A 57,671-nucleotide genomic window follows, 5' to 3' on the forward strand; every position below is an offset into this window, starting at 1 on the left:
AAATGAGCACCTTGTCCATTTCGACTCATCTCAACTCGAGGCTGTAAGTGCCAGTGGTGTCATTGATCCCGGTGATTCCAGCGTGTACTGCCCCGCCGGGAGATTGTCTATTTGTTTGTCGCCTTGGTAGCAGTAGCCGGAAGCCGGGCTGGCGCCGGTGCTTGTGTTGATGATCCCGAACGGGGTAGCCAAGCCTTTCCGCCGTCTCATTTACGTTTTGCGGCCATTGGGTCAGGAACGACCAAGGCATGTTCTCCTCGCCGAGGAAGTTCACCCGCATCCAAGGTGCCGATGCGTTCGGGCGGCCCAGATAGACCCTCGCGAATGTCGGAGCGCTTGAGCCCGGCATTGTGGTTTGGGCCGGAGGGATTAGCCCTTTGATCTGACTGCTTCGGCCTGTGCGGTTGTCATGAGCAAAGGTTCGATGGATCTGCGGGCCGCCTCAAGCGTCTCAGGCTCCGGAAGAGGCCCTTCAAACCAGGCCGGGAGGTCCGTGTGCTCAAGGATGGTTGAAGCGGCACTGGCGGGTTCTGCCTTCCAAATGGGTGCCAACGGTGCGGGTAAATGGTGTCCGGGGCCGAGGAGTTGGACGCCGAAGGCATCCGGAACAAGGCTGTCCATCAGGGAGCGGCCGACGCTCGCGTACTTGAGGTGCGGCCGTTCGGGCCAGTCGTAGTTTTGGAAGACGTCCCAGAGGGCAGTTCCCAGCCTGGATCGTTTAATGCAGCCGAACTCTGCCTGGTCCGCCAGGGACGCGAGGAGTTCTGTCAGGTCAGCGACCGCCGGTTCCCATCTGCGGTCCGGATCCAGACGTCCGAAGTAGACGGTGCCGCGATCGCCGAACTCAACACTTCTGATCTCGTCCGGCCCCGTAACGCAGGCCAGTGAATCCAGATTGATAGGAGTCGATCCCGTGGCCAGAAGTGCCTTGCGCTGTTCCGCTGTGCATTTCACGTAGGACCATGCGGTGCCGACGTAGTGCGTGCCCGACGGCAGCTGACACCATTCAAGAGCGGCATCGACGACGGCATCCATCACCTCAGGCGGGCTGGTACGTCTGGGAGAACGAACTGGGTCTGTTTCGCCGAGCAGGCAAACCCCGGCGATGAATCCGGACATGTCCAGATTCGGGGCGCCGACAAGCGGGTGCTCATCGGGAAGAGGCCGAAGGGCGCCGTGAATGCCCTGGGCTTCCAGGCCGGAGGCCAGTGCGGCAAGAAGTCCATGTGCTTCAGCCGCGGAGGCTATTCCATGGATCGCAACGACGGCTCCCAAAGGGCACGGGGCTACACCGCCTAGCCCCGTACCGGCGGCCGGCAGCTCCAGGGAAGCCCTAACGCGCTCCAGAGCCTCCACCGCCGCGGCTTCCGGCAGCTCGGACTCAAAATAGGCCCGAAGCACACCGATCTTTGCCCAGGAACGCACGATGGGCTTGGCGAACAACCGTATAGATTCCATAGCATCAGCTCAAATTGAACGAGTAGGGGCCGGAGCGTTGTTGGTACCGCTCCATTCCAGCACATAAGCACCGGCGGGCAGGTTGTCGATCTTTCTATTGCCGCTGTAGCAGTACCCCGTTGCCGGAACTGCGCCGATGGTGGTGTTTTTAAGCGTCCATTTCATGTAGGAGGGGCAGCCCTGGTCGGCGAGGAACACCGACTGACCCCCGGCCGGGACCGTGAAGCGGTACTGGTCATGGGCGCCGGTGGTTTCCAGGTTCACCGCACCGGCCGCCGGAACCCCGTTGGACAACGACACCGGCAAGGTGACATCGAAGGCATCGACCGTGACGGGCATGAGCTGGAAGGAATACGGGCCGGAGGCGTTGTTGGTCCCGGCCCATTCCAGCACATACTGGCCGGCGGGCAGGTTGTCGATTTCCTTGTTGCCGTTGTAGCAGTAGTCGCTGGCCGGGGTGGCGCCCGTGGTGGTGTTGGTCAGCGTCCATTTCATGTGCGAGGGACAGCCCTGGTCGGCGAGGAACACCGCTTAGGGCTTCGGACCGAGACATCGCGCAAGCCCGACTTCCATTCAGACTCACCAGGCGAAACTCCTGAACTCCCAGGTGTCATTGAGGCTTTGGCGGTTTGCCTCTGTGCCTGGAGGCATTACCGCCAACTGCTTCAAAGATGGATCCGCGGCAACCACATGCCAGATATGCGTTGCGATGCAGGCACCAGGAGCATTCTGGTCCCCTACGCCATCAGCAATTGCCCAACCCCCTTCAGGATCGTGGAGAACGTGGAGCGCCGTATGGCCTCCTTCAAGAACCGAAAGCATGACGACGGCACCCAGATCAGCCGGGAACTCATTACCAGGAAAAGGCCACGGCAAGTACCGGAACATTTCGCGAGCCATCCTCGTATCTTCTCACCCGCCCGTAAGCCGGTCCTCTGCTGAAACAGCGGTTTCTGTGCGCTTCGCGTATCTGGCGCCGTGGCCGGCTGTACTCTCAGACGTGTGGAGACTCCTTATCAGCCGAACCGCACAGGCTTCGATGCTTTGGACGAACTCGACCGGGTCGACTGGAGCCGGCTGGAGCACTGCTACGGAAGAGGCGTCGTTTTGCTGGGCGTCGATGGGGACGTGTCACTCGCCATCGCAGGCGACGTATCGCGATCGTTGGCTGCGCTTCGATCTGATCCATCCAGGGCAATCAATGATGGGCTTTACTCCAACATCTGCCACCAGGGCACGGTATATCAAGCAACGGCCTATGCGGTGCCCTTCATCGCAGCTGTCGCGGCCGGCAATGTTCCGGACGGGATCCGCGTCCCTCTGCTAGCGCTCCTGGGTGACATCTCGATCGGAGGGAGCTATATGGCTCCCGATGGGTCTCGTGCGGGCGCCCTCGGAGACCACATAGACGCCCTCGTCACGGAATCGCTTGCCACTTCGATGAAACGCCTCTCAACGATCCAAACGCCAAGGCTCGTGGCGCTGATCCAAGCTATCCAATCGCTTCTTGTTCAATCGACCGACCAGCGCCGCGATGCCGTCGAGTCCGCCATCGACGTTGCACTTACGCCGCCCGCCCCACCCTAGGACAGTGCCCGGCTGCCGGCCCTTAACCGGACGTTGACAAGAGCTGCGTACCGGGCCCAGTCTGAGCCGGAATGATGTCACCCTCAATTCGACGGGGTGACGGCGAACCGTTCACTGTTGGTGGAAGGTATGCATGGAACTTCTCACAGCGTAACTCGGCAACGATGCGCTCGACCCCCTGATGACATATCCCGACGACTGGGTTGACCGCCACCTCGCCGACCAGCCGCAGCCGGGCATTCTTCAAGCAGTGGGGTCCGGCCCTCGCCACCAAGTTCATCAGCTTTGCCACCAAGGCGTCCCCGGCCGTGGACACCACCCCGACCATTGTCCCTGCCCCGGGCCGGGCGTACGATGGGGCGCGTCCGGGTCCATCCGAATCGCTACGCTGCGCGGAGACCGGCTGGGGGTACACCGCATCCTGCCCCGTACGGGCGCCATCAGTTACCCCGCCTCGGCGAGCCCGGCCGCCAGCGCCGGACACCGCACGCCACCGCGCCAGCACCACTCAGGAGCGCGCAGGTCAGTTCCCGCCGAGGCAAGCCTTCTGAGGAAGGAGACCGCAAAATGCCCGTCACCGACGAGAGCATTGTCATCCCTGTACCCCCGGAGGAAGTCTTCGACTACCTCAATGACCCCACGCACCTGCCCGAGTATGACGCCACTGTCCTGACCAGCGAACTCCAAGGTGACGGTCCCGTGCAGGTCGGGTCACGGTTCAAGGGCAAGAGCAAGATCCTCGGCCGGACGTTTGACTGGGTGGTCGAGGTGACCGAGGACGAGCGCCCCACGAAGCAGGCCATCAAGTCCGTGGAGGGGAAGATCGACTTCACCGGCACCTTCACCATGACCCCCGAGACCGGTGGGACCCGGCTGGAATACCGCCTCGAATCGGGCGCGGGCCTCGGCGGAGTGTTCGGCCGCATCGCCGATGCGCTCGTGAACAAGGCGTACGCACGGCAGGTGCGCGCCAACCTCGCCACCCTGTCCGAGATTCTCACCGAGCACCGGGAAGGGTAGAGGCGGTCATAATGTCCAGTACCAGCAACCAGCACACGAGCACGAGGCCTGCGGTCCTTGCGGCCTTGGGTGGCTCAGCGGCTGTCCTCGGCGGGCTGCTCGGCGCCGCGGCGGCGTACATGGAGTCCCTCGCCCCCGGAGGGTGCGTGGGGAACTACTGCAGCGGCGGATACAGGGAGACCACGCCGCAGGTCGCCGCGTTGGCCCTCTCATCGATCCTTCTCGCCGCGATCGGCATCCTCGGACTGGCGGTCCTGGCGAGGGCAAGGGGGCGGCGCTACTGGATGGCGCTCACTGCTGCAGGTCTGGTAGCGGCCGGACTCCTGTCTCTGACCGCGTACAGCGTCTTTATGGCGGGGACCACGAACGAGTCGTGGGGATGGTGGGCCTTCGGATACACGGGTTTCTTGGCTATGTGGGCTGGCCTCGTGTTCGGCAGCATCCACACCCTCGTCGCCCGGGTCGTGCCGAGGTGGGTAGGGATCGCGGCAATCGTGGCAAGCGCCGTCCTCCCCTTCTTCAACACGGAGACCGCCGCCGTCCTCGTCGCCGTGCCAGCCGCGCTGGCGTGGGCCCTCGTCGGCGGCTTCGTGGTGCGGGAAGCACTGGGCGATCTCGACATTGGACACAGGCACGCCCCCGCACTCGGCGCCTGAACCCAGGAACGGAACCTGCCATGGAAGTTCCAACTGGAAACCCAGCCAACCAGGTGCTCGGCCCGCGGCCAAGGATTCCGGCGCGCTTGCAAACACCCATAGGGATAGAGGGCAGCATTAACGGTCGGCACCAGAAGTCCTTCCAAGGCGACGCGTCACATATTCCCAAACGAACGATCGCTGTCCGAAACGCCGATGGATCTGTGGTGCTATGGGGTGTCACGAAGGAGAAGAACGGCTTCAGCATCTCTTTGGCAAGCTAGTTCACTCGTCCACAAGATGGGGGAACTTCTGGCCTGCGCCGAGATCCGAAATGTTGCGGTGAAGAGTCAACAAGTAGCAGGAGCGCTTGGGGGATGCGTTGGCCGCGAGGGCCAGTTTGAATTCGATTGAGCTGGGGTAGATGGCTAGGGCTTTCCGTGCCCATGCCACCGCACGCTGTCCGGCCGGAGCGTTTCCTTCGGCTGCGGCTGCAGCAAACGCCTGCGCAGCAAGCATGGCCGTGTCTGCGTCCACGGACTCATTGCAGCGGCGGTAGAGAATTGCTGATCGGCCTGAGGGATTCGTCCTTTCGCGACGAGGTCTGTGCCGGCTTTCATCGGCCATTCCGCGGCCGCTGCGGGAACTGCTTGAATCAAAGCAACGACGACGGTGGCAGTGGCGGCCGCGCGTATCGCTTGGCTGCGCGCTGTGCGTCCTTGAGCGGCACGCGTGGTTCGTTGCCTCCCAGAGGACTGTGCTGGGCGGCGTTCGCGGCCGAGGAGTCCTCCCATGAGGAAGAACGCGAGTGGGGCCGTGCCGGGAGACGTGAAGGCTGTCATGAGCGCCACCCCGTACGCACAGGCAGCAGCCAAGAAGGACAGCCTGCTTTCACGGTCCAGGCGATCCTGGGAGTTCTTGAGATTACGGACCCCAAGGATGAGAACCGCTGCCACGCAGGCTAAGACAGGCAAAGCAATGAGCAATCCCCCCATCGTCGCCATCTGCAGAATCCACATGTGGGGCGCATTTGGCGGAAAGTCGGTGCCTACTTGAGTTGCCCACACCGAATCGTGGTACGCGGGCAGAAGGTCAACAAAACCTACTGGGCCCCACGCCACTTAGGGCGTGCTCCTGGAAAAGAGCCCAGCTCTCCGACCACAAGAGCAACCGTCCCTCAACAGTTGAAAGAGTCATAAGCCGTGCCCTACTGGCTGGCACGATCAGGGGTACGGCAACAGCGGCGACCGCTATTAGGGAGCCAGCCATAATGACCTTGCGCGGATTTGGCAGCCAAGGAACAAGGATCACGAACACAGGATAATCAGCGCGACCAGTCCTGCGGCGTAGGCGGCCCGAGATCCTGACACGGCGGTGGTGAGGGCGGCCGCGATGGTGCCTGCAGTGAGGTAGCAAGTTCCGAAGACGCAGGGACAGGCAACAGCAGGATTGTGAAAAGCAGAACACCGACAATTCCCTGGTCTGTGGCATTGCCGAGCAGCCCTCCAGGACGGTCGAACGGTCCGCCGCCGAGGGGACGCATTCCCACGAACTCGAGGAGAGCGGGAATGATAAGAACTATGGAGGCGACGGCCCACTGGACCAGCGTCCGGCTGTTCTCTCGGGATGTAAGAATCTTCGCCCCAGCCCACAGGCACCCCAAATAGGCCGCGAGCGCGACAATCCTCTCATAACGAGGCCAACGCCCTGCTAGCGAAACAAAGGAATCCGGTCCGAGCAAAGATGCCGGAGCGAATGCACCGCCCGTAAGAAGCAGCACTTGCATCACTGTTGGTAAGCGCCCACTGACCTTGGCCCAGATGGCGGTGCCACAAGCCAGCAGCGCGAAAACGAGTTTGACCCACGCAAACCGAAAAAGACCTCCCGGCAAGAATGCGCACGCAGAAACAAGCACAAACGCGATGAGCCATGTTCCGGATACCGAACGGGCAACGACCGACTGACCACGCATTAGATCCGAGTTCCCCAGGATGATTCAGGATAAACGCCCTCAGCGTCAACCTTATCCCGGCATGAGATTGTCCCTGCGCATGGAATCAAGGGTGGAGATGATGTCGCTCTTCGACAGTTTATGTCCGAGCGCCTCGTAGGTGGCACGAAATATTTATGCATTTTCGCCAAGGTTGTCGACACGGGCTATAGGCTCTGGTCCAGGTGGGGGGGCACCTGGCCTTCTGCCGTTTTCGCGTCCTAACGACCGGAGGTTCAACAAACTCATGAGAGTTCTTAGACCACGGGCGCTGCATCTTGTGCCCATAATTTCTGTATTACTCGCTGCTCTTTTAGTCCCGCTCGGAGCCGGCCCGGCCGCTGCAGCAAATACCGCATCAATTAGCGGCAAGATCACAGTACCGGCAGGTGAGGATGTCACCAAAGTCCGAGTATCACTGCGCGGCTGCACCAACGGCGAATGCATTGACCGCTCGGGCAACCCAGGAGGAGACAGTTCGTATTCTTTTACCGCGCTTCCTGCCAGTAACTCCGCAGGCCTGAATGGGGTCCCAGCCAACGCCGCAGGCATCTGGGCGAACCTGACCGTCACCGAACCCTACTCCTTCGTCTACCTCACCGGGTACGCCTCCGGATCGGCCAAACCGAAATCCTCCAACGTCAATTACGCTGGGGGACAAACGGTACCGAACCTGGCCTACCTGCCCATCGGACCTGACGGCAAGGTCACCATTGCCAACACCGAATCAGGATCCGGATCCACCACCCAAATCATCGCCGATGTCTCCGGCTACACCCTCAAATAGTTCAGTAAATCCACCAGCGACAGGCCCGGGCTCTCACCAAACGTGGAGCCCGGGCCCTCATCTGTTCCTGGTGGACAGTGCCAATGAGGCTGCTCAGCGAACAGCCGCATTTCAAGAAAACTAATGTCAATTAGGAGCAAGTCATGGGGGATATTTCTTTGGTGCTCGGCACCAGTATTAGGCGAGCGTTGCTCGCCGCCGCCACCGCCGTACTCGTCATCGTTGCCGGGATCAGTCCTTCCGCGGCGGACACAGGGACGGCCAGCATCGCAGGCAAGATCACGACGCCGGCGGGAACCGACGTCACCAAGGCCACTGTGGAACTGTACAGCTTCACGGCTGGCGGGGAAGGCTCAAGCCTAGGCCTGGTCACGTCGGTGGTTCCGGCTGCAAACGGGACGTACAGGATTCCAGACTTGGTACCGGACACCTACCGGGTTAAGTTCAAGGCTGGAGAATCCGGGGCCACAAACCGCTGGTTCGGAACGTTTAATTACGACGAAGGCTCGGCGGATGACGTCACCGTGGCCGCCGGCGAGGCCCGAGCTGCGGTAGACATCACAACAGTCGCCGGAGCGGTGATGACCGGAAAAGTTACGGCAGAGCCGGGCGTCGACCTGACGAAAGTGCGGGTCTCCTTCAACGGCCCCAACTCGTGCGCGGGCTGCGTGGAGGAGGTAACAAGTCTCGGACTCGACGGCACTTACCGGATGACAGGCCTCTACCCGGAGCCGACCACCGTGGGGTTCTCCGGCGGCGGCGCCGTCAAACAGTGGTGGGACAACAAGCCAGACTGGGAAACGTCCAACCCTGTCACATTGCAGGCAAGCCAGACCGTAGCCGGCATCGGAGCCCACCTCCTTCGGGGCGCCACCATCAGCGGTCATGTGTCGGTGCCGGAGGGGCATTTTTCACACTACACACAGGCTTACGTCTTCAAAGCAAGCAGCACAGGCGTCAACCACGTCATCAACAACGGCACAGTCTCTGAGGTCGCCTCTGCGCACGTCGATGCCGACGGAAACTATAGGGTCACCGAACTGCCTGCCGGCTCGTATAGAGTCGGCTTCTACGATTTCACCGACACCTGCCCCGAGAGGTGGTACTCCTCTGGAGAGACCTTCCAGACGGCAGAGACCCTGTCCCTATCCCTCGGCCAGGATGCTGTGGGAATTGACATCACCCTACAGCCCGAAGCCGAGATCTCCGGATACCTGTCAAATGTGGATACGGAGACCAGCGTCACGGCCTTCGACGCCACGGGTCGCGTGGCGGGTTGGGGAACTGCCTATCCCAACGGGGGCCAGCCGAGCCACTACTACATTGGCATGCTGAACGCCGGAACGTACCGCCTGGCCTTCAACAGGGGCTACGAAACCACAACCATGGGGGCTCAGTACTACAAGGGTGTGCCAGAGACTTCAGGCCTCGCGGCCGGACAGACTGTAACCCTTAGCACAGGTCAGAGACTGTCCAACGTCAACGACGAACTGTCTGTGGGACGGTCAATATCCGGCTCTGTGGTTCTTGAATCAGGGCAGCCTGCCACTGACTACAAGGTGGAGGCCTACACCAAGGACGGCAAGCTCGTGGACCGCAGAGCGATGACGGACAACGACGGGAAGTTCAAGATTACGGGCCTCTCGAAGGGCGAATACCTTGTAGTTGCTCATCACGGGATCACGCCCAAGGAAGTCAATGGACTGTATGTCGGGAACACACCGAACGAGGACGAGGCCACGCTGGTGTCCACCATGGCCAGCCCGGACACCAACGTGGGCGTCATCTCCTACCAGGCGGCTGCGGGTGGCGACACGCTTGCCGGCAAGTTCAAGCCGATTCCCCCGAGCAGGTTCCTCGATACGAGGCTGAGCAAGGCGGTGGCTCCCGGAGGGACTGTATCCTTCCAGGTTGCTGGCGTGAATGGCATCCCGGCCAACGCTTCGGCGGTGGTGTTCAACCTCACCGTGACTGAGCCTTCTTCCGCCGGGTTCATCACGGCCTACGCGAGCGGCCAGGCCGTTCCCGGTTCATCCAACGTGAACTATGGGCCAGGCCAGACTGTCCCCAACCTCGTGGTTGCACCTATTGGAGCGGACGGGAAGGTCTCACTCAAGAACACCTCATCGGGCAGTGTCCAGCTCATCGCAGACGTTTCGGGTTACTTCAATTCGGGTGCTTCCGCCGCGCCAGGAGCTTTCCAAAGCATCGCGCCCAAGAGGTTCCATGACACCCGCACCAGCGGCGCCGTAGCGCCCGGCGGCACTTCAACGTTCCAAGTCGCGGGGGTCAACGGGATTCCGGCCAATGCCTCAGCGGTAGTGTTCAACCTGACCGTTACCGAACCGAAGGCGGCTGGCTTCATTACTGCATACGCCAGTGGCGGAACCGTTCCTGGCGCCTCAAACGTAAACTACGGACCGGCCCAGACCGTTCCCAACCTCGTCGTTGCACCCATTGGGGCGGACGGGAAAGTCTCACTGAAGAACTCCTCCTCGGGAAGCGTCCAGCTCATCGCTGACGTGTCGGGGTATTTCATCGGCGGCGCAACAACGGACACCGGATCCTTCCAGAGCCTGGCGCCGAAGCGTTTCCTCGATACACGGAATTCGTCTGCCCTCGCCGCTGGCGGTACCACGTCGTTCCAGGTCGCGGGGGTGAATGGCATCCCGGCAGGCGCATCCGCAGTTGTGTTCAATTTGACCGTAACTGAGCCGAAGTCTGCGGGCTTCATTACCGCCTATGCCAGCGGGTCACCTACCCCGGGGTCCTCGAATGTCAATTACGGTCCCGCGCAGACAGTCCCCAACTTGGTGATAGCCCCGATTGGCCCAGACGGCAGAGTCAATCTGCGGAACACTTCAGCCGGAAGCGTCCAGGTAATCGCAGACGTAGCAGGGTACTTCCGCTAACTGCGTTTTCACCAAGGAGGATCAGGACCGTGGGGGGCGACACACAGTGGCCCCCAGCACTCTCTTCAAAATCGTGGCCTCCGGAGCGGATCCTACCCCTTACAGCGGATCCGCTCCGGAAGTCATCTGAGAATGTATCCGGAGACGTCCGCGATGATCTGGGCAGTTCCGCTGGAGGTGTTGGCGATCCGCACTTTGCCATCAACCCCAAGCGGTACGACCGCGAGATTCGGCACAGTCTGCCCAGCCACGTAGTTCACAATGGAGGCGTTGGGCCTGACCGCGCCTGACGCGAACGCCGTCAGGAACCCGTATGATTTGGTTTCAGTCACGGTCAGGTTCACCACCACCGCGGACGCATTCGCGGGCACGCCGTTCACGCCTGCAACCTGGAACGACACTGAGCCGCCTGCAGCCACCGGCCCCGACCATGCCCTCGTGTCCAGGAACCGCGTCGGAGTCAACCCCGCGAACGTCCCTGGATCAACTGCTGTGCCGGGGAGGAAATAGCCCGACACATCTGCGATCACTTGGGCGGTCCCCGAGGAGGTATTCGAGATTGTCACTTTGCCTTCGGCGCCGACCGGCACCACGACTAGGTTCGGAGCTGTCTGGCCGGTCGCGTAGTTCACGTTGGAGGCTTCCTCAGCCTTGGCCTGCTCGGCGCGCTGCCGGCGGAGCCGTTCGACCGCAGAAGGATCTTCTTTGGCCGCTGCCGCACTGGACGCGGTGAGACGTTCGGCGAAGCTGCCCGGCTGCGGCGCGGCTGCGTTGATCGCTTCCTCGCTCCGGCCCATTCCGCGATCCCGTCGAGGGCTTCCTTGACCGCCTCCGGCTGCTGTTCCGGCTCGCCGTGTCCGGGGTTGGCCCGGTTTTCACGAACCTTGCGGGCGAGCTCGGCGCTGCGTTCGGCGCGTTCTTGGGCGAGGCTGAGCTGGGCTTCGGTCCCGCGGGATTCCTGCAGGTGGTCCACGACGTGTTCGGCGGGGTTTGGTTTTCCTTGACCGTGGCCACTACCTCGGCGGCATCTGCCATGAGCGGGGTGTCGTTCCTGGCTGAGAGAAGCGTGTCCACTGACATTGGTGGGACGGCTGTATGCATCCTGGACCATGGGGAAACGATGCCCTGCTTTCCGCGCGCGGACATTCCGGACGCTGTGAAGGCGGCCGCCGCTGACTGGTGTGGCCGAAGCGTCGACGACTTCACCGTCGATGTACGCCTGTAGATGCGGAACGGGTCAGCCGTCGGGTGGCTTTCCCGGGTGGTCTTGGTGCGCGGCCAAGGGTCAGGATTCCGGTCCTGCGCAGTTCGCGGCGCAGGGCATGGGCGTCCTCGCCGGAGTCGAGCCGCTGCAGGATGTGGTCGGCTTCTTCCCTGGAGCGCCGCCCGGCGGTGACGGCTTCGTCCAAGGCTTTCGTCAGGTGGCCGTGGCGGATCTCATCGACGGTGTGTTCATAGTCGGCCGGGGTCTCGGCGGCCGCGAGGGCCGGCGTTGTGCATCGCTGACGCCGGCGCCTGTCGCCGTGTGACGTCCGCCGCCGCCGTGCTCCATGCCGACAACTATATCCCCCACCTTCAGGGTGTTGAGGACTCGTGATGCGTATTCATGATTGTCCGTACCGCACCTTGCTGGGGTGGTTGTTGGTGTTAAGCAAATGTGCCGCAAGGAGTGAGATTCCCATGGTTAATATTCCGGCCTTGATCGATGGGCTGGCCCCCGACGAGGTGTCCCGGCTGAAGTCCGGCGGTCCGGGGCAGGTCCTGGACAGCGACCTGCTGGCAGCGATCGACCGTGCTGCCGGAGGGCCCGGTGAAGGCCGCGGCTATTACGTCGTCAAGGGACACCTCTGGCCGATCGAGGCGCGCGAGTACCACCTCCGCCAAGACGTCGCCGCCGTCCTCTTCGGATCGGCGCCCTAGCACCGCAAGCCTCCCGAAGGCGGAGATGATCAGGGCCCTAGCACGCTGGCCGCGGCCTGCCACCTCCGGGAACCCTACGCCTTGGGACCCAAACGGGCGGCTGCCTCCACACAGGGATTCTTTCGTCAAGCTCCTGGATGCGCTGCGGATACCGCCCGTGGCGGGCATGCAGGCGATAGGTAGCGGCCCAGCTCCGTTTCGGCTTTCTTCCTTCGTGGCTGGTCGTTGCCCCAGTTGAGATATATTTCGCGCTGCGCCAGGCGCTGCTGCCGTCTGGCCTCTAGACCCTCAGGCGGGGCGTTTCCAGCCCAGCAGGTCCTGCAGCGCCCGGGCGTAGGCCGAATCGAGGGTTCTGCGGCCGCTCGGCCCGCCGGCGGCGCAGCCAGCGCGCCAAGAAGCGTTCTTCCCTGTCGAAGCACAGTGCCCCGTCGAAATATTGCGCCTAATGTGACAAAGGGTGCCCGTGCGGAGTTAATTGGTCTAATGCCTTCCAGCCCTCGTGCCCGCCGCGCCGTCGTTATCGAGGACGACCCCGATATCCGTGACCTGCTCGTGCACGTCCTGAAGGGCCAACACCGCCTCGGGGAAGGTCAGCTACATCGACGCTGGCCACGCTCCGAATAAGGTCGGAGGGTCCACGGAAAGCCTGTGGAGATGGACATGCTAGACGATACCGACCCCCGAATCCGCCACCATGATCTTCCGGCTGGTCGCGTCCCGCGCCCCAAGTCCGCGCACGATGGTCTTGAGCTCCTTGCGCAGGCTCTCAGTGTCCACAGCCACGCTCGCCAACACGGACTGTTCCAGTTCGCGGGCGCTTTCCCTCGCCGCCGCGCCGGAATCCGTCATGGACACGACACTGCTCCTACGGTTGGACGGGTTGCGCTGTCGACGGACATGGCCGTGGGCCTCCGGCCGCATCAGCGTCTTGCCGATGGTCTGGGACTGCACACTCACGATCTCGGCGAGCATCGCCTGAGTCATAGGTCCCTGGACTGCCAGGACGTCCAGAGCAATAACACCGGCGTGGGTCAGGCCGAGGCCCCTTAGCTGCTCATTCCAGGCATGTTCCACCAGTCGCGCCGTGGTGGACAACAGGCGACCGTTTGTCCACCGCTCCATGTCAGGCATGGGCAGAGTATAGAACGGGTGACGCATTTCAGGACCAGGGCATAACCCGAGTGGCGGAGCCCAGCCGCCATTCGAAACTACGATTTAGCCGCCAAACGAAGTTAACAGTCACAGCCGCCCTCGGGAAGCTCGCGATTGGCGGCTGATTCGAATTCCCATTTGGCCTGCCCGCAAAAACCGCCCGGACGGAGTGCCTCAAACGCTGTGACCGGGGAAATCTACCGCCAGATCACCAATCCCCAACCGGCGCCAAGCAACGCCGACCTGCCCCAGCAACGCACCAAACTCGGATTCACCATCAACGCCGCCGCCAGCCATCTCAGCCAATGGCCCTCCGTCATTTCCCGCCTTGAGCGAGGGCTCATCCGCGACGAGGCCCTTGCCGCAACCTACCGGCAATGGCTGGCCGACCAGACACCGCAAAACGCGAATTGACAACTTGTGAGCATCCCGGGATGGTTCATGTGGCTCTCACCCGGTCACACCCTGAAGATCCGACAGAGGAAGCTTGCCCCCGGCCAGGGGAACCAACCACAAGAAAGATTCCAGAAAATTTTGGTCAGGGTCATGCAGGAGCCCATGAAAGCGGCAATGAACAGGTATGAGCGCGCAAACCCACAACCAGCAGCGCACCACCCAGCCCCCCCCCCCCCGCGACCGTGGTCATGCCGCTCCGGCGGCACCAGTCCATGAATGAGTGAGTAGCGAAACCCTCGCCCAACCAGGAAGGAAGCGCCGGCCCCTCAACGGCCACCACAACTGAACATTCCTGCGACTGACACACCGTCGGCAACACGCTGGCAAGGGTGTGGACAGTGTCCACATGGCTAGAGGCCCAAAAACCGCCCCCAGCCTGAGGGAAAACGTGTGCCCGAGGTGGGACTCGAACCAGATTTCAGCCCTTGCAAATACAGGGAACTCCAGAAAACATACGCAATCCGGGCCAGTCCGCCCGATGTACGAACCAGTCTGGTACAAAATGTGTGTACAGCGTACACACGCTTTTTTTGCCTTCATTCCTGTTGACAGCTTCAACGGAGGCGCGTTCGAACGGGGCAAGCCAAGGGCCGGCGGCGTGCGGATCACGCACTCTCATTTCTCCCCTTCCGAACATCTCATGGAATAAGAAGGGAACCCACCTGACCAACCAAAAAGCGGCCCACACGATGACCGGCATCGTCATGCCGCCGTGCGCTTGGACAACCATGAGTCAGGAGAATCACCGCTGTTTGCCGTTCTGATCGATCCATCGTCGCTGGGCGGGCGCTCCGCGCAACCAGGGCGCTCCCGCGCCGGACACTCATCCCAAACTTCGTTCGCCGCTCCTCCGTCGCTTCCATCCTCACAAACTTTGGAACCGTGCCCGGTCCCCCAAGTTGCACTCCAGGCCCTCAGCCCAGCGAACGGATCCTCTATCAAAACGACGCCCAAGACCAACGGCCACAGTTCAAGAAACCAAAGAGGAGAGAACCAGGCCTCTTGGACCTGCTCAGAAGCTACGGATCAGGCTGTTCTTGCGGCGGGGTTAGGGCGTGGGGGCCAAGAACCGCTTTGATGGTCCACTCCAGGTGGGTGCGGATATCGAACTCCGGGCCGTGCTGCCACTGGAACTGCAATCCTTCCCAACAGGCGAGGAGAACACGGGCTGCCATATTGGCATCGATCGCACCGTCGACCTTGCCCTCACCCTGGAGGCGATGGATATCGGTAGCGATCACCTGCAGGGAGCGGGCCAGACGACCTTGAAAGTAGGGGTTTGCCGGGTTCTCGTGGTCTACTGCAGCGCCCGCCATCTCCGCATATAGAAGCGGGATGTGCGGACGGCGAACGCCCACTTCAGCCCGGTGGCCCATGTCCGCAATGGCTCCGGCTTCGTGGCCTGCGGCGCGGATGTTGTCGTCGTCAAACTGCTTCAACGCCGATATCAGGAGACTTTCCTTGGTGGGGAAATGGTAGAAAACCGTCGGCTCGCTCGTGCCGGCCAGTTCCGCTACCTCCCCCACGGTCACATTCCGGTGGCCTTTGTCCTGAACAAGCTTCAGGGCCGCTGAGCTCAGCGCTTCACGGCGCTTGCCCGACTTCGCATATGAACCCCGCTTTTCGGCCATGCCGACTCCTTTTGAAAAACCTATTGATTCGTTTCAAAGCTTAACGCTATCCTCTCAACTGAAATTATAGTTGACTCAGAATTCAGGCCGACAGGCCGAGGAGGCAAAGATGCCCAAGCACGTCCATGTGCTTCGCCGGCCCGGGTGGCCGCAGAAAAATGAAACCGGTGTTCCAGGAGCAGCGGCGTGAGAATCGATAGAAAACGGATTGTGCGCCATCACAACCCCGTCATCATGCAGCCGCACCCCGTCAACACCCTCAGCGTCGGCAACGGTGACCTCGCGGTGACGGTCGACATCTCGGGCCTGCAGACCTTCCCGGAGTTTCATGACCTCCAGCCGGATCCCCTGCGCGTCGTCGACGACGGCAGCAAGGGCCTGCCCGAACAAGGGGAACGCCCGTTCAGTCCGGACGACTTCCAAATCCCCTTGCGCACCCAATCGAGCTGGGGCTGGTACACCACTCGCAGCGGGCGTGACTTCTCGCTGGAGGAGGCCATCACCGAGCACCAGACCCCGCGCGGGCCGGTACCGTACCTCGACCGCATGGGGCTGCAGCGCGCGGGCGATCCGATTCCCAACGAACTGGCAGCCGCCGCCTGGTTCGCCTACAACCCCCGCAGGATGCATCTGGGCCGCCTGACGCTCGACGCGAGGCCTGCAGGTCCGGCTGTCGGACATCCAGAGGAGTTGGATGGCGCCCGGGCCGAACTCGACTTGTGGTCCGGGACCGTGGACGCGCGTTATCGCCTCGACGGAGTCCCCGTCGAAGTCACCACCGCAGCCGATCCAACCGTCCACCGCTTCGCAACGAGAATCCGATCGGAGCTGCTGCGCAAGGGGCTGGCGGTGTCTTGGGTCTTCGACCCACAGCGTGATGACCTCGCCCCCTTCGAAATGCCGGTGCACGACAGCGTTACCTGGGACAAATGCTCTCCCGGGACCTGGCTGGCCAGCAGGGCCGTGGAGTCGACAACGTACACGGTCCAAGTGGACACAACGGGTGTGTTGAGCCTGCACGACGGCGGTACCCGCGTGATGGCAGTAACTGACCAGGACGAACTCGAAGTTGTCGTCACCCTCCGTCCCGAAACCCGACGCAGTGCCGATCACACTCCCTGCACCTTCGCTGCCGTAAGCACTGCCGCCGCCGCATGGTGGGAGGACTACTGGCTCAGCGGAGCGGCCGTAAGTTTCAGCGGAAGCACCGATGTCCGTGCCGCCGAGCTTGAACGCCGGGTTGTTCTCTCCCAGTACCTCCTCGCCGTCAACAGTGCCGGCGCAACACCGCCCGCAGAAACAGGGCTGACCTACAACACCTGGTGCGGAAAGTTCCACCTGGAAATGCACTGGTGGCATGCTGCCCATTTTCCCTTGTGGGGGCGCGGGGCACTGCTCGAACGCAGCCTCGGCTGGTACCACAGCGCCCTCCCCGCGGCCCGGGAAACAGCCCGCAGCCAGGGGTACAAGGGCGCCCGATGGCCGAAGCAAACTGACCCGTCAGCCCGCGAATCGCCCAGCCATATCGGCGTATTCCTGGTCTGGCAGCAGCCCCACTTGATTCACCTGCTCGAGCTGCTCTACAACGAAGGACGTCAGGACGGATTCCTGGAACAGCACTACCCGTTGATAGAAGCAACCGCCGATTTCATTGTCGACTTCGTTGAAGAGCGGAACGGCAGCTTCATTCTTCCGCCACCCCTTATTCCAGCCCAGGAAAGTTACCTCGTCGACCGGGAAACCAACACCAGCCCCACCTTCGAGCTAGCCTATTGGTGCTGGGCACTGCAAACGGCAAATGTGTGGCGTCAGCGCCTGAACCTGCCTTTCCGCGAGGACTGGGACCTGGTAGGGCGCGGAATGCAGCGGCCCCAGCTGATGCCCGACGGAACCTACGCCGCCCTGGCCACGATGCCCTACCTTCTCCGGAAGGACCATCCATCCATGCTCATGGCGCTGGGATGGTTGCCCGATACCGACATCATCGATGCGCAGGTCATGGGCGCAACCCTGGACTCCGTGTGGCATAACTGGGATCTGCAAACCAGCTGGGGATGGGACTACCCCGTCATGTCCATGACGGCATCACGGCTGGGCGACATCGAAAAGGCACTTGGGGCCCTACTCCTTCCGTCGCCAAAAAACCAATTCCTCAGCAACGGCCACAATCCACAGATTCCGGGCTTCCTCACGCTTTACCTGCCGGCCAATGGTGGTCTGCTCGCGGCTGTCGCACATATCGCCGCTGCCATCGACCGTGGCGCCGTACTCCCGCCAGGCTGGAGCATGGCCGCGGAGGGCTTCACCACCCTGCCCCGCTTCAGCGGCGCCACCACATTTGTCTGACCCCCGGCATACCCGGCCTATCAATCCAGTTATCAGAAGGGCAACCATGCGTTCCGCATTCTCCACCACCCCGTGGTACGGCGGTGACTACAACCCGGAGCAGTGGCCGGAGGAAATATGGCGTGAGGACGTGCGCCTCATGACCCGCGCCGGAGTCAACCTTGCAACTGTAGGAGTCTTTTCCTGGGCAATGCTGGAACTCCAGGAAAACCAGTACGATTTCGAATGGCTCGACCGGGTCCTCGACGGACTGCACGAACGGGGCGTGAAGGTCGATCTTGCCACCGCCACTGCATCACCTCCACCCTGGTTTTCCCTGGCCTATCCAGAATCTCTTCCGGTAACGGCCGACGGCATCCAGTTGTCCCCCGGCTCACGCCAAACATATTGTCCAAGCTCCCCCGCCTACCGTTCCGCCGCAGGCCGACTCGTTCGGATGCTGGCCGAACGGTACGGCAACCATCCAGCCCTGGCCCTATGGCATATCAATAACGAATACGGCTGCCACATCGCCCGCTGCTACTGCGACACGTCCGCCGCAGCATTCCGACGATGGCTCCAGCACAAATACGGCGACATCGACGGACTCAACCAGGCGTGGGGCACCGCCTTCTGGTCCCAGCGCTACGGGTCCTTCGCCGAGATCCTGCCACCACGGACCTCGCCGGCGCACCCAAACCCTACCCAGCTGCTGGACTTTGACCGGTTCAGTTCCGACGAACTGCTTGCATGCTTCCTGGCCGAGAAAGCCATCCTGCGCGAAGTGACGCCCGAGGTACCCGTGACAACGAACTTCATGGGCCTCTTCCGTGGTGCAGATTACTGGCAGTGGGCTCAACACCTCGATGTCATCTCGGATGACCTGTACCCCGACCCCGCAGATCCCGACGCGCCGATCACCGCGGCCATGGCCCGTGACCTCATGCGCTCCTTGGGCCAGGGCAGGCCCTGGATCCTGATGGAGCAAGCCACAGGCGCAGTCATCACCCGGCCCGAAAACGCAATCAAGGCACCAGGCCAGATGCGCGCACTGTCCTATCAGGCCCTGGCCCGCGGCGCCGACGGTATCCTCTTCTTTCAGTGGCGTCAGTCCGCAGCCGGCGCGGAGAAGTTCCATTCGGCCATGCTGCCCCACTCCGGCACCGACACCCGTGTGTGGCGCGAAGTCGAACAACTCGGACACGAGTTGAACCAGCTGGGCAAGGTCATGGGCCAACAGGTCCCGGCTCAAGCCGCTATCGTCTTGGACTGGGACAGCTGGTGGGCCATCGAACAACGCGGGCAACCGGTGCAATCCGCCTACCTCGCCCTGATTGCGCCGTGGCACGCCGCCCTGACCCGGGCAGGCGTCGTCGTCGACTTCGTCCACGGCGACGAAGACCTCACCGGATACCCTCTGGTCGTCGTCCCCAACCTGCTCGTGGCAACGGACGCCCAGCTCGAGGCCCTGGACGCGGCGGCCCGGTCCGGATCGACAGTGCTCGTCACAGCCCAATCAGCCATCCTCGATCAGTCCCTGCACGCCCGCCTCAACGGCTACCTGGGCAAGCTGCAGCAAACCCTCGGGATATGGATCGAGGAATTCGCCCCACTTGCAGGTGCCTGGCAAAGGCCCGGAAATGTGCCCGTCAGGCCGGAGACGACCATTCGCCCAACAGTTGAAGTGAGCGGCGACGTGCTCCCTGACGGCCGTGCTACCGGACTGGAGTGGACAGAAGCCATTCGCATCCACGACGCAGAAGTCAAAGCCCGCTTTGCACACGGGCCCCTTGAAGGGATGCCCGCACTCACGCGTCGGGCAACAGGGAACGGCGCAGCCTGGTACCTCGCCACCCGCTTCGAACCAGATGCACTCGCACACCTGGTGGATACCCTCCTGGCCGAGGCCGGCATCACCGGCGAACCCGTCATCGGGGCAACCGGCGATACCGGGTGGGTTGAGACGGTCCGCCGCGGCGAACTGACCTTCGTCATCAACCACAGCACCGCGCCGGTCACCCTGACTGCCCAGGGCAAAGACATGCTGAGCGGACGAACGGCAGCCGACATGGTCCTCGAACCCCAGGGCGTCGCCATCATCGAGCAGGAAACAGCCGCCCCCGCTGCACAGGAGGCACCCCTACTTAACGCAGGAAGAACTGGGGAACCGACATGAGCAGCACAGCCACCCCAGCCCGGCACTCAGGAGGGCCGGCGCCGCCGGTTACTCGGCTTCACAGCCATCCAGCCGAAATCCCAGCATCCCGACCATCAACACCCATACGTCAATTTTCAAAGGTGAGAACATATGCGTAAAAGCAGCATTACCTCAGCAACTCCCGGCCCAGTCCGGCGCCGGACCGTTACCGTCGGAACCCTGGCCGTCGCGGCTTCCCTACTGCTCCAAGGCTGCTCAGCCGGCAGCGGATCCGCAGGCGGTTCCGGAGACAACTCTGGCCCGGTCGAATTGACGTTCCTGAACCAGTCACGAGGACAGGAAGCCGCCCTGAACCAGCTGGCCGAGCAGTACTCCAAGGAAAAAGGCATCAAAATCACCATCGATTCGCCCGGCCCAACAGATTACCTGCCCAAGCTGCAGGCCAAGGCGCAGTCCAAGTCGATGCCCGACATCTACTCCTCATTCAACGCAGCGGATATGGCCCCCTTCTACAAGGCCGGCTGGGCGATGAACCTTGAACCCGAGTTGAAAGGCGACTGGGGAAAGAACTTCAGCCCCGCAGTCATCAAGATGTCGACGTTTGCCGAGGGGAACAACCTGGGCGTTCCCGCCGGAATCTACACCGCGCACTGGGAAACCCAGACATACGGCCTCCTCGTGGACCCGGCAGCCACCGGCATCGATCCTGCGGCTCCTCCAAAGACGTCCGACGACCTCATCTCAAAGCTCGCCGCCGGAAACAAAAACGGACAGGGAACCTTCGCCGTCGCAGCCTCGCTGACACCCCAGCTCATTCAGGGTTTCGCCTCGAACTGGCTGACGGACGAGGAAATTTCAGCGACCTACGACGGCAAAGCCAGTTGGAAGTCAGATGGCTGGCGCAAGGCCTTCCAACTGCTCGTGGACATGAAAAAGGCCGGTGTTATCGCCAACGGCTCCCTGACGGGCGGTCAGAACGACAACCCAACCGTCGAATCGTCATTCTTCAGCAAGCATGAAGTGGGAGCCGTCTTCGACGCATCCCCCGGCGTCTCGGTCGGATTCAAAACCGCGCCCGACTACAACAGCTTCATCTCCCTGACTCTTCCGCCAGCTGCCAACGGCAAGCTTGCACCCCGATCCCCAGGGCTCCCAGGAAAGGGAGCAGTGGTTAACCCCAAGGGCAAGCATCCCAAAGAAGCGCTTGAGTTCGTCAAGTGGCTTACTGAGCCTGCACAGCAGAAGGTCTTCGCCGAGGTCGGCCGTATTATGCCAACAAACCCCGCACTTCTGGCCAACGGGACTCTTTCTCCGCAGCTTGCAGGGTTTGGAACAGCAGTCAAGGACATGCAGGTCCTGCCCAATACGTTCAAGACCAACGTCAACACCGCTATCGTCCGGGACGCGCAGGGACTGGTCCTGGGCGAGCTTACAGTCGACCAGGTCCTGGATGACCTGCAGCGTGCGCAGGACAAGAGCTAATGCCAGCTCAACTTGCACCATCTGCCTTGCGGCGCTCCTTCCGGGCGCCGCAAGGCCGGGCGGATATCCGCAGGACGTTGCTCGGCCTGTTTTTCCTCTCCCCCGCCATCGTCCTGATCGCCACGTTCACCATCACCCCTTTCGCCCAGGCCATCCTCCTTAGCTTCCAAAGCTGGGACGGCGTCAGCCCGGACACCCCTTTTGTCGGGTGGGCGAATTACGAGTCGGTGTTTAAGAACGAGGCATTCTGGGCTTCGATGCAGAACGTCGCCGCCTTCGCCGTGGTGGGGTTCTTCGTCGGCAACGGCGTAGCAATCACCATGGCTGTGGCAGTCAACAACGTGATCCGGGGGAAAACATTCTTCCGGACAGTGTTCTACCTTCCCGGTGTCCTCTCCGTTGTTGTTGTCGGCCTCATCTTCACATCCCTGTTCTCACCTCAATCCGGGACCCTGAACCGCCTGCTCGACATCGCAGGGCTTGGTACACTGCAGCAAAACTGGCTAGGCGACCCGGCCATGGCTTTGCCCTCCGTCATTGCGGTGTTCATCTGGTTCCACTGGGGCTTCGGCTTCCTGCTCTTCCTTGCCGGACTTCAGGACATCCCCCCGGAACTTTACGAAGCTGCTGATCTAGATGGCGCCAGGACATGGGCGAAGTTCCGCTACATCACGTGGCCCCAGCTCGCTCCCGTTACCACCATCGTCAGTCTGCTGACCCTACTTGCGGCCCTGCAGGTTTTCGGCACCGTTCAAGTGCTCACCAACGGAGGACCCGGCTACCACACCATGGTGCCCACGCTCCAAATTTATTCAGAAGCATTCACAAATCATGAGTACGGCAATGCCGCCGCCATGTCAGTCGTCTTCGGCGGAGCCCTCGTTCTGCTGTCACTGGTTCAGCTCACCGTCTCGGCAAGGCGGTCCAGGGCATGACAAGCAGCCAACCATCTGAAGGAAGCTACAAATGACCGTTAGAAGCACAGAGCTTGCGGACCATCGAAATCATATACCCATCGATGCACCCAGCGGGGATCAGGTGCCCGTCCGCCGGCGGCGCATCCGCGCCGATCGCATCGGTCTCTACGGGCTGCTGGTCGTTGCTGCGCTCCTGGCGCTGTTTCCCCTCCTCTGGATGGTGTCCGGGTCCCTTCAATCCTTGGACGAGCTGCTCGCGGGAAAGAGCCTTCTTCCCCTGAACCCGAAATGGGGAAACTATGTCACGGCCTGGGTACAAGGCGACCTTGGCATGTACCTGACCAACAGCATCACGTACACCCTCGGGGCAGTCGCCGGGATCCTCGTGGCATCAAGCATGGCCGGCTACGCTCTGGCGCGACTGGATTTCTGGGGAAAGGGTATCTTCACTTTCATCATTCTCGCGGTCATGATCATTCCAGCCCCTGCAATGTTCCTCGCCCAATACAGGTTGTTGACTGACCTCGGGCTCACGAACAGCCGGCTCGGCTACGTCCTGATCCTCATCACATCGGGGATTCCGATGGGCACACTGATCATGCGCAGCTTCTTTGCCAGCCAACCCAAAGACCTCGAGGAGGCTGCCGCTCTCGACGGCGCCTCTGCCGTCAGAATCTTTGCCAGTGTCATCCTGCCCCTTGCTAAGCCAGGCCTCGCGGCAGTGGCAGTGATCCAAGGGCTGGCCGCATGGAATGAGTACCTCATGGCCCTCGTTCTCTTCGACGACAATTCGCTCATGCCCATTCAACGCGGTCTAACGAGCTTCGATTCGGCGGAAACACCCCAACAACAAATTCTTCTGGCGGCAACAGCCATATCCATCGTTCCCGTCATCGTGTTTTACCTGCTGGCGCAGCGGCACATTGTTAAGGGCATTGGGGCAGGTGCCATCAAGTAACCAGCGTTTGCACCGACTCCCCTATCCAGGAGCAGGACATGGATGCGTAGAGTCGCGATGCCCCTTCACGGGGTAAGAGCAGTAAACCGACCACGTCAGGCATGCTTCCCGAGTGTTGTCAGAATAAGGTCAAAATCGCGGTTTCTGAGCACACCTTCGACAGGGTCTTGGACTTCAATCTGACAGTTTGGTTCGTTCGCGGTGAACACCTCCAAAAGACCTCGACCAACTAACCACCAGGCAATCTGATTTGCGGATCACGTCAAGCCCGGGAATGGCAGAGTCGACTTTGCCGTGACCGGCTCACTTAACGAGTCCCGCAGCCAGTAGCCGGGTACTTGTATTTGGCCGCAAGCGTTGACCGCGAACCGGTGCGCTGGATCAGGACTGAGGCCGTTGTCGGTCCGTCATCCATAGCCATGACGTGCAGGAAACTCGAGGTCCTTCGCGGATGCTGTAGCCAAGGCTGCTTCGATGACAACGCCTTCGTTGCGGCGGATGGCTGCTGCTATGGCACGGTCCACGGCGGATGCTGAGAGGGACGGGTGTGATTCTCGGCTTCCCTCCACAGGAAGTAGCCGACCAACTGAATGAGGAATGGGTAGCCGTAGCCGCCGGTGGCTACCGCGGCCCGATGCACCAGGTGAATTTGGGTGAATTTGGCTTTCCAAGTGAATTTGGTCAACGAGGGACTGGCGCCCGCGCCAGCGCCCCGTTGGTCCATCTTGCACCGCACGCCGTCCGGTTCGGAAGCTGATATTTTTGCGGCGGCGTCGTCGCCCCGAATCGACCTCTTCGAGCTGCTTCGGGCTGAAGACCGAGCTTTTGAGGCGATGCTTGATGGTTGGCGGGCGCAACTGAAACAGCGACGGATCGGCTACCGATGCAACCCTTGGGCAGACGATGGCCCAACGGAACCTCTGGAAAACCACCGAGGAGCGCTCCCAAGCTGTGGCTGCCGGAATAAGGAGTCAAAAGACATCCGGCCGCAAGCCGGCCTGTGCTTACTCGTTTCATCCGGCGGAAAAGGGGACGGCTGGAAACTCTAGTCCGGTTGCTAACCGGCCGCGGCGCTCATCGCCCGCTTTGCTGTCGTGACAACCCCGGTTGGGATATCGCCGCGCAGGACTGCGTCGAAGTTCTGCCAGACGGTCGCGATTCTGCGCTCGACGTTTTCCCAGCCGACGCCTGCCATGTGTGGCGGCAGACTACCTGCTCCATAAATTTGTGCATGCCGGCTCCCTCCTCCTTTCATTCTTCTCATGGCCTGAACCGTGGAACTTCGCATGACCGGGCGGTTCCCGCCCGCTCTGGTGTCCGGAAGCGGACCGGCGTAGCGTCGAGTGCACCGACGGGCGTGACGACGCAGGCTGATCCGCGGCCCCAGTCGCACGGTGACAATCGGCTGTGAGGAGCCGGCAATGGCTGGATGGAATGCCGATACGGGTGCAGGGCCCTTAGGGGGAACGGTCACGTTGGTGGAGGGCTCGAACTTCTGCATTTCCTTGACGAACGGGGATATCCTTCCCGAGTATCCACACGGAGTCTTCTACGAGGACACCCGGATTCTGTCCCGCTGGACCCTGACGGTGAACGGGCAGCCGCTTGAGCCGCTCGCCGTGGAAACGAGGCAGCCGTACCGCACGCTGTTCGCCGGCCGCGTTCCCCGCACCGACGGTTATGCAGACAGCCCGCTGATCGTGGAGCGGCTGCGGGAAGTGGGTGCCGGGATCTTGGAGGAGATCTCGATCCAGAACTTTTCGACGAAACCGGCTGACTGTGTGATCGCCCTCAACGTCGAGTCGGATTTCGCCGACGTGTTCGAGGTGAAGGAGGCTCGGATCCAGCGGCGCTGGGTCGTAACCCGCCAGTCGGAGGGCGATTCGCTGATGATCAGGGGCTTCTGGGAGGACGTGCATAAAGCTGTCGCGGTCAATGCTCTTGGTGCCGACGTCGGGGCGGAAGCCCTGACGTTTCGAGCGAGCATTCCGCCGCACGGGAAGTGGATCGGACGGTTGAGCGTGGTGCCCTTCGCGGACGGGACGGGTCCGAAGGAGCCGTTCGTGCATCCGGCACCTGGGGAGATGTCTCCCCGGGACCGACGGCGACAGGAGTGGGTGGAGAAGATTCCGGTGCTGCAGTTGGGCAACCGCTCTATGGAGCGAACGCTGCGGCGCAGCTACGACGATTTGGGTGCGCTGCGCATCGAGGATCCGGATCACCCGGACCGGATCGTGGTCGCGGCCGGGGCTCCGTGGTTCATGACCTTGTTTGGACGGGACTCGCTGTGGGCTTCGGGCATGGCGCTGCCAGTGGACCCGTCCCTGGCCCTTGGCACGCTGCAGACCCTGGCCGAACGTCAGGGCCGCGTGGTTGACCCGATGAGTGAGGAGGAACCGGGCAAGATCCTCCACGAAGTCCGGCTCGGCGTCTTCGGCGGACTGGCCCTGGGCGGAAAGTCTGCCTACTACGGCAGCGTCGACGCCACGCCTCTGTTCGTAATGCTGCTAGGGGAGGTTAGTCGCTGGGGTTTTGCCCCGGAGACCATTGCTGCACTGCTGCCCCATGCAGACCGCGCCCTGCAGTGGATCCAGGATTATGGGGACAAGGACGGCGACGGATTCGTCGAGTATGAGCGCCTCAACGACCAAGGGCTGATCAACCAGGGATGGAAGGATTCGTGGGACGGCGTCAATTTCGCCGACGGCACCCTGGCGGAACCGCCGATCGCCCTGTGCGAGGTACAGGCCTATGTCCACGGCGCCTACACGGCGCGCGCGTGGATGGCATACGACCGCGGCGACTTAGCCAAGGCGGCGGAACTGCGTGAACGAGCGGCGCAGCTGAAGAAGAAGTTCAACGAGCAGTTCTGGCTCCCGGACAAGGGCCATTACGCAGTCGCGCTGGACAAAAACAAGCGGCCGGTGGACGCGTGTGCATCCAATATGGGCCACTGCCTCTGGTTCGGCCTTGTGGACGAGGACAAGGCTCCTCTGGTAGTGGAACGGCTGATGTCGCCGGAGATGTTCAGCGGCTGGGGCGTGCGGACCCTTGCCAGCGACATGGGCGCCTACAACCCTGCCAGCTATCACAACGGGTCCGTGTGGCCCCACGACAACGCGCTTATTGTGGCCGGGCTGCTGCGCTACGGGTTCGTCGAGCAAGCCCAGCAGATCTCCACAGCCCTAATGGAGGCGGCCGACTACTCCGGCGGCCGGTTGCCGGAGCTGTTCTGCGGCTTCAGCCGCGAGGAGTTCACTGAGCCCGTGCCCTATCCGACGGCGTGCTCGCCGCAGGCTTGGGCAGCTACCACACCCATCCTGCTGGTAACGAGCCTCATGCGATACGACCCCCACGTTTCCCTCGGCGGCCTCTGGCTGGATCCCGTGCTTCCCGAGTCCTACGGCGACCTACATATCAGCAACGCCCCGATGGGAAGCGGCCGGGTCACCATTGACATCTCTGGCCCCACCGCGTCCGTCAACGACGTACCCGAGGGCCTCGTATTTCACCGCGGCCGGCGGCCATGGATCACCGATCTCGTGGAGCAAGCCAAGCTGCGGCCGGAGGCATAGCCGCACTTTCGGCCCGACGGCAGGCCAGTGGAGTCGCCGTCGCCCGGGATGGCTAAAGGTAGCCAGACTTTAGGAATGCCGACGCCCGGAGATCCCCAAGCTCAGGACCGAAACCTTCGCGATCCACACATGTTTGGAATCGAGCTCGGAGTGGATCATGCTGCTTCCCGCTGACCGTGGATGATGCGGTTGGCGTGTCGGGCCGACAGGGGCCCTAGAATCCCGTGTAGGTCATAGAAGAGCTGTCGCGCCTCCGTGCCCTTCCACTGCTCTGGCAGGAATTCGAGCGGGAGTTCCGGATCCAGGAAGGGCAGCCGCCGCCATTGCGTGACCATCGGAATGTAGGTTTTGAACGCGTCCCGATAGGTGCTCTCGCTCCTGTCCTTCCGCTTTTTCCACTCTGTGAGCTCTGCTGTATGCGCGTCGATAAATTCGGCATAGTACTGCTCAAGGGATTGGAGATCCCACCATTCAGCAACCTTGTTCTTGAGCTCCCCTGGCCCTGCCGGGCTGGAAAAGAAGAACTCAACGTAGTCCTTCAAGTCATTCCGGACCACGAAATCCATAGCCTCGGTGAAGAGCTTCTTCGGTGCAATGCAGAGTCCCGGCGCCACGTTGCCGAATCCCATGCGGGACAGACCCGTCCGGATCTTATTCCGCTGTGCCCTTTGCGCCTCGGGCACCGAGAAGGATGCGAGGAGCCACGGGTCGTTGGCTGACGCGGGGCGCGGTACGAAGATGCGCTCATCCCGGATACTGAAGTGCTGCTCCAGTTCCGGGGACAGGGAGTACCCGTTCTGACCATCGACTTTCTCGCTGGTCAGCACCCCCTTCTTTTTCAGGCGGGAGATCGAGGACCGGATGCTAGCCGACTCGAGGCCCAGATCCTGAAGGAGGCGTACTAGCAGGGCCACAGGGATTACTCCCCCGCTGCTACGGCCATAAAGCCCGAAGACTGTGATGATGAAGCGGTGATGGGCGGGCTGCCCTGCAGCGCCCGGGAGTCGGCCAGCAATTATTTCGTCTTCGGCATGCACGCGATCAGCATACCAATGGCGCGGCCCTTTCCTGACCGACATCCATTAACTTTCTAGGACGACCGCATGACTTCTGCCATGTGAGAGCAGGCTGGGTGGCCGCATCCAGCGTGATCGAATCTTTGATATGGCTGTTGTGTCGCGGTTGTCATTTGGAGGAGAATATTTGCTCAACGGCGGAGTTAAAGTGGCTTCCGCTTGAGAGTGCCCTCAATCCACTACGGTCAGATTCTACGGCGGGGAACGAAAGCCACGTGCGGTCATGAGAACGTAATATTGCAATCTAGTGACTGTCGTCATGTTTTCGTGACATACTGATGCGACTTGCTCCGTCAATGACGAGCACAGCCCCCTCTCCTTCGCGCCGCAAGCTCAAAGACGAGCAACCGCACTTCGAACCAGCGGATGACGAAGCACACGGAAGGTCTACTCACATGGCTTCTTCGCTTCTCGACGAGGCAAAGCTCTCCAAATTCCACCTCAAAACCGCCGTCGCCGGCTCTGCCGGTCAGTTCTGTGACGGTTATGTTCTGGGAATCATCGCACCCGCGCTGCCCCTCTTCGCCGCTACGCGCGAAGTTTCCCCGCTGATGAGCGGCCTGCTCGGCGCCTCGGCCCTGGTCGGACTCTTCCTGGGCGCCTCCTTCTTCGGCTGGCTCACGGACAAGATCGGCCGCAAGACGCTCTTTATCGCCGACATGGTTGCGATTGTCATTCTGTCTTTGGCCCAGATTGGCGTCGAGTCTGCAGGAATGCTCTTCGCCCTCCGGCTACTACTGGGCATCGCCGTTGGAGCGGACTACGCAGTCGGTCCCACCGTTATCGCCGAATTCTCACCAAAGAAGTATCGCGGGGCACTGCTTGCCTCCGGACCTGCCATCTGGACAGTCGGCTATGTAGCATCGTTCGTCGTAGGATCAACGATGGCCAACACCACCACTGACTCGTGGCGTTGGATGCTGGTATCGGGTGCCGTGCCGGCGATTGTCCTTGTCTTCGTCCGATTCGGAATCCCCGAATCGCCACGATGGCTGGTTGAAAAGGGCAGAATGGACCAAGCCCTGGCGGTGATCCGCAAGCACATTGAACCCAATGCGACAATGGCCGACATCACTCAGGCGGACCTTTCCGGCCACATCACGGCAAAAAACGAACGGCCAACGAAGCTCCTTATGGAACCCTTCCACCGCCGTCGCCTTGCGTTCGTTTGCCTTTTCTGGTTCTGCCAGGTCGTCCCTTACTTTGCGGTCTTCACCTTCCTGCCCACAATCCTCGAAAGCCTGTCCACAGGCTCCGCCTTCACGCAGACCTTAACGGTCAACATCTTCCTCCTGGTCGGCGGAGCGCTCGGGGTCTACGCAATCGGACGAGTCGGCCGCCGGCCGTACGCGTTGGCTTCCTTCACCGTTCTGGCCTTGTCCACCGCCGGCCTTGGGATCTGGGCCAATGCTCCGCTGTGGTACATCGTGGTTTGCTTTGCGTTCTTTGCGCTTGTCTCGTCAGCTATGTCATCCCTGGACATCGTGTACCCCACGGAGCTCTTTCCCACCGAGATCCGAGGCACCGCTATGGGCATCGCGGTGGCCTTCAGCCGGATAGGTGCGGCCGTGGGCACATTCCTGCTACCCATCGGCATGGCCAGCTGGGGGGTCCAAAGCGTCACGCTGATCACTGCCGCTGTAGCAGCCGTCGGCTTGTTCGCCTGCCTGGCCTGGGCGCCGGAGACCCGCGGCCTGACGCTCACTGCGGCAGCCAAAGGCCAGCAACCATCCGAACAAGGACATGAGCTCGAATCGGGCAAAACCCATGCCTGACAAAGCGCTGCCAACTCCGTTTCGAACGGACACAAGGAGCACCATGCACCACGTTATTTCCGGCATCGACGACTTGACCCTCGATCTTTTCGACGACGTGACCCGCCGAAACGCCACGGCCGAACTCTCCCCACAGCTTGCAGACAAGATCGATATGCGTCGGGGCCAGTTCCTCTCTTTCGTGCAGGGGAACCGGAACACACACCTGTACGGCATCACGACAAGGCACCATGTCGGCGCAAAGCATATCCTCGACTTCGATGGTTACGACGAATTCGCTTCCCGTCTGCCTGCTTCTGGTTCAACCTTCGGCGAGAAGCTCCCGGACCGCCTCGTACGAGGAATCGTTGTTGCCCGCCTGGCCGACTACATCAATGGAACAGGTTGCCTGAGGTCCACCACAGTTGCCCGCATCCTCGACCTGCTCACCCGACAGGAACTGCCGAAGGTGCCCGCACGGGGAAACGGGGAGCCCGGTGACATCATTCCCCTTGGTTACCTCTTCCGCGAGGTGTTCAACGGAAGCCTCGAAGTTGGCGAGGGTATGGCCATGATCAACGGATCCCCTGTTGCCGCCGCGTCGCTGGCGGACGCGGCCGTGGGGAGCAGGGACCATGTCAAGACGCTCGAACGCACCTTCGCACTGGCTGCCTTCGCGGTCTCCGCACCACTGCAGCACTTTGACCAGCAGTTCGAATCACTCTGGAACGACCAATACCTGGCCGAATCAGTCCGGAACATCCGCGGCTACCTGAAAGGCGCTGAGGGCGTCGGCTATCTGGCCTATCAGGCCCCGGTCTCGTTCCGGAGCATGCCCCGCGTGCTCGGGTGGTTCCGACGAACTGTCAGCACACTGGAAGAACTCGGGTCCACCGCCCTCAGGACGTCATCGAACAACCCGGCCTTTATTGGTCCCAAAGAAGCCCCTCCTTTCGGTGCCGTACTCTCCAATGGCGGCTACCACAGTCCCTACGCCAGCCCCGCACTGGACGCGCTCACGAGGTCCTACGCCGACGTCACCCAAATGCTGGCAGCCCTGACCAACCAAGTAATGGAGATGCCCGGGGGCCTGCTGAGCCTGGAACCCGAGTCCGAGGTCTCGACGCTCTACCACGTCACCAGAGGCTGGGCGGAAGAAGCCCGTGCCGCAGCAACTCCGAGCCTTATCAGCCTCGGCAACGGAGGACAGACAGACACCGGCACCCTCGACCTCCTCGCATGGCGCAAATCCAATGAAGCAAGTCAGGCCCTCGAGGCGGCCTGCACCGTCCTGGCAGTGTCCGCAGCTCACACCGCCGAGCGCAAGAACATCAAGGCCGCAGGCGAGCTCGCAATCTTCCAGGAACAAATCCTGAAGGTCTTCCCGGTCGGCACCAAGCCGGTTGAATTTGATCAGCGGCTCACCGACGTACGGACCCTGCTTTACCCATCCGCACGCCAACCCCTTTCCGTATAGATACAGCCACACACGTTCTTTGGCCAGTGCCGGTATCCGCCGGCTCCCGTTATGCATTCTCAACTGTGGGGCCAAGGCCGGCTTACCGCCATCCCAGGAAAACGAACGTTTCTTGATCATGCTCCCTTGCGCTCTTGCGCACGGTTTCCACCATCTGCTCCGGCGGCACGAAATTCGATGACGGTTCCGGTTTCGTGTGCATTTTGTGGAGAGTTGCTCATCACCGTGCTGTCTAGGTGCCCGTCCGAATGATCAGGACGGAGATGCCTCTCCCCTGAGTTCGCCACGGAGCTCCAGCACCTTGATGATGGCTGGCCAAGGTAGCCCGGATCCGGGCTTGTCACGTTCGTGCCGGCGGTACCTATTCGATGCAGTATTTTGCGGGGCGACGTGAGGTTGCCCTCCGAAGCCGGCCAGCCAGCACGCTCAATCCCTCGCTCAGGATTGACACCCCGATGCGCTGCGCGGAACGAAGGAGCGACTATTTTGGCGATGATTCATGTGCCGAAATCAAGACGGGCGGCGACATATCCGCAGCGTGGCGCAAGAATGAAGCTGCACGAGCCATCCTGAGGTCCATCGACGATTACGAGCAGAAGCTTAGCTTTTGAAGGGAAGCGACGAAGGCTTCCCGTAAACGCGCTATCAATAAGCAAAAACCAGACTATTGCAAGTCTAGTGCGACCGTAGTAATTTATGACACACCGCATCGTTCAATGAGGAGATCTGCGATGACCCAAAACACAACCACAACCACCACTAGCCGCGTATCGGTAGTCCGTGAAACCGAGCGGGAAAACCTCTGGTTCCTAGGTGATTTGATCCAGCCGATCATCACCTCAGAGATGACCCGGGGCTTGTTCCAGCTTTCGCTGACCCATTCCAAGGCAGGATCCGAGCCTCCGCTCCACGAACACAACGGAGAGGATGAGATCTTTTACCTGCTTGAAGGTCAGATTTCCTTCTGGGCAGCAGATGTCGCGGTGACCCTCAATGCCGGTGACTGCATCCTGTTACCCAAGGACGTGCCGCATATTTTCAAGGTATCCCCGGAAGCGGAAGCAAAATGGCTCGTGATGAGCGCCCCGAGTGGCCTCGAGAAGTTCTTCCGCGCTGTTGCGATACCGGCGGAGTACACGGGTCCGCAAATCGGATGGGCAATGGACGAGGAAACCGAGCAGAGGCTGGAAGCCGCCGCCGAAGAGTTCAACATCAAGATCATTGCTCCCCCGGGCGCCCGGCCCGAGACAACTCTCTAGCCCACGCGCTCCTACTCAAAGCCAAAAAAGGAACTATTCATGAAAGAACAAACAATCGCTGCAGATCCAGGAACCCGTCTGGTCGTTTCGGGCCCTCCGGCCCACGAGGTGACAGCCGAACTCGTCTCTCGCATTCATGCCATTGGACAACTTCTTCGCGAAAACGCCGTCGAAGCTGACAGGAACCGGGTCCTTCCCGACTCCAGTATCGCGGCCCTGGAAAGCACAGGTGCGTTGCGAATCTCCGCCCTTCAACGGTATGGCGGCTATGAGGGAGGGGCCACAATGCTGTTGGAGGCCGCCAGGACCGTCGGCCTCTACTGTCCGGCAGCAGCCTGGGTCACAGTCATTTCCAACGGTTCAGTCATGTTGGCCAACCGCTATGACGATGAGCTTCTTGATGAGATTTTTGCGGACGGTCCCGTCCGAATGGCGTCTATTTTCGCAAGCCCGCAGGGAACGGCCATTCCTGAGGGCGACGGATGGCGTGTAAGCGGCGAATGGCCTTTTGCTTCCAACTCCATGCATTCGGACTGGGCCATCGGGATCCTCAATGTGCACGGCTCCGGCGACGACCAACCCCGCATCGGGTTTGCCATGATGCGTCGCGGCGAATACGGGGTAAAGGACACCTGGTACACGATCGGCATGCGGGGAAGCGGATCAAACACGATGGTCGCTGACGACCAGTGGATCCCCCGCAACAGGATCATCACCTTTGAACAACTCATGGGCCAGACCGTGGAGAGCGATCCGACTGTGACGTTCGGGCGCCGCCTGACACCGCACCTGACAATGTCCACAACTATCCAGGCACCTGCGCTCGGAGCCGCATACGCTGCTTTGGACTACGTGACCGACCTGTCGCAGAGACGGGGCATTACCTATACGAACTACAAGCGCCAGACTGACTCAGGGGCCTTCGTACAGGGGCTTGGGGCTGCAAGCATGAAGATCGACTCAGCCCGCTTACTGCTTGAAAGATCAGCAGCCGACATCGATAACGCCGCTTCCGGCACAACACCTCTCCCGCTGCCAGAGCGAGCGCGAAACCGCGGCGGCATTGGTCATGCCGGCCATGAACTAGTTGAAGCCGTGAATGATCTCTGCTGGCTGCACGGTACAGCGGCGTTTTCGGAGAATAGCCTGCTGGGCAGGATGTGGCGCGACATCAACACCGGAACACGCCATGCCTCCATTGCCGCACCCATGGGGTACGAACTTCACGGCAATGGCCTAACCGGCACCGAGTTCATCTCTGCGAAGCTCTGACGACGCCATGACCGTCAGCAGCACATCCGGTTCACCTCGACGGCGTCGGGCGGTCTCCATGCTAAAGCGCACTGAGCTTCCCGGGATCAATGCCTGGTACGGTGTCAGGTTCGCAGAACTAACGGCCGGACGACGGTTTACACCGCCCCGCCCGGCTGAGGGCCAACTGCTGGCCAGCAGGCTTGCCGAAGTACCGGTCTTTCCCCAACTCCCGAGCAGACTGGCCAGTGCCATGGGGCACGGGGTCGCCCTGAACGACCAGTCCGATGAGGCCTTCTTCCTGAATGTATGGGCCCCAACGGACGGAGACGCCCTCCCGGTGCTTTTCTTCATTCACGGCGGCGCCTGGATGAGTGGCGGCGGATCCATGGAATGGTACGACGGTGCTGCAATGGCCCGGCAAGGAATCGTAGTGGTCACCGTGAACTACAGGATCGGCCCGGTAGCCCACCTGGCCGACCCTTCCGCCGCCGGACTACCCTTGCCTGCCGAAGACCTGATCTGCGCCCTCCACTGGGTCAACGAACACATCTCCGGACTTGGCGGAGATCCTCAAAAGGTGACGGTCGTCGGCCAATCAGCAGGCGCATGGTACGGACACCTGCTTAGCACGGTGGAAGAAGGCGCAGGTCTTTTCCGGACGGCAGCCCACCTAAGCATGGGCACTAGAACGCCATGGGACCAGCAGCGGTTTACCGAGGTCCGTAACCGCGTAAAGGCTTTGCTCGGTGGCCGGGACCTGCAGGATGCCCCTGCCGCCGAGCTTCTGCGAGCAGGCAGTGCCGGGCTGGGAAACGAAACCCGCCCCCTGGGGTATGCCGGATCCGCTTTCCTGCCCACGATGACTGCCAGATTGCCGGCGGGGCTCATGGACCCGAAATGGAGTGCGCGGAACTGCCACGTGGAAAGTGTCTATTTACGCAATACGGCAGACGAGTCCGCCACCTTCCTGTTCAACTCCCCGCCGGAAGTGAACGCAACATGGCCACAGGTGGACGAAATCCTGCAATCGCTTGATCCCGACCATATCCCGCCAGGCTTCAACACCTCAGCACTGTCCCCCTACCGAGCACTCGTGGCCATCTCCTCCTGGCGGCAGTTCCAGCGATTCCCAGCCGAGCTCCTCCAGACATACGAACAGGCGGGCATCGGAGTACAATATTCGGATTTCAGCCTCGAGAGTCCGCTTGAAGGACTGCACAGCGGCCACTGCCTGGATCTGCCCTTCCAGTTCGGCAACCGCTCTGCGTGGGCGGACGCGCCGATGTTGGCAGGAATAACCGACGATGAGTTTGCGACCATTTCTCAGGAGCTCATCGACGACCTGACCAACTTCGTCATGACCTAGAAACACTTGGCCCCGCCCCGGCATGAATACAACAAAGACACGGCTCGTCCTTGAACTGCCTCGGAATCTGCCGGGCTGGGAATAACGCGACTCAACGTCACGGTTCACCCTCGGCTTCAGCTAAAGGCACCAAGGGTCGTCATCGGCACGCACCCGATCAGATGCCCGCCAACCGCGGCATTCTTTCAAGGCTAGAGACCCCTCCAACAATGACGCACGTTTAGTTTCTGCCATGCACTCATCCCAGCTAACCCTGACTTTGCTTGCTTTTAAGAAGACTATCCATTGCTATTGCAGGACGGTCGTCGCGTAGTGGAGAATATTACTCAATGTGGGATGAGTCACACGTCTTCCCCACCAAGCTCCAACCACCCAACAGTTAGTTCCAGGAGGAACCCCCGTGCTAAGTTCCCTCAAGGCACCTGCCACCGAGACCAGGGGTAGGAAAAATTCCGGTGGCGTTGAATTTCACGCCGTAAGCAAGACGTTCCCGGACGGCACACGTGCCTTGCATGACATCTCGATTCATTGCCCTGCAGGGGAAGCAACAGTTTTCGTAGGCCCCTCAGGGTGCGGCAAAACAACGGCGCTGCGCATGATCAATAAGATGATCCTGCCTACAGGCGGAAGCGTCACGGTCAACGGCACCGACGTCGCTTCCATGGCAACAACCGAGTTGCGGCGCCAGATCGGTTACGTCATCCAGAACGCCGGGCTCTTTCCACACAAACGCGTCATTGACAACGTGGCCCTGATTCCACGACTGCTGGGCGAAGCGAAATCACCGGCTCGGGAACGAGCCGCCGAGCTTCTGAAGCTTGTAGGCCTTCCCGCCGAGCTGGGCAGGAAATACCCCCATCAGCTATCCGGCGGTCAGCAGCAGCGCGTCGGAGTAGCTCGTGCACTGGCGGCAGACCCACCCATTCTGCTGATGGACGAACCTTTCTCTGCAGTGGACCCGATTGTCCGTAGGGATCTTCAGTACCACCTGAAGAGTCTGCAGGCTGAACTCAAGAAAACCATCATCATGGTCACCCACGACCTCGACGAAGCCGTGTTCCTTGCCGATCAGGTGGTCGTGTTCCGACCCGGGGGTATCGCCCAGGTGGACACTCCGGATCGCATCCTTACCACTCCTGCGGATTCCTATGTCGAAGGTTTCACCAAAGGAAATGCCGGCATCAAATGGCTCTCTCTTCTTCCCACTGCCGGGTTGACACTGGAGGCCGCCTCATCCGAACCGGGCAGTTCCACCCAGGTATCGGCGAACTGGATCCTTCAGAACGATGCCAACGGACGACCTCAGAGCTGGATTCCTGCGGGATCCGCCGCCTCGAACGCGGCCGGACCCATTCCGGTCAGAAGCCCGTTTGTCCACGGGACCGACATGCTAAACGCAGCACTAAACTCCGCGGTTCTCTCCCCGTCGGGCAAGGCAATTGCGACAGATCCGCAGGGCCACACTCGCGGCGTCGTCGATTCCCGTGAGATCCACCTCGCCGTGATGACTGCGAAGGGGCGTATCGATGAATGACTATGAATGGGTCCTGTCCAATGCGGGCCGCATCTGGGCCATGGTCGGCGAACACCTGCTGCTGAGTTCCGGGTCCGTCGTCATGGGACTCCTAATATCGATTCCTCTGGGAATTGCATGCGCCCGCTGGCGGCGCCTATACGCTGTCGTTCTGGTGATCACCAGTGCCGCCTTCGCGATTCCTTCGGTTGCGATGTTCATCCTCCTGATGCCTTTCTCCGGTATCTCGCGCACCACGGCGCTCATCCCCCTGACGATCTACGCGGTGGCCTTCCTCATCAGGAATGTTGTGGGGGGAATTGATGCGACAGCGCCCGAGCTCCGGCATGCCGCAGACGCGATCGGCTACGGCAGAGTCCATCGCATCTTTGCCGTTGACCTGGTGACCGCCGCGCCCTTCATCTGGGGGGCAGTGCGGGTCGCAACGGTGTCAGTGATTTCAATGGTCTCCGTGGTGTCGATATTGGGCATGCCCTCCATCGGCGATCTCTTCGTCGATGGCATGCGCAGGTTCTACGCCACTCCAGTAATCGCCGGGATCGTCCTGACCATCGCCTTGGCAGCAGCCATAGACGCGTTGCTCGTCATCGTACAAAGAGTGACCACACCGTGGGCAAGGAGAGCATGATGGACCAGCTACAACTTGTCCTGGACTGGTTCGGCAATTCTGCACACTGGGCCGGTGACCGCGGCATTCCCATACGCGTCCTGGAGCACCTGAACTTTTCAGCCACAGCCCTGGGCATCGCCTTCGTCATCGGCTTCCCACTAGGCGTTACCCTGGGATTCCTAAACAAGGGACAATCCCTCGTCGTCGGATTGGTCAACGCAGTACGTGCGCTGCCCACGCTGGGCTTGCTGACGATCTTCGTAATCCTCAGCGGGATAGGGCTGCTCCCGGTCCTTCTATCGTTGATCATCATCGCCGTCCCTCCGATTCTCGTCGCGACCTTCGAGGGCGTACGAGGTGTGGACAGATCCATCACGGACGCAGCCCATGCAATGGGCATGGGCAGGCAGCGCACGGCTTACCTGGTTCAGGTGCCGATCAGTGCCCCACTGATTGTAGTGGGCATTCGTAATTCAGCCATTCAGGTCGTCTCGACTGCAACAATCGCTGCATTCGTCGGCATCGGTGGCCTTGGACGGTTCGTTTTCGACGGACTTGCCAGCCGCGACTTTGGGCAGTTGGCCGGCGGCGCCGTACTCGTGGCAATCCTCGCGCTGGGAGTTGAACTCGTTCTCACCCTTATCCAGCGCGCCTTGACGCCTGGAACCCGCAACATACTGACAACCGCACCACTAGCAATCAAGACTCCCAACCAGAAAGTCCATATCCCATGAGTATTACGCGAAAATCCGCGATTTCAGTCTCGGTGTCCGCTGCCCTCGCCCTCGGTCTCAGCGCCTGCGGGTCCGCATCCTCCAACCCCTTCTCGTCCGGCGGAAGCGAAGGCAAGACGATCGTCGTCGGTTCGGCGAATTTCGGAGAAAACATCATTCTCGGAGAGCTGTACTCCCAAGCGCTGGAGCGCGCAGGCTACAAGGTCGACCGGAGACTGGACATTGGCTCGCGTGACATCCTGTACGGCCAGATGAAGGATTGCAAGATCCAGGTAGCACCGGAGTACAACGGCGCCCTGCTGAACTACTTGGACGCCAAGGCCACAACCCAAGACGCGAACCACGTTTACAAGGAACTCGAGACAAAGGTCGATAAGAACCTCAAGGTTCTGCCCGTATCCCCAGCACAGGACACCAATGCCCTCGTCATGCGGCGTTCCAAGATGGAACAGATGAACATCGACGAGGTTTCAGATCTTCAGTCATCGGCGCCGCAGCTGAGTATCGGTGCACCTCCCGAATTTGAGGCACGCAACGACGGCCTGGCCGGCTTGAAAAAGACTTATGGGATCGCCTTCAAATCCTTCAAACCACTGGATTATTCCGGCCCGATCACCCTCACAGCCCTGCGTAACAGCGACATCGACGTCGGACTGTTGTTCAGCACTACTCCGGACCTCGCCAAAGGCGATCTCGTAGCCCTCAAGGACCCGAGCGGCATACTCGGCGTGAACAATGTGGTCCCTCTCATCTGTGAAAAGGCCGTGGACGCCGGCGCCCAGGAGGTCCTCAACAAGATCAGCCAGAAAATGACCACCGATGACCTGGTCAAGATGAACTCCGCCTACAACTTTGACAAGAAGAATCCCGATACCATCGCAACCGGCTGGATCGACGAGAAACTCCGATAGTCAGGAACAGGACAGCACAAAATGCATCACATAATCGACAGCGCCCAGGACATCACTCTCGAAGTCTTCGAGGATGTCACACGAAACGCCGGCACCCTTGAAATCACTAACGACCTACGCCAGAGAATCGATACCCGTCGGGCAGAATTCCTCAACTACGTAGAGCACAACCGCGAATCCCGCCTCTACGGAATCACCACCATGCACCACGTCGGTGCGAAAAATGTGATGGATGACGCCGCCCTGGCCGAGTACGGAACACGAATGCCCGCCTCCGGATCCAGTTTCGGTCCCGGGCTGCCAGACCGCGTGGTCAGAGGGATTGTCGTGGCCCGGTTGGCTGACTTCCTCAACGGAACCGGCTGCCTGCGTTCTGTCACAGTGGACCGTATAGCCGGGATGCTTTCGGAACCGGAAATGCCTTACGTGCCGGCACGTGGGTGCGGGGAGCCCGGTGACATCGTTCCTCTTGGATACCTCTTCCGGGAGCGTTTCAATGGCACCTTGCAACTGGGCGAGGGCATGGCGATGATCAACGGCTCCCCCGTGGCCGCGGCAGCGCTGGCCGATGCCGCATTAGGTGCAGGCCGCCGTGAAGCCACCATCGAAAGTGTCTTCGCTCTGGCTGCGTTCGCAGCAGCCGCCCCGCTGGCACACTTTGATGAGGCGTTCGAGACCCTTTGGGATGATGAGCACCAGGGGAAGTCTGTTCGAGGGATCCGCGAACTGCTGGGAGAAAGCGAAGGTTTGCAGCAGCTCACGTACCAGGCTCCAGTCTCCTTCCGCAGCACGCCCCGCGTTCTGGGAGCATTACGGCGCAGTCACGCCGAGGCCGAAAGGGCAGCCTTGATTAGCCTAAGGGCCTCCTCGAACAATCCTGCCTTCCTTGGCCCGGACCAACGTCCCCCGTACGGCGCCGTCCTCTCCAACGGTGGCTACCACAACTCACTGGCCTCCCCGACACTGGACAGTCTCGCCCGCTCCTGGGCAGACACCACCCAGCTGTTCTCAGCACTCACCAGCCAAGTAACCGAAATGCCCGGTGGCCTGCTGCATCTTGAACCGGAGGCCGAGGTCGCAGCTCTCTACCATGTCGCGACAGGCTGGTCGGAAGAGGCAAGGGCCACGGCCTCCCCAACCCTAATATCGCTGGGGAACAGCGGGCAGACCGACACCGGAACGCTGGACCTCCTCGCGTGGCGAAAAGCCGACGAGGTGAGATACGCCTTGGAGGCAGTGACCACCGTACTCGCCGTAGTGTCGGCACACACTGCCAGGCGTAAGGGCCTTCAGCCAGCCGGCCAGCTGGGAGATTTCCACAACACCGTCCTGGAACTCTTCCCCGTCGGAACGAAGCCTGTTGATTTCCACCCTTCGCTGGCGGCAGTGCGTGATTTCCTGTGCGGGGCGCCCGCCCAAGTGCGTCAAGAGTCCAGGAGCCAATCATGACCGAAACCAAAGAACGCACCATCGACCCGCAGCGCTTCCGGGAGGTGATGGGCCACTACCCCACAGGAGTCACCGCAGTTACAGGCATCGCAGAAGACGGCGAAGCCTGCGCCATGGTGGTCGGAACTTTCACATCCGTGTCACTGGATCCACCGTTGGTAGCATTCCTTCCCACCCGCTCGTCGTTCATCTTCGACAGGCTCCGAACTGCCAACTCACTGGCGATCAACATCCTGGCCCATGATCAGGAACAGCTATGCCGGCGGCTCGCCCGCCCCGCCCCTGACAAGCTCGGCAACGAGGTGTGGGAACCATCCCCCGGTGGCGCCCCAGTCCTTGATGGTGTGGTCGCGTCAATCGACTGCACACTCGAGCAAGTAATCGAAGGAGGCGACCACTACATAGCATTATGCGCGGTGCAGGACCTGGCCGTGCACCGCTCAGTCGCCCCACTGGTGTTTTTCCAAGGCGGCTATGGAGGATTTGCAATGGGATCCTTCATGATACGGGGGGATCAGGACCTTGCCCCCTCCGTCGCGCGCGCACAAGCTTTGCGGTCTGACATTGAAGCACTGGCCGCGGAGATCGGGGGCGAAATCACACTCTTCACCCGGCAAGGCGACGACGCAGTGGCCGTGCTCTCGGCAGTCGGTGCCGGAACGGACATCATCTCGCCGCTGGGCTCGCACTATCCCCTGATTCCACCACTGGGCGACGCTTTTATCGCGTGGTCGGCACCCGAGGACCAGGAGCGCTGGATCTCACGGGCGTTTGGCGCCTCAGAGCAGGAGTTGGCGACCTTGCGCCAGCGGTTGGACGAGGCTCGGCTACGCGGCTGGTCCCTGTCCCTCGACGCACCAGGCCGCCGCGAACAACTCGAGGCTGCCGTCGTCGAGTACGGCGCGGGCAATCACCTTCCTGCCAAGCAGCGCGAAATCAGCCAGCGCATCGTCAAGTCCGCCGGCTATTTCCCCGTCGGGCAGCTTGACCGCACCGCACGGCACGACGTGGCGACCATAACCGTACCCATCCTGCAGCGCGAGGAGTCTCCGCATCTGATCCTTCGTCTCCTGTATCCTCCGGCCGGTGTTAACGGCGCGACTGTCGAGTCGTGGGCACAACGCCTAAAAGCCTTCGCCGAGGATGCAGGGCGACAGCTGGAGTGACTAAATCATCCGGCAGACCTTCCCAGTGCCACGCCTTCGTGTTTGTATCCCGCGCCCCTCCCGACTGATCAGCTTCGCCAAGGGCGCAGCAGTCGGTAGTTGGAATGGCGCCGTGCTGGAGGTCGGGCGCTCCGGCTCTGTTGCCGGCTCCGACCGAAGCAAGCTGCAGAGACCCTCGCAGCTGACCTAGCGCCACATTGCCGCCAGCCCTGCAGATGGGCGCCTTAGCGCCCCGTCTTTGGGGTCCGTTTACAGACCGGCCACGGGTTCGTGCAGCTTTCCGTCGCGCATTGCAATTTCCCGGTCGCAGAGCGGGACGTGTTCGACGTCGTGGGTGACGATGATGGTGGCGGTGCCGTATTCGCGGGTCATGGTGGCGAGGAGCTCGACGATTGTGTGGCCCGCGGATGCGTCCAGTGCCGAGGTCGGTTCGTCCACGAGCAGGACGTCAGGGGAACCCATGAGGGCGCGGGCGATGTTGACGCGCTGCCGTTGGCCTCCGGAGAGCTGATCGGGACGCCTGTTTGAGTGGTCCGCGAGGCCGACGGCGTTCAATAGCCGGGTTGCATGGGACCGTCGGGTTTTCAGATCGTTTTTTCTGAGATGGTCGGTGATCAGGAGTTGTTCGAGGGCAGTCAGGGATGCAAGCAGGTTTGGTTGCTGGAAAACGATGCCGAGTTTCTTCCTGCGGAGATGGGCTGTCCCGCGCTGGTCCGGTGTGGCTGTGTCAGCTCCGCCGATGAGTACTTGGCCTCGGGTTGGTGCCACCAGGGCGGCTGCCGTGGCTGAGGAGATTCGCTGCCCGGGCTGCTTCCTGAGCAGGACAGTCCACCCCCGGCCCAACCCCCCAAGAACAGAACGAACGGTGGCTCCCCTTCCGGCGCCCTTGTACCCTTTGCTTGAGGCGGTCGGTCGCTCGCCTTACCGGGCGGCGCACCTGCACTTCATGGTCTCGGCTCCCGGTTATCGCACGCTAGCGGTTTTGACCCAAGCGATCCGGATGTCACGCCGCATTGCCTCGAAAGCGGCATGAACCAGCAGAATGCTTGGTGTTCGCCGTTCTGATCGTTCCATCATCGCTGGGCGTGCCCTCCGCACAACCAGGGCGCTGCCGCGCCGGAACAAATCCAAAACTCTCGCTCGGCGCTCCTGCGTCGCTTCCTTCCTCGCAAACTTTTGGATTGTCCCCGGTCCCCCAAGTTGCACTCCGTGCCCTCAGCCCAGCGCCCTGATCCTCTGTCAGAACGACGCCCCAGACCAACGGCCACAGTTCAACACCGCTTAGGAGGAATCACGGACATGGAACGATTCACTTCCCAATCCCGGCTGTTTACTCTCAACGTGTTGCGAGTCGGGTTCGAATCAAAATGGGAGTCCGCAACACTTCAGCGCGACTACCGGGATGCTTGCCCCTTCGTCCGCAAACCTTCCCTGAAGTTGTGCAAAACCAGGGAAAGCCTTGATCCGGCCGACGCATCGTTCAACCCCACATATGCAGTAGCTGCCGGGCCGGGGACGTGACCAGTAGGGAGGTTGTCCGCACACTGTGGGCCTCCCCCTTGTCACTTGCGGCGGCGAGTCCGTTCCCGAGGAATTGACCGATCATTCATAAGCCTGAGGCACTACCTCTGCCGTGCTCGAAGACCAGGCTGGTCTGTGTCCCTGCAACGGCCGGATTGGAGGACAAGTGGTCCAACACGAACTGCCGTATGTGCTCGGTGTCCCTGGCCATGATGTGAATCAGAAAGTCATCTGCACCCCCGAGGACGAAGAACTGCTTGATTTCGGGGACGTCCCGCAGTTCCTTTCCAAATGCGCCCATCAAGTGGCGCGCTCCGGGCCTCAGCCGCACGCTCACCAGGGCTTGTAGCGGCATTCCCAAAGCCTCTGGGTCAACGTCGATGGTGAAGCGCCGGATAATGCCGGATGCCTTTAGGGCCTTGAGCCGGGCAAGGCACGTTGACGGCGCAATCCCCAAGGCGTCAGCCAGTGCCTGGTTCGTTTGTCGAGAGTTCGAGGACAGCATATGAAGCAGCCTTCGGTCGACTTCATCCAGTGCGGACGCCCGCATCTTCTGCGATTCGGTCAAGTTCTAAGCTCCCAAATTCTGAAGATTCCTGCCAACTTGTTCGGAGATGCCGCAGATCCTTTTTACACAGCCTGAAGTGCGGCAGTTTCTGCCATTCTATTGCCTGCAAGCTTCCATCTCTTCAGAAGGGTCAGGCATGATCATTTCGGTCCCTAAGGAAATCAAGAACAACGAATTCCGTGTGGCAATCACAGCTGCAGGCGTTCATGAACTACGCGCCAACGGCCACGAAGTTCTCGTCCAGGCAGGAGCGGGCGAGGGGTCCGGCATCAGCGACCAGGAATATGTACTCTCGGGTGCCGAAATCGTCCACGACGCCAGTGAACTTTGGGACCGGGCAGACATGGTCCTCAAAGTAAAGGAGCCCATCGCTTCCGAATACCGCCACTTCAGGCAAGGGTTGGTCCTTTTCACGTATCTTCATCTGGCAGCCGAGCACGCCCTTACTGATGCCCTGATCACTTCCGGCGTAACCGCCATCGCCTACGAAACGGTGCAATCCGGGCGATTCTTGCCGCTTCTGGCCCCAATGAGCGAGGTCGCCGGGCGACTCGCCGTTACGGTCGGCTCAAATGCGCTCATGGCACCGGCCGGCGGCAAGGGCGTACTGCTCGGCGGAGTCCCCGGCGTGCGACCGGCGAAAGTGACGATCCTCGGCGCGGGTGTAGCTGGAACCAACGCCGCAGCCATGGCAGTGGGCCTTGGCGCCGATGTCACCATTTTGGACATCAATGTTGCCCGACTGCGGGAACTGGACGGGCAGTACGCCGGCCGCCTAAACACGATTGCTTCCAATGTTTACGAGATCGAACGCTCTGTCATCGAAGCAGACCTCGTTATTGGGTCAGTGCTCATCCCCGGGGCCAAAGCCCCCAAGCTCGTCACCAACGACCTGGTCTCGCGAATGAAGCCAGGAAGCGTCCTGGTCGACATCGCCGTGGACCAGGGAGGGTGCTTTGAAGATACTCGTCCCACGACGCACGAGAACCCCACCTTCCGCGTACACGATGCGCTGTTTTACTGTGTCGCCAATATGCCCGGAGCCGTCCCCAGCACGTCCACCTACGCACTGACCAATGTCACGCTGCCCTACGCCGTCGCCCTCGCGAATCTGGGCCCAAGAAATGCGCTCGAGCGGGACCCCGCTCTGGCCGCCGGGCTTAACGTCGCCGCGGGCAAAGTCACCAACAAATCGGTCAGCGACGCCCATGGCCTTGAACTTGCCGCGTGGCAGGACCTTGTCACCGTATGATCCCTGCTTTGTGCCCGTCTTCTCTGGCAATAGGAGACGGGTGCAACGCCTCATGTGAGAGAGATATGCCGAGATGGCACTTCACCTGCAACAACAGTGGCAGCCGCTCCTTGGCCAGCGAGTGGTGATCACCCTCAATGGCAAAATCCTCAGGCTTGGAAAAGTCGACGCGGTGACGCCGGATGATCAAGTACTCTGGCTCGCCTGTGAAGGTGCCGAACACCGCCGCCTCTTCGACCGGACACAAGACATCGAAGTATGGATCGAATATGGATGGGAAACTTGTGGGCTTGACGTTTGGAGCCGGGGTCATAGGTCGGAAGCTCTTTGAAGTACCGAATCGTCCCGCTGAACCCCGATCGTTGGAATTGGAGGGGTCCTACATCAGGGATCTCACCTTGAGGGACGCCCAGGCCTGCTTCTCCCCGGAAAGATCCCGAGGGGAGCCCTTGGGCATACTGGTCACCTGGTACAGCGCCTGGTCCTGCACAGTTGAGAACACCGAGGAAATCCCGCCGGGCATCGTATATGAGCGTCTCGCACCTGATGATATCCACCATCCTGGTCCTGCAGAATTTCAACCCCAGGCGTCCTTCCTCCTTCCCATATCCGGGCAGCACCAGGTTGAAACTCCCGTGCAGCCAGCCGCCATGCGGTCAGCGACGCGGTCTAGTATGAAGTTCAGGGAGCCATACCGGCAGCCCGGACCTGCATCGGGAGGAATTCCAGCCTTGCTGCCATCACGGATCCGCGAACTCAGGCGCAATCGCGGCATGACACTTGGCCAAGTGGCCGAACAGACGGGACTGTCGGTCGCCATGCTCAGCCAGGTCGAGCGAGGTCTCAGCGATCCAAGCCTCGAATCCCTCAGGCGCCTGGCTGAAGCACTACAGGTTCCGCTCTTCGACCTCTTCCGCGCCGAAGGCCCCGAACCGGTCGCGGTGATACGCCACGGCGAACGCCGCCTGGTCTCATCACCCAACCTGCACGTCACCTACTCCCAGGTCTCCCGCACGGGCGGGAAGGTCGAGGTGCTCGAGGCAACGCTCGACCCGGGCGCAGCATCCTCGGAATCCCCACGCAGCCACGTTTCCGAAGAATGCGTCCTGGTGCTCGAAGGATCACTCGTCGCGGAAATCGACGGCACGGAATATGCCCTTGGCACCGGCGACAGCTGCCACTTCGACTCCGCCCTGCCCCATAGATTCCTCAACCCACACCCTGACAAGGCACGATTCATCGTCTCAGTGACGCCTCCCTCCATGTAGTCCTGACCCGGCGCGCGCTGCCACGTTCTACGGCCCCGAGTGGCCATAGGCGGAGAAAAAAGTGCCCCTCCGGCCGTTGGAACCTGGCCGGAGGGGCACTGAGGAGTTGTCGGCTCCCCGGCTCGCGATCAGTGTCCTTTGAAGGCTTCGGCGAGCCACCATGCGCCGCCGTCGGAAGCGATCTTCGCGTCGATGACCAGGGGCCTATCGGGTTGTGAGTCGATCCACGCGCTGACCGGGGCGAGGTCCCCAGGTACCCGGACCGTAATTCCTTGACAGCCGTAGCCGCGCGCAATCGCGGCGATGTCCGTCTCCGGGAACGTCACGGTCGACACATCAACCGGTCCCTCTGCCGCGAAGTGGTGAACCTCCGCCCCGTATGCTGCGTCGTTGTACACGATGCACAGCAGGGGCAGGCGGAGCCGGACTGCCGTCTCGAGTTCGCTGATTCCCATGAGGAAGCCCCCGTCCCCCGTTCCGAGCACAGGAAGCCGGTGAGGCTGTGTCAGTGCCGCCCCAATCGCGGTGGCCAGGCCGAGCCCTATCGATTGAAAGGCCTGCGTGAAGCAGAACCCGTTCTCGTCCTGGACGTCGAGGTACTGGCTCGGGTAGCCCATGAAGTTTCCCGAATCAATTGCGACCACGCGCTCGGGCGGGAGGAGTTCATCGATCCTGCGGGTAAGCACCCGCGGGTCGATTCGGACTGTCCCGTCCATACCCCGCCCGGAGAGATCCTCTGTGGGTACATCCTGCCATCGGGATGAGGCGGCTATCATGGCACGGACTTCCTCGGTGCGGTAGCCGGCCCTGGCTGCGGCGCCCCGGCCCTGCAGTTCGGCGAGCACGTCGGTTGCTGTAGCGCCGGAGTCGCCGAGAACGCCGAGGGTGATGGGCCGGTTTGCGCCGAGCGCGGCGTCCTCGACGTCAACCTGGACAACGGCGGTGTCCTGGCCGATGAGCTGGCCGTGGCGCATGGTCCACATGTTCAGGGCGCACCCGAAGCCCACGATCAGGTCCGCCCCCGAGATGAGTGCCGCCGTCGTCGGGGAGGAGAATCCGCCTGAGATCCCCAGTCCAAACGGCTCTCCGACGAAGAGGCCCTTGGCCACGGCGGAGGTCGCCACAAGAGCCCCGGTTTGCTCCGCAAGGGCCAGGATCTCCTGCCGCGCCCCGCGGCCACCGCGCCCCGCGACGAACACGGGCCGCTGGGCACCAAGAATGAGGTCGGCGAGGGCTTTGACGCTCGATGAAGCGGGTCGTACGGGTGCGGGAGGAGCGACTCGTGCGACTTGCCCCGAACTCGGCGCCGACTGTGCCTGAACGTCGAGGGGCAGGTTGAGGACCACCGTGCGGCGTTCGTTCTGTGCAGTGCGGAAGGCACGGACAACGTCGGCCACAGCGGAGGCGGCGGAATGCACGCGCTCGGCTACTGCACCGACAGATCGTGCGAGGCCTGGCTGGTCCATGGTGAAGTTCGAGTTCACAGCCGAGCCAGCGGTCTCGGCAGCGAGCACCAAAAGTGGCGTGCGCGACTTCGCGGCCTCGCCTATGCCGGTTGTGGCGTTGGTAAGGCCGCAGCCCTGATGCACCGACAGCAGGGCCACCTTGCCGGACATCCTCGCATAGGCGTCCGCCATGGTAGCGGCGCCTCCCTCGTGGCGGGCAGCTGTGTAGGGCACACCATGCCGCATCAGAGAACTTGTCACGTCGAAATTGCCGGAGCCGACGACGCCGAAGCAGTGGCCGGCGCCCAGCTCCGCGAGCGTCCGGCCCACCAGTTCGGCGACGGTTTCGCTGGCGGCTACCGACGAGACCTTCGGGCCGGCCGTTGCGTGGACCTGGGTCGTCATCCCTGAGCTCCATCCACGAAGGCCAGAACCCTGGCTGGGGAGCCGGTCCCGCCCACGATGGGCAGCGGCGCCACCACGACGACGGCGCCCGTGGCCGGGAGCAGTTCCAGGTTCTGCAGGGAGGTGATTCCGTATTTGTCGGCACCGAGCAGGAAGTGGTGCAGAGGGAAGATCGGGTCCATTGTCGGGGCCAGCCCTGCATCGATTCCCACAGTCTCGACGCCGACGCCGGATATCGGAGCCACGTCCGCGAGCCACCGGGCGCACTCGACGGTGAACCCCGGGGTGTGGGCGCCGGCCTCATCGGCGTTGAGGAACCGGACGTGGTCCTGGGCATAGGCGCCCCAGCCCGTGCGCACAAGGAGCCACGCATTCTCCGGGATCGGTCCGTGCTCGTCTTCCCAGGCCTTGATGTGCTCGACGTCGACCAGGAAGTCCGCATCCGCCGCCGCCTCCCGCGTAACATCGAGCACACATGCGGGCCCGACCAGCCGGGACGGCTCGATCTGCGAAACGTCCTTCCCGTTCCGGCCTGTCACCCAGTGGATGGGTGCGTCGAGATGGGTTCCGATGTGCTCACCGGTGCTGATGTTGTGGTGCTTCCAGAACGGTCCGGGCTGGTTATAGGCCGAAACCTCCTCGAGGCTGAAATCCACCAGACTCGCGAACGGCTCCGGCAGACGGATGGTTGGGGTCTCGCTGGACAGTGTGTTGGTAAGGTCGACCACGCGCACTTCGCCTGCAGCAAGCGAAGCGAGCAACCCGGTCAGCTGGGACATGGGAACTCCTTGTGAATAGCTAAGGGCGGCTCCAGGCCGCATGGTGATGTAGCCCTGGTGAAATGCTGCTTCCGTGACGATCGTCACAGGAATCGATGGTTCAACTTATCAGCCCCGGCAACCCAAGGCCAGGGGGCATCCGGGTCACGGGAGCGGTCTTCGTCGCCTACCGAGCAGAGGCCGCCCCGTCTATATCGACGCGCGGCTTCTGCTGCTGAGGCCGGAACATCGGCTTAGTGTTGCGGCGCACCATCCCTTTCCGTGTCTTCGAGGCTCAAGGCCTCACCGGGAGCGGACACCTCCTCTACCGCGTGAGCCTGCCCCCGTCCGCGGACCAGCATGACCAGAAGGGCCGCGAGCAGCGCCGGGACCGCGAACGCCAGGAAGTTTGCCTGGAACCCCCAGCCTGTAGAGAGAATCAATCCGCCGTACAGTGGTCCGGCGATGGCACCGATCCGGCCCATCCCCAAGGCCCAACCGAGCCCCGCTGCACGCAACCGCTCTGGATAGAATCCGCCGATGAACGCGGTGAGAAGTGTCTGGGTGCCGATGGTGCAGGCTCCCGCCACCGTCACCAGAGCAAGGAGCACGGGGGTGGGGAACTGGATCATCAGCAGCAGGATGGAGGCGGCGGCGCCGACGAACATGCATGTCACCACGATGCGGGAGCCGATTCGGTCGGCGAGCAGGCCGAGCAGCGGCGTACCTACGATCGCGCCGGCGTTGAGCGCGAGGAGAAAGGCCAGCGAGGTCCCCAGTGGGTACCCTGCCTCGCGCATGATCTGAGCCAGCCAGGTGTTCAGACCGTATACCAGCAGCAGCCCGCAGGCGACGACGAGCCAGAACAGGATGGTGCTCGCCGCAAAGCGGCGGTCGAGCAGGGCCCTCACCCCCATGCGCTGCGCTTTGCCGCTAACCGGTTCCGGGACCGCAATTCCATACTTTGCCCCCAACTGGGCAGCCTCGGCGTGGCGTCCACGTCCCACCAGGAATGTCATCGACTCGGGCAGTGCGGCCAGGATGACGACGAGCAGGACCGCGCCGAGCGCAACACCGATCCAGAACATTGCACGCCATCCGGCGGCGCCAAGAATCCACATGGCGCTCACCGCGGCGAGGATGCCTCCGATTGAGTATCCGGAGAACATGACGGCGTTCGCCGTGCTGCGCCGCCCGGGTCGGGCATATTCCAGGGTCATCGCTATGGCGGTAGGCATGAGGCCGCCGAGGCCGATGCCCGATGCCAGCCGTGTGAGGCCAAAGAGCTCCGGCGACGGCGACAGGGCGGAGAGAGCCATCCCCAGGGAGAACCACGCAACGCAGGCAATCATCAGGCGACGCCGGCCGATGCGATCGGTAAGCACGCCGGCGAGCAGCGCCCCGACCATCATCCCCACCAGCGCGAGCGATCCGATCTGTCCCGCCTGGGCCGGGGTGAGGGCCCACTCGCCGCTAATGAGAGCCGGCACCACTGTGCCATACACGATCAGGTCATAGCCGTCGACGGTGATCGCAAACCAGCAGCAGGCGATCACCCAGGCGCCGGATCGCACTTGCCCGGATCGAGCTCCGGGCGGGGCGTCGCCGGGAGTGAGCGGCGAAGATTGGGGTATAGACGTTCGGATAGTTTCATCCATGGAGAACCTCCTCAAGGAACACTTCTTTGCGCAAGGGGGCGAACGGGTTTGGAGAAGGAAGGACTGCCTGGGAGAGGGACCCAAGGAAAGTCCAACCCGGAAAGCAGTTCGCGTCAGAGTCGTGGGACCGTCGTTTAGCAGGGCCGTTTGGGGACCCTCGTATCGCCCGCTCACGATGCGGTGATACAGCTCACACAGCGAACGCTACTAATGTGTCGCTGAGGACAGCTAATCGATTGTTTGGATGGGAGCCATAGCTTCTCCCAATGGAAATCGTTATAAACATTTCCGATGGCAGCGATCCAAAAGTACGTCTTCACCTATGGCTTCTGGATCCGTAGCTTTTTTTCATGACAACAAGCACAAGCGAAACCGAAGCAGGCCCGTCGACAGCTGACGAACAAGTCGGCCATCCCGGATTCGACCTCCGGCTTTGGCTGGACGAACTTCGCCGTCTGGGCGAACTGGACGAGGTCTCCGGTGCCGCTCTCGAATATGAGATCGGGGCTATCACCGACCTCAACGCCAAGAACCGGGGGCGGGCCCTCTTGTTCGACCGGATCCCTGGATACGAAGATGCCGGCAGCGTCTTCTCCTGCTCACTCGGCAGCCCGGGCCGCGTCGCCTCCGCGCTCGGACTTCCGGAGGGTCTCGATGTCCACCAGCTCGTCGAGCAGCTGCGCGGCCTCCCCCGCAAATGGCGGGAGGCCGCCCAGCACTTCCCGCCACGTGTCGTGCAGGCCGGCCCGGTCTGCAACGAGGTGCTTAGCGGCGATCAGATCGACCTCCGGGCCTATCCCGCGCCGCTCTGGCACGAGGGCGACGGCGCGCATTACCTGGGGACAGGCGGCAGTGTCATCACTCGCGACCCCGAGACCAACGACGTTAACTACGGCACGTATCGCGTATCGGTCCGCGACGAGCGGTCGCTTGGCGTGTTCATCGAGCCCATCAACCACGGCGGCATCCACCTGCACAAGTACCACGAACGCGGGGAGCGGGCTCCGATCGCTGTGAGCTTCGGCCACGGCCCGCTCATCTACCTGGCCTCGGCGATGCCCCTCCCCTACGGCGTCAATGAACTCTCGGTAGCCGGCGCCATCGCCGGTACGCCCGTCGATGTCATCGAGGGCGAGGTCACCGGTCTGCCCATCCCGGCGTCGTCGGAACTCGCGATCGAGGGCTGGGTGGAGCCGAACGAGGAAGACTGGGAAGGCCCATTCGGTGAGTTCACCGGCTACTTCGCGGGCGGCCGTGAGCGGCGTCCCGTCATCCATGTGGAGCGCGTCTACTCCCGCGGCAAGCCGATTGTGTATGGATCGCTTCCCGGCAAGCCCCCGTTCGACCACTCGTTCTGGCGCGCAGCCCTGGAATCCTCGCTCCTGCTCGATGAGCTGCGTGCGCTTGTGCCGGACGTTTCCGCAGCGTGGAAGTACGAAACCGGTTCGGCGAACTTCTTCAACGTCGTGTCGATCAAACAGCGGTACGCCGGCCACGCCCAGCAGGTGGGCGCGGCCGCCGCACTCGTCGCCGGTGGCGTTTCGATGGGCCGGTACGTGGTCGTCGTCGACGACGACGTTGACGTCACCGACATCGACGACGTCATCTGGGCGATGTCGACGAGGACTGACCCCGCGCACAGCATCCAGATCATCCGTGACACACCGACCAACCCGTTGGACCCGATGCTTGCCGACCCCGAGGGTCCCTGGGTCGCCTCGCGTGCCATCATCAACGCCTGCCGCCCGTACCACCGACTCCGTGACTTCGCCCCCGTCGTCGAGGTCAGCGCAGACCTCGCCCGCCAGGTCCGCGAGCGGTGGGGCGGCCAGCTCGGCTGGACCAAGTAGCAATGGCGGACTACGACGCCGTCTTTGTCGGAAGCGGGATCAACACCCTGACCGCTGCCGCACTTCTGGCCCAGGAAGGCTGGCGGTGTGCCGTGTTCGAGCGGCAGGACCATCTCGGGGGCGCCATCCACACCACGGAACTGGTCCCGGGCTACACCCATGATCTGTACGCCATCAGTCATGCGATGTTCGTCGGCTCGGCGGCCTATGCCCGCCTGGCCGACGACCTCGCAGCACGGGGCCTGAAGTACCTCCAGTGCAAGGTGCCGTCCGGTGGGCTGACAGCCGACGGTGAGGCCGCCACGCTGACAACCGATCCGGAACGCAACGTCGCGGCCTTCGAGAACGCCGCGTGCGGCGACGGAGAGACCTGGCGCCGGTTGCGTGCCGAGCATCTGGAAGTTGCGCACTTGGTCCGCGGGATCATGTCCGGCGACCTGCTCTCTCGCCAGGGGATCGCCCTCGGTCTGCGGGCCTACCGCCAGCTAGGGATGAAGGGCCTGCTGAAATTCAGCGGGGAGCTCCTGGAGACGTGCCGGGACTGGAGCGATCGCTTCCGCTCCCCCATCACTCAGGCACTCCTCGCACCGTGGACGCTGCATGCGGGCATGGGACCGGAGCAGCCTTCGTCCGGCTTCATGACCCGCATGATGTCCATGTCCCTCGAAGCCCGCGGGACGCCGGTCCCCGAGGGTGGCGGACACCGGCTGGTCGACGCTCTCGCCGGGATCATCCGCGATGCCGGCGGCACATGCCTCACCGGCACGGGAGTGAGCACCGTGCTCGTCGAGCGCGGGCGGGCCGCCGGTGTGCGTCTGGAGGACGGCACTCTGGTCACGGCCAAGCGGGGGGTCGTCGCTGGCGTGACGCCGACTCAGCTCTACGGCAGCCTGCTCGCCGACGTCCCGGAGGCGCACAGTGCCGCCCTGGCGGCCCGTCGGTTCCGCTACGGCCGTGCCCGCGTACAGCTTCAGTTCGCCCTCAGTGACCGCCCGGAGTGGCCAGATCCCCAGCTCCTTGGTGCGGCCACGATCCACGTCACGTCCGGCGTCGACGCGATCTCCCGATCGGTCAACGAAGCCGAACGCGGGCTCATCCCGGCCCTGCCAACCTTGACGGTTGGCCAGCCGGCCGCCGTCGACCCCTCGAGGGCCCCCGACGGCGGCTGGATCTTCGCCGTCCAGTTGCACGAGATGCCGAGCCGCGTGCGGGGAGACGCCGCCGGCCAGATCGACGCCGCTGGCGGGGCATGGACGGAGGCTGTGCGCGAGCGGGTCGCGGACCGGGCGCAGGAAATGCTGGCCAAGCACATCCCAAACTTTGAGAGCTCGATCATCCGACGGGTGGCGATGTCTCCCGTCGACCTCACCCGCGCCAACGAGAACTTCGTGGGCGGCGACGGCTCGAGCGGTGCGTTCTCTCTCGACCAGAGCCTGCTGTGGAGGCCACGTCCCGACCTTGCCGGCCACACTACTCCGGTCAGGGACCTCTACCTGGTCGGGGCGAGCACGCACCCGGGCCCCGGCCTGGGCGCCGGCTCGGGCATCATCGTGGCTAATCGCATGGGGTCCGGGCATCGCAGTTGGAATCGTCGTCGTAGGACCGGAGTTCGTTCATGAAGAAGAAGATCGTCATCGGGATGTCGGGCAGCACTGGAGTCATCCTCGGGGTGCGTGCGCTGCAGATGCTGCGGGAGGTGCCCGATGTGGAGACGCACCTGGTGCTCTCGCGCAACGCGGCGCTCAACCTGCAATTGGAAACCGACTACACCGCGCAAGAGGTCCGGGAACTCGCCGACGTCGTGCACAGCTTTTCGGACATCGGAGCCTCCATTGCGAGCGGCTCGTTCCGCGCCGATGCGATGATTGTGGTGCCCTGCTCCATGAAAACACTGTCAGGGATCGCGCACTCATACGCCGACAACCTGCTGGTCCGGGCGGCAGACGTCATGCTCAAGGAACGTCGAACGCTCGTCCTGGCTGTGCGCGAAACGCCGCTGCACCTCGGGCACCTGCGCCTGCTAACCCAGGCCGCTGAGCTCGGAGCGGTCATCTTCCCTCCGGTCCCGGCCTTCTACCATCGTCCGGAGAGCCTCGAAGACGTCATCGACCAGTCGGTGGGCCGCATGCTCGACCAGGTCGGCATCGAGCTCCCGACGCTGCCTCGCTGGCCGGGCACCGCAGTGGCGGCCGCCTCTCAGCGTCACGCAGGGAAAGACCACGAGGCCGGCACCCGGCCAGTCACCGACCGGCTTTTCTTCGATGGTGTGCCCAACGGAACTGGGGCACGCTCATGACGGCCAACAGCGCAGGAGTTCCGGTCCCGGAGTCCGTGGCGCTTGCGCTCGGGCGCACTTTCGACGCCGCGGACGAGGCCATCACCATCACGACCACCGACGACAGCGGCTGGCCACGCACCGCGATGCTCAGCCTGGCGGAAGTGGCACTGACGAACCACGGCAGGGTTGCGATCCTGCTGTTCGACGGCTCCACCAGTGCCGCCAACCTTCGCCGTAACGGTCGCCTGCTCCTGACTGTCGCCGCCGGGGGTGTCGTCTACGACCTCAAGTTCAACGTCCAGGAGCAGGGACGGCCGCTGCCCAATCCGGCCCGGACCACCTTCACCGGGATGCTGTGCGCGCTGCGGGAGCAGCGGGCAGCGTATGCCACTGTCACGTCCGGCATTCGGTTCACCCTGAATGACACGGAAAAGGTGCTGCCCCGCTGGCAGGACCAGCTCACCCACCTGCGGGACGTACTGAATTCAGCCTGATCCAGCCCTGATTTCGCCGCCACTCACCGGGCCAGCGACACAGCCGGGTGAGTGGCGGGCCATCAGTTCGAATACGGCTACCCTGGGAATCCATAGACGTCGCCGATAGCCAAAGATATGATCGCATGGTGATGTTCACGCAGCTAGAAGGATTTCTCGCGACGGTGCGGGAGAAGAGCATTTCCCGTGCAGCCGAGAAATCATTCCTCTCCCAGCCGGCGCTCACCGCCCGGCTCCAATCCCTCGAACAGGAACTCGGCGCCCCGCTTCTGATCCGAACCTCCAGAGGGGTGCGGCTGTCAGAAGCAGGCAAGGCCTTCCTCCCGTACGCCCAGCGAGCCATCCAGGCCATCGACGAAGGGCGCAAGCTGGTCAGTCAGCTCACGTCCGGCGACGCCGGAGTTCTGACGATCGCGACGGTGCCGGGGCTTCTGACGGCGGTCCTGCCGCCGATGCTCAAGCGCTTCCGGGATGCTTTCCCAAACGTGCCCGTTAACGTGCGCACTGCTCATCCCGATGAGATAGTCGATCTGGTGCTCCGTGAAGAGGTGCAGCTGGGCTTCGCCTGTGATGTGGAACATCCGGATCTCGAGTCAATCCGGATCCATGAGGACGAGATCGTCTGCGTACATGTTCCCAGCCACCCAGTGAGCGATGGCGACGTCGTCTCCCTGCGCGAAATCGCGTCGGCGCAACTGATAATGTTCTCCGAGTCGGACTTCGAGCAGCTCCTCTCAAACCTGCTGCACGAGGCCGGAATTCCCCCGGCCGCGGTCCTCACCCTCGACAGCATCGATGCCGCCAAGAAGATGGTCGAAAGCGGCCTGGGCGTGGCCTTCCTGCCTCGAATCGCCCTCGAGCAGGAAGAGATCGATTCCGGACGTTTCGTCATCCGCCGACTGCCCGACGCGGATGCTGTACGGCGCGTTATCGTCGCCCTGCACCGTCGCGATGCACACCCCCTCATTGGTCCGCCAGGGCACTTCCTCGACGTGGTCCTCGAGAAGCAACCCTAGCCTGCATAAATTTCACCTATGGCTGCCATTGAAAATATCAGCTATTTCAATGGATCGCCGGTTGATAGCGTTTTCAGCATGCGGACTGCCGCACCAGGTCAACGGCGACTGAGGAGCCAAGATGCCAGTCATTCATGCAAATTCCTGCAACCTCCACTACGAGAGTGTCGGCTCAGGGGAACCCATTGTCTTCCTCCACGGCGAATCACACAGCACCCGCTTGTTCGACAAGCAGCTTGGGCATTTCAGCGAAAGATACCGGTGCATCGCCTACGACCGCCGTGGACACGGCCAGAGCGAAGTTCCTGCCTACGGCTATTCGGTGTGGAACCAAATCGGCGATTTGCGCAAACTCTTCGACGCGCTGGAGATCGACCGCGCCACAATCGTCGCCGTCGCGATGAGCACTCCCATCGCAGTATGGTTCGCGCTACGGCACCCTGAACGCGTGAAAGCATTGGTTTTGTCATCGTGGTACGAGCTGGATGGCTTTCCCCTCCTGGAGGAACGCCGGAAGACACACCAACTTTCCTTCGCGGACCTTCACCTGAAGTTCCGCGACGTGCTCCTGGAGCATGGAAGGGACGGGCTCGAGGACTTCATTGAGGAGAACTACCGGACCGTCCTCCCGATCCTCCCGCCCGACAAGCCTGAGGTAAGACGACGGCTGGTCGAGATCTTCGCAGGGCATGCAGCCGAGCATTACGTACAGGCCGGGGAGTACTACACCTCGATTCCCTTCCTCCGCGAAGAGCTTCGACGGATCACCTCTCCCATCCTTGGCATTTGTGGAACGGAGGACCCGTCGCCCGACAGGCCCGAGCTTCTTGCAGACCTCCCAAACTTTAGGCAGGAATGGATCCCGGGGGCCCGCCGGTTCACCATGATGGAATACCCGGATGTCTTCAACGAGGTACTGGAAGCCTTCCTCCTCGAAAACACTGCGCGCACGGTCTCTGCCTAGCCAGCCAGCGGCGCGAGGCCTCCCCTGAGCTGGGCGGCGAGGCGTCCGACGGCGGTGGGGCCGCCTTGGCGGAGAGCGGACACGATGGCCGTCCCCACGATCACACCGTCGGCGTAGGCAGCGATCTCCCGGACATGTTCGGCGTTGGACACTCCCAGGCCGACACACACGCATTCGGCGCCCGCATCCCGGGCGCCGGTGACGACGCGCCGGGCGCTCTCGTCGACCGTCTGTCGGGCACCGGTGACTCCCATGAGAGAAACCGCGTAAGTGAACCCGCGCGTCGCGGCGACCGTCATCGCCATTCGTGCCGGGGAGGTGGACGGCGCGACGAGGAAGACGCGGTCGAGGCCGTATTTATCTGAGGCCTCAAGCCATTCAGCTGCCTCGTCCGGGATGAGGTCGGGCGTGATGAGGCCCACCCCGCCGGCCTCGGCGAGGCGCCGGGCGAACTCATCGACGCCCATGCGCATCACCGGGTTCCAGTACGTCATGACCAGCACGACTGCTTCCGTCGCCTCTGTAACGGCTTTGACGACGTCGAATACGTCCGCCACGTGGAAGCCATTGGCCAAGGCTTCCGCCGTGGCGGCCTGAATGGTGCTCCCGTCCATGACTGGATCGGAGTACGGGATGCCGAT

The 57,671-nt window shown here is 62.1% G+C and carries 51 protein-coding genes (1 of these 51 running past the window's edge); 35 read left to right on the forward strand and 16 right to left on the reverse strand.

Annotated features, from left to right (window positions below):
* Positions 1–369: 369 nt before the first annotated feature.
* Both LD110_RS06485 and LD110_RS06490 read right to left on the reverse strand, forming a co-directional pair.
* Positions 370–1,458, reverse strand: a complete 1,089-nt coding sequence (locus LD110_RS06485) for a hypothetical protein (RefSeq protein ID WP_225497378.1) — start codon at positions 1,456–1,458, stop codon at positions 370–372.
* Positions 1,459–1,467: 9 nt separating this feature from the next.
* Positions 1,468–1,953 carry a hypothetical protein gene (locus LD110_RS06490; protein WP_225497380.1) on the reverse strand — a complete coding sequence of 162 codons (486 nt, stop codon included), beginning with the start codon at positions 1,951–1,953 and terminating at the stop codon, positions 1,468–1,470.
* A 507-nt stretch (positions 1,954–2,460) separates the two neighbouring features.
* Here LD110_RS06490 and LD110_RS06495 point away from each other — a divergent pair.
* From LD110_RS06495 to LD110_RS06505, 3 genes are all read left to right on the forward strand, one after another.
* Positions 2,461–3,045 (forward strand): hypothetical protein, encoded by a 585-nt coding sequence (locus LD110_RS06495; protein ID WP_225497382.1) that lies wholly within the window; start codon positions 2,461–2,463, stop codon positions 3,043–3,045.
* Positions 3,046–3,612: 567 nt separating this feature from the next.
* Positions 3,613–4,065, forward strand: a complete 453-nt coding sequence (locus tag LD110_RS06500; protein WP_225497384.1) for an SRPBCC family protein — start codon at positions 3,613–3,615, stop codon at positions 4,063–4,065.
* Positions 4,066–4,076: 11 nt separating this feature from the next.
* Entirely contained in the window at positions 4,077–4,721 is a 645-nt protein-coding gene (locus LD110_RS06505) for a hypothetical protein (protein WP_225497386.1), read from the forward strand.
* Positions 4,722–4,985: 264 nt separating this feature from the next.
* On the opposite strand, the gene LD110_RS06510 is transcribed toward LD110_RS06505, so the two are convergent.
* Complete coding sequence (locus tag LD110_RS06510) at positions 4,986–5,237, reverse strand: hypothetical protein (RefSeq protein ID WP_225497389.1); 252 nt, start codon at positions 5,235–5,237, stop codon at positions 4,986–4,988.
* A 1,700-nt stretch (positions 5,238–6,937) separates the two neighbouring features.
* Here LD110_RS06510 and LD110_RS06515 point away from each other — a divergent pair.
* Both LD110_RS06515 and LD110_RS06520 read left to right on the forward strand, forming a co-directional pair.
* A complete protein-coding gene (locus LD110_RS06515) occupies positions 6,938–7,477 on the forward strand; it encodes a hypothetical protein (protein WP_225497391.1) in 540 nt (179 codons plus the stop codon).
* 143 nt (positions 7,478–7,620) lie between these two features.
* On the forward strand, positions 7,621–10,389 hold the full coding sequence (locus LD110_RS06520; RefSeq protein WP_225497393.1) for a carboxypeptidase-like regulatory domain-containing protein: 2,769 nt from the start codon (positions 7,621–7,623) through the stop codon (positions 10,387–10,389).
* Positions 10,390–10,511: 122 nt separating this feature from the next.
* On the opposite strand, the gene LD110_RS06525 is transcribed toward LD110_RS06520, so the two are convergent.
* On the reverse strand, positions 10,512–11,186 hold the full coding sequence (locus tag LD110_RS06525) for a hypothetical protein (RefSeq protein WP_225497395.1): 675 nt from the start codon (positions 11,184–11,186) through the stop codon (positions 10,512–10,514).
* Positions 11,187–11,242: 56 nt separating this feature from the next.
* On the opposite strand from LD110_RS06525, the gene LD110_RS06530 reads away from it, so the two are divergent.
* The 4 genes from LD110_RS06530 (at position 11,243) to LD110_RS06545 (ending at position 12,933) form a co-directional block, all read left to right on the forward strand.
* Positions 11,243–11,614: a hypothetical protein gene (locus LD110_RS06530; protein ID WP_225497396.1), complete on the forward strand. Its 372-nt coding sequence runs from the start codon at positions 11,243–11,245 to the stop codon at positions 11,612–11,614.
* Between the two features lie 97 nt (positions 11,615–11,711).
* On the forward strand, positions 11,712–11,918 hold the full coding sequence (locus tag LD110_RS06535) for a hypothetical protein (protein ID WP_225497399.1): 207 nt from the start codon (positions 11,712–11,714) through the stop codon (positions 11,916–11,918).
* Positions 11,919–12,069: 151 nt separating this feature from the next.
* Positions 12,070–12,309, forward strand: coding sequence for a hypothetical protein (locus tag LD110_RS06540; protein WP_225497402.1), 240 nt, complete (start codon positions 12,070–12,072; stop codon positions 12,307–12,309).
* A gap of 483 nt (positions 12,310–12,792) precedes the next feature.
* Positions 12,793–12,933, forward strand: coding sequence for a hypothetical protein (locus tag LD110_RS06545; RefSeq protein ID WP_225497405.1), 141 nt, complete (start codon positions 12,793–12,795; stop codon positions 12,931–12,933).
* A 39-nt stretch (positions 12,934–12,972) separates the two neighbouring features.
* Here the strand turns inward: LD110_RS06545 and LD110_RS06550 are convergent, their stop codons facing one another.
* A complete protein-coding gene (locus LD110_RS06550; RefSeq protein WP_308012412.1) occupies positions 12,973–13,440 on the reverse strand; it encodes a MarR family transcriptional regulator in 468 nt (155 codons plus the stop codon).
* Between the two features lie 204 nt (positions 13,441–13,644).
* On the opposite strand from LD110_RS06550, the gene LD110_RS06555 reads away from it, so the two are divergent.
* The gene (locus LD110_RS06555; protein WP_225497407.1) at positions 13,645–13,875 is read left to right on the forward strand and encodes a hypothetical protein; all 231 of its coding nucleotides are present in this window, start codon (positions 13,645–13,647) and stop codon (positions 13,873–13,875) included.
* Between the two features lie 1,061 nt (positions 13,876–14,936).
* Here LD110_RS06555 and LD110_RS06560 read toward each other — a convergent pair.
* Positions 14,937–15,548, reverse strand: a complete 612-nt coding sequence (locus tag LD110_RS06560) for a TetR/AcrR family transcriptional regulator (protein WP_225497409.1) — start codon at positions 15,546–15,548, stop codon at positions 14,937–14,939.
* A gap of 186 nt (positions 15,549–15,734) precedes the next feature.
* Between LD110_RS06560 and LD110_RS06565 the strand changes: the two genes are divergently transcribed.
* The 5 genes from LD110_RS06565 to LD110_RS06585 all read left to right on the forward strand — a co-directional run bounded on the left by LD110_RS06565 (position 15,735) and on the right by LD110_RS06585 (position 23,388).
* Complete coding sequence (locus LD110_RS06565; protein WP_225497411.1) at positions 15,735–17,894, forward strand: hypothetical protein; 2,160 nt, start codon at positions 15,735–15,737, stop codon at positions 17,892–17,894.
* Positions 17,895–17,940: 46 nt separating this feature from the next.
* Entirely contained in the window at positions 17,941–20,049 is a 2,109-nt protein-coding gene (locus LD110_RS06570; RefSeq protein WP_225497413.1) for a beta-galactosidase, read from the forward strand.
* Between the two features lie 132 nt (positions 20,050–20,181).
* Positions 20,182–21,513 carry an ABC transporter substrate-binding protein gene (locus LD110_RS06575; RefSeq protein WP_225497429.1) on the forward strand — a complete coding sequence of 444 codons (1,332 nt, stop codon included), beginning with the start codon at positions 20,182–20,184 and terminating at the stop codon, positions 21,511–21,513.
* Positions 21,513–22,448 carry a carbohydrate ABC transporter permease gene (locus LD110_RS06580; RefSeq protein WP_225497431.1) on the forward strand — a complete coding sequence of 312 codons (936 nt, stop codon included), beginning with the start codon at positions 21,513–21,515 and terminating at the stop codon, positions 22,446–22,448. Before LD110_RS06575 ends, LD110_RS06580 begins: the two co-directional genes overlap by 1 nt.
* A gap of 31 nt (positions 22,449–22,479) precedes the next feature.
* On the forward strand, positions 22,480–23,388 hold the full coding sequence (locus tag LD110_RS06585; RefSeq protein WP_225497433.1) for a carbohydrate ABC transporter permease: 909 nt from the start codon (positions 22,480–22,482) through the stop codon (positions 23,386–23,388).
* A gap of 407 nt (positions 23,389–23,795) precedes the next feature.
* Here the strand turns inward: LD110_RS06585 and LD110_RS06590 are convergent, their stop codons facing one another.
* Positions 23,796–23,957: a hypothetical protein gene (locus tag LD110_RS06590; protein WP_225497435.1), complete on the reverse strand. Its 162-nt coding sequence runs from the start codon at positions 23,955–23,957 to the stop codon at positions 23,796–23,798.
* Positions 23,958–24,445: 488 nt separating this feature from the next.
* Entirely contained in the window at positions 24,446–24,583 is a 138-nt protein-coding gene (locus LD110_RS06595) for a hypothetical protein (RefSeq protein ID WP_225497437.1), read from the reverse strand.
* A 226-nt stretch (positions 24,584–24,809) separates the two neighbouring features.
* Here LD110_RS06595 and LD110_RS06600 point away from each other — a divergent pair, with 226 nt between their 5' ends.
* Complete coding sequence (locus LD110_RS06600) at positions 24,810–26,963, forward strand: glycogen debranching N-terminal domain-containing protein (protein WP_225497439.1); 2,154 nt, start codon at positions 24,810–24,812, stop codon at positions 26,961–26,963.
* Between the two features lie 155 nt (positions 26,964–27,118).
* On the opposite strand, the gene LD110_RS06605 is transcribed toward LD110_RS06600, so the two are convergent.
* Positions 27,119–28,000: a PaaX family transcriptional regulator C-terminal domain-containing protein gene (locus tag LD110_RS06605; protein WP_225497441.1), complete on the reverse strand. Its 882-nt coding sequence runs from the start codon at positions 27,998–28,000 to the stop codon at positions 27,119–27,121.
* Positions 28,001–28,434: 434 nt separating this feature from the next.
* On the opposite strand from LD110_RS06605, the gene LD110_RS06610 reads away from it, so the two are divergent.
* From LD110_RS06610 to LD110_RS06660, 11 genes are all read left to right on the forward strand, one after another.
* A complete protein-coding gene (locus LD110_RS06610) occupies positions 28,435–29,814 on the forward strand; it encodes an MFS transporter (protein WP_225497449.1) in 1,380 nt (459 codons plus the stop codon).
* Between the two features lie 43 nt (positions 29,815–29,857).
* On the forward strand, positions 29,858–31,270 hold the full coding sequence (locus tag LD110_RS06615) for an aromatic amino acid lyase (protein ID WP_225497451.1): 1,413 nt from the start codon (positions 29,858–29,860) through the stop codon (positions 31,268–31,270).
* 731 nt (positions 31,271–32,001) lie between these two features.
* Positions 32,002–32,529, forward strand: coding sequence for a cupin domain-containing protein (locus LD110_RS06620; RefSeq protein WP_225497461.1), 528 nt, complete (start codon positions 32,002–32,004; stop codon positions 32,527–32,529).
* A 39-nt stretch (positions 32,530–32,568) separates the two neighbouring features.
* Positions 32,569–33,801 carry a hypothetical protein gene (locus tag LD110_RS06625; RefSeq protein WP_225497463.1) on the forward strand — a complete coding sequence of 411 codons (1,233 nt, stop codon included), beginning with the start codon at positions 32,569–32,571 and terminating at the stop codon, positions 33,799–33,801.
* Positions 33,802–33,859: 58 nt separating this feature from the next.
* Positions 33,860–35,149, forward strand: coding sequence for a carboxylesterase family protein (locus LD110_RS06630; RefSeq protein WP_225497465.1), 1,290 nt, complete (start codon positions 33,860–33,862; stop codon positions 35,147–35,149).
* A 400-nt stretch (positions 35,150–35,549) separates the two neighbouring features.
* Entirely contained in the window at positions 35,550–36,683 is a 1,134-nt protein-coding gene (locus LD110_RS06635) for an ABC transporter ATP-binding protein (protein ID WP_225497475.1), read from the forward strand.
* Entirely contained in the window at positions 36,676–37,311 is a 636-nt protein-coding gene (locus LD110_RS06640; RefSeq protein WP_225497477.1) for an ABC transporter permease, read from the forward strand. The genes LD110_RS06635 and LD110_RS06640 overlap by 8 nt, the downstream gene beginning before the upstream one ends.
* Positions 37,311–38,027, forward strand: coding sequence for an ABC transporter permease (locus LD110_RS06645; RefSeq protein WP_225497479.1), 717 nt, complete (start codon positions 37,311–37,313; stop codon positions 38,025–38,027). Before LD110_RS06640 ends, LD110_RS06645 begins: the two co-directional genes overlap by 1 nt.
* Positions 38,024–38,938 (forward strand): ABC transporter substrate-binding protein, encoded by a 915-nt coding sequence (locus tag LD110_RS06650; RefSeq protein ID WP_225497481.1) that lies wholly within the window; start codon positions 38,024–38,026, stop codon positions 38,936–38,938. Before LD110_RS06645 ends, LD110_RS06650 begins: the two co-directional genes overlap by 4 nt.
* Before the next feature lie 21 nt (positions 38,939–38,959).
* Complete coding sequence (locus LD110_RS06655) at positions 38,960–40,387, forward strand: aromatic amino acid lyase (RefSeq protein ID WP_225497483.1); 1,428 nt, start codon at positions 38,960–38,962, stop codon at positions 40,385–40,387.
* The gene (locus LD110_RS06660; RefSeq protein WP_225497485.1) at positions 40,384–41,553 is read left to right on the forward strand and encodes a flavin reductase family protein; all 1,170 of its coding nucleotides are present in this window, start codon (positions 40,384–40,386) and stop codon (positions 41,551–41,553) included. The genes LD110_RS06655 and LD110_RS06660 overlap by 4 nt, the downstream gene beginning before the upstream one ends.
* Positions 41,554–41,802: 249 nt before the next feature.
* Here the strand turns inward: LD110_RS06660 and LD110_RS06665 are convergent, their stop codons facing one another.
* Together LD110_RS06665 and LD110_RS06675 are read right to left on the reverse strand one after the other, a co-directional pair.
* Positions 41,803–42,321: an ABC transporter ATP-binding protein gene (locus LD110_RS06665; RefSeq protein WP_225497487.1), complete on the reverse strand. Its 519-nt coding sequence runs from the start codon at positions 42,319–42,321 to the stop codon at positions 41,803–41,805.
* An 838-nt stretch (positions 42,322–43,159) separates the two neighbouring features.
* Positions 43,160–43,624, reverse strand: a complete 465-nt coding sequence (locus tag LD110_RS06675; protein WP_374200316.1) for an Lrp/AsnC family transcriptional regulator — start codon at positions 43,622–43,624, stop codon at positions 43,160–43,162.
* Positions 43,625–43,778: 154 nt separating this feature from the next.
* Here LD110_RS06675 and ald point away from each other — a divergent pair, with 154 nt between their 5' ends.
* Positions 43,779–44,894, forward strand: a complete 1,116-nt coding sequence (gene ald, locus LD110_RS06680; protein ID WP_225497491.1) for an alanine dehydrogenase — start codon at positions 43,779–43,781, stop codon at positions 44,892–44,894.
* On the opposite strand, the gene LD110_RS06685 is transcribed toward ald, so the two are convergent.
* On the reverse strand, positions 44,884–45,207 hold the full coding sequence (locus tag LD110_RS06685) for a hypothetical protein (RefSeq protein WP_225497493.1): 324 nt from the start codon (positions 45,205–45,207) through the stop codon (positions 44,884–44,886). The two genes, ald and LD110_RS06685, sit on opposite strands and share 11 nt — an antisense overlap.
* 361 nt (positions 45,208–45,568) lie before the next feature.
* Here LD110_RS06685 and LD110_RS06690 point away from each other — a divergent pair, with 361 nt between their 5' ends.
* Positions 45,569–46,162 carry a helix-turn-helix domain-containing protein gene (locus tag LD110_RS06690; protein ID WP_225497495.1) on the forward strand — a complete coding sequence of 198 codons (594 nt, stop codon included), beginning with the start codon at positions 45,569–45,571 and terminating at the stop codon, positions 46,160–46,162.
* A 128-nt stretch (positions 46,163–46,290) separates the two neighbouring features.
* Here LD110_RS06690 and LD110_RS06695 read toward each other — a convergent pair whose 3' ends face one another.
* The 3 genes from LD110_RS06695 to LD110_RS06705 all read right to left on the reverse strand — a co-directional run bounded on the left by LD110_RS06695 (position 46,291) and on the right by LD110_RS06705 (position 50,428).
* Positions 46,291–48,012, reverse strand: a complete 1,722-nt coding sequence (locus tag LD110_RS06695; RefSeq protein WP_225497504.1) for a thiamine pyrophosphate-binding protein — start codon at positions 48,010–48,012, stop codon at positions 46,291–46,293.
* Positions 48,009–48,791, reverse strand: coding sequence for a cyclase family protein (locus LD110_RS06700; RefSeq protein ID WP_225497506.1), 783 nt, complete (start codon positions 48,789–48,791; stop codon positions 48,009–48,011). The genes LD110_RS06695 and LD110_RS06700 overlap by 4 nt, the downstream gene beginning before the upstream one ends.
* Positions 48,792–49,024: 233 nt before the next feature.
* Positions 49,025–50,428: an aromatic acid/H+ symport family MFS transporter gene (locus tag LD110_RS06705; protein ID WP_225497509.1), complete on the reverse strand. Its 1,404-nt coding sequence runs from the start codon at positions 50,426–50,428 to the stop codon at positions 49,025–49,027.
* A gap of 350 nt (positions 50,429–50,778) precedes the next feature.
* On the opposite strand from LD110_RS06705, the gene LD110_RS06710 reads away from it, so the two are divergent.
* The 6 genes from LD110_RS06710 to LD110_RS06735 all read left to right on the forward strand — a co-directional run bounded on the left by LD110_RS06710 (position 50,779) and on the right by LD110_RS06735 (position 57,030).
* Positions 50,779–52,278: a UbiD family decarboxylase gene (locus tag LD110_RS06710; protein ID WP_225497511.1), complete on the forward strand. Its 1,500-nt coding sequence runs from the start codon at positions 50,779–50,781 to the stop codon at positions 52,276–52,278.
* Between the two features lie 2 nt (positions 52,279–52,280).
* On the forward strand, positions 52,281–53,897 hold the full coding sequence (locus tag LD110_RS06715) for an NAD(P)/FAD-dependent oxidoreductase (protein WP_225497513.1): 1,617 nt from the start codon (positions 52,281–52,283) through the stop codon (positions 53,895–53,897).
* Positions 53,894–54,574 (forward strand): UbiX family flavin prenyltransferase, encoded by a 681-nt coding sequence (locus tag LD110_RS06720; RefSeq protein ID WP_308012413.1) that lies wholly within the window; start codon positions 53,894–53,896, stop codon positions 54,572–54,574. The genes LD110_RS06715 and LD110_RS06720 overlap by 4 nt, the downstream gene beginning before the upstream one ends.
* Positions 54,571–55,050, forward strand: a complete 480-nt coding sequence (locus LD110_RS06725; protein WP_225497515.1) for a hypothetical protein — start codon at positions 54,571–54,573, stop codon at positions 55,048–55,050. Before LD110_RS06720 ends, LD110_RS06725 begins: the two co-directional genes overlap by 4 nt.
* Positions 55,051–55,181: 131 nt before the next feature.
* Positions 55,182–56,066, forward strand: coding sequence for a LysR family transcriptional regulator (locus LD110_RS06730; protein WP_225497517.1), 885 nt, complete (start codon positions 55,182–55,184; stop codon positions 56,064–56,066).
* 121 nt (positions 56,067–56,187) lie between these two features.
* Positions 56,188–57,030 carry an alpha/beta fold hydrolase gene (locus LD110_RS06735; RefSeq protein ID WP_225497519.1) on the forward strand — a complete coding sequence of 281 codons (843 nt, stop codon included), beginning with the start codon at positions 56,188–56,190 and terminating at the stop codon, positions 57,028–57,030.
* Here the strand turns inward: LD110_RS06735 and trpA are convergent.
* A protein-coding gene (gene trpA, locus LD110_RS06740) for a tryptophan synthase subunit alpha (protein WP_225497522.1) crosses the window boundary here: on the reverse strand, positions 57,027–57,671 show its 3' portion. It continues 198 nt past the right edge of the window; the window shows 645 of its 843 coding nt (coding positions 199–843); its start codon lies off the right edge, out of view; the stop codon is at positions 57,027–57,029. The genes LD110_RS06735 and trpA overlap by 4 nt on opposite strands.

The sequence above is a fragment of the Arthrobacter sp. M4 genome, from assembly GCF_020251205.1.
Classification (GTDB): domain Bacteria; phylum Actinomycetota; class Actinomycetes; order Actinomycetales; family Micrococcaceae; genus Arthrobacter.

Bases quoted from the DNA above. Each gene is read 5' to 3' on its own strand.
- LD110_RS06500 (WP_225497384.1), top strand. From the start codon at position 3,613: ATGCCCGTCACCGACGAGAGCATTGTCATCCCTGTACCCCCGGAGGAA.
- LD110_RS06725 (WP_225497515.1), top strand. From the start codon at position 54,571: ATGACGGCCAACAGCGCAGGAGTTCCGGTCCCGGAGTCCGTGGCGCTT.
- LD110_RS06610 (WP_225497449.1), top strand. From the start codon at position 28,435: ATGGCTTCTTCGCTTCTCGACGAGGCAAAGCTCTCCAAATTCCACCTC.
- LD110_RS06550 (WP_308012412.1), bottom strand. From the start codon at position 13,440: ATGCCTGACATGGAGCGGTGGACAAACGGTCGCCTGTTGTCCACCACG.
- LD110_RS06690 (WP_225497495.1), top strand. From the start codon at position 45,569: ATGAAGTTCAGGGAGCCATACCGGCAGCCCGGACCTGCATCGGGAGGA.
- LD110_RS06710 (WP_225497511.1), top strand. From the start codon at position 50,779: ATGACAACAAGCACAAGCGAAACCGAAGCAGGCCCGTCGACAGCTGAC.
- LD110_RS06685 (WP_225497493.1), bottom strand. From the start codon at position 45,207: ATGACCCCGGCTCCAAACGTCAAGCCCACAAGTTTCCCATCCATATTC.
- LD110_RS06545 (WP_225497405.1), top strand. From the start codon at position 12,793: ATGCCTTCCAGCCCTCGTGCCCGCCGCGCCGTCGTTATCGAGGACGAC.
- LD110_RS06655 (WP_225497483.1), top strand. From the start codon at position 38,960: ATGCATCACATAATCGACAGCGCCCAGGACATCACTCTCGAAGTCTTC.
- LD110_RS06485 (WP_225497378.1), bottom strand. From the start codon at position 1,458: ATGGAATCTATACGGTTGTTCGCCAAGCCCATCGTGCGTTCCTGGGCA.
- LD110_RS06615 (WP_225497451.1), top strand. From the start codon at position 29,858: ATGCACCACGTTATTTCCGGCATCGACGACTTGACCCTCGATCTTTTC.
- LD110_RS06645 (WP_225497479.1), top strand. From the start codon at position 37,311: ATGGACCAGCTACAACTTGTCCTGGACTGGTTCGGCAATTCTGCACAC.
- ald (WP_225497491.1), top strand. From the start codon at position 43,779: ATGATCATTTCGGTCCCTAAGGAAATCAAGAACAACGAATTCCGTGTG.
- LD110_RS06540 (WP_225497402.1), top strand. From the start codon at position 12,070: ATGGTTAATATTCCGGCCTTGATCGATGGGCTGGCCCCCGACGAGGTG.
- LD110_RS06490 (WP_225497380.1), bottom strand. From the start codon at position 1,953: ATGAAATGGACGCTGACCAACACCACCACGGGCGCCACCCCGGCCAGC.
- LD110_RS06595 (WP_225497437.1), bottom strand. From the start codon at position 24,583: ATGGCAGGCGTCGGCTGGGAAAACGTCGAGCGCAGAATCGCGACCGTC.
- LD110_RS06720 (WP_308012413.1), top strand. From the start codon at position 53,894: ATGAAGAAGAAGATCGTCATCGGGATGTCGGGCAGCACTGGAGTCATC.
- LD110_RS06520 (WP_225497393.1), top strand. From the start codon at position 7,621: ATGGGGGATATTTCTTTGGTGCTCGGCACCAGTATTAGGCGAGCGTTG.
- LD110_RS06705 (WP_225497509.1), bottom strand. From the start codon at position 50,428: ATGGATGAAACTATCCGAACGTCTATACCCCAATCTTCGCCGCTCACT.
- LD110_RS06715 (WP_225497513.1), top strand. From the start codon at position 52,281: ATGGCGGACTACGACGCCGTCTTTGTCGGAAGCGGGATCAACACCCTG.
- LD110_RS06630 (WP_225497465.1), top strand. From the start codon at position 33,860: ATGCTAAAGCGCACTGAGCTTCCCGGGATCAATGCCTGGTACGGTGTC.
- LD110_RS06650 (WP_225497481.1), top strand. From the start codon at position 38,024: ATGAGTATTACGCGAAAATCCGCGATTTCAGTCTCGGTGTCCGCTGCC.
- LD110_RS06735 (WP_225497519.1), top strand. From the start codon at position 56,188: ATGCCAGTCATTCATGCAAATTCCTGCAACCTCCACTACGAGAGTGTC.
- LD110_RS06675 (WP_374200316.1), bottom strand. From the start codon at position 43,624: ATGCGGGCGTCCGCACTGGATGAAGTCGACCGAAGGCTGCTTCATATG.
- LD110_RS06570 (WP_225497413.1), top strand. From the start codon at position 17,941: ATGCGTTCCGCATTCTCCACCACCCCGTGGTACGGCGGTGACTACAAC.
- LD110_RS06625 (WP_225497463.1), top strand. From the start codon at position 32,569: ATGAAAGAACAAACAATCGCTGCAGATCCAGGAACCCGTCTGGTCGTT.
- LD110_RS06620 (WP_225497461.1), top strand. From the start codon at position 32,002: ATGACCCAAAACACAACCACAACCACCACTAGCCGCGTATCGGTAGTC.
- LD110_RS06525 (WP_225497395.1), bottom strand. From the start codon at position 11,186: ATGGGCCGGAGCGAGGAAGCGATCAACGCAGCCGCGCCGCAGCCGGGC.
- LD110_RS06575 (WP_225497429.1), top strand. From the start codon at position 20,182: ATGCGTAAAAGCAGCATTACCTCAGCAACTCCCGGCCCAGTCCGGCGC.
- LD110_RS06730 (WP_225497517.1), top strand. From the start codon at position 55,182: ATGTTCACGCAGCTAGAAGGATTTCTCGCGACGGTGCGGGAGAAGAGC.
- LD110_RS06515 (WP_225497391.1), top strand. From the start codon at position 6,938: ATGAGAGTTCTTAGACCACGGGCGCTGCATCTTGTGCCCATAATTTCT.
- LD110_RS06560 (WP_225497409.1), bottom strand. From the start codon at position 15,548: ATGGCCGAAAAGCGGGGTTCATATGCGAAGTCGGGCAAGCGCCGTGAA.
- LD110_RS06535 (WP_225497399.1), top strand. From the start codon at position 11,712: ATGGGCGTCCTCGCCGGAGTCGAGCCGCTGCAGGATGTGGTCGGCTTC.
- LD110_RS06700 (WP_225497506.1), bottom strand. From the start codon at position 48,791: ATGTCCCAGCTGACCGGGTTGCTCGCTTCGCTTGCTGCAGGCGAAGTG.
- LD110_RS06600 (WP_225497439.1), top strand. From the start codon at position 24,810: ATGGCTGGATGGAATGCCGATACGGGTGCAGGGCCCTTAGGGGGAACG.
- LD110_RS06505 (WP_225497386.1), top strand. From the start codon at position 4,077: ATGTCCAGTACCAGCAACCAGCACACGAGCACGAGGCCTGCGGTCCTT.
- LD110_RS06695 (WP_225497504.1), bottom strand. From the start codon at position 48,012: ATGACGACCCAGGTCCACGCAACGGCCGGCCCGAAGGTCTCGTCGGTA.
- LD110_RS06580 (WP_225497431.1), top strand. From the start codon at position 21,513: ATGCCAGCTCAACTTGCACCATCTGCCTTGCGGCGCTCCTTCCGGGCG.
- LD110_RS06640 (WP_225497477.1), top strand. From the start codon at position 36,676: ATGAATGACTATGAATGGGTCCTGTCCAATGCGGGCCGCATCTGGGCC.
- LD110_RS06660 (WP_225497485.1), top strand. From the start codon at position 40,384: ATGACCGAAACCAAAGAACGCACCATCGACCCGCAGCGCTTCCGGGAG.
- LD110_RS06585 (WP_225497433.1), top strand. From the start codon at position 22,480: ATGACCGTTAGAAGCACAGAGCTTGCGGACCATCGAAATCATATACCC.